Origin of the sequence: Mesorhizobium sp. B2-4-17 (assembly GCF_006441275.1) — a bacterium.
Lineage (GTDB): Bacteria > Pseudomonadota > Alphaproteobacteria > Rhizobiales > Rhizobiaceae > Mesorhizobium.
Window position 1 is genome coordinate 1 of sequence record NZ_VFUX01000005.1, and the last position, 57,671, is coordinate 57,671.

General features: G+C 62.6%; 42 protein-coding genes, 2 tRNA genes and 1 pseudogene (1 of these 45 running past the window's edge). 28 read left to right on the forward strand and 17 right to left on the reverse strand.

What is annotated here, in order from left to right:
• Positions 1-111 precede the first annotated feature (111 nt).
• On the reverse strand, positions 112-555 hold the full coding sequence (locus FJ548_RS05575) for a MarR family transcriptional regulator (RefSeq protein WP_140777246.1): 444 nt from the start codon (positions 553-555) through the stop codon (positions 112-114).
• Between the two features lie 90 nt (positions 556-645).
• Here FJ548_RS05575 and hmgA point away from each other — a divergent pair, with 90 nt between their 5' ends.
• The 4 genes from hmgA (at position 646) to FJ548_RS05595 (ending at position 4,494) form a co-directional block, all read left to right on the forward strand.
• Positions 646-1,959 (forward strand): homogentisate 1,2-dioxygenase, encoded by a 1,314-nt coding sequence (gene hmgA / locus FJ548_RS05580; protein WP_140609922.1) that lies wholly within the window; start codon positions 646-648, stop codon positions 1,957-1,959.
• Positions 1,960-1,969: 10 nt separating this feature from the next.
• A complete protein-coding gene (locus FJ548_RS05585) occupies positions 1,970-2,824 on the forward strand; it encodes an MBL fold metallo-hydrolase (RefSeq protein ID WP_140609923.1) in 855 nt (284 codons plus the stop codon).
• Between the two features lie 91 nt (positions 2,825-2,915).
• On the forward strand, positions 2,916-3,947 hold the full coding sequence (locus FJ548_RS05590) for a fumarylacetoacetate hydrolase family protein (RefSeq protein ID WP_140609924.1): 1,032 nt from the start codon (positions 2,916-2,918) through the stop codon (positions 3,945-3,947).
• Positions 3,948-3,957: 10 nt separating this feature from the next.
• Positions 3,958-4,494 carry a DinB family protein gene (locus tag FJ548_RS05595; RefSeq protein WP_140609925.1) on the forward strand — a complete coding sequence of 179 codons (537 nt, stop codon included), beginning with the start codon at positions 3,958-3,960 and terminating at the stop codon, positions 4,492-4,494.
• Between the two features lie 18 nt (positions 4,495-4,512).
• Here FJ548_RS05595 and FJ548_RS05600 read toward each other — a convergent pair whose 3' ends face one another.
• The 3 genes from FJ548_RS05600 to hppD form a co-directional block, all read right to left on the reverse strand.
• Entirely contained in the window at positions 4,513-4,890 is a 378-nt protein-coding gene (locus FJ548_RS05600) for a type II toxin-antitoxin system VapC family toxin (protein WP_140609926.1), read from the reverse strand.
• Entirely contained in the window at positions 4,887-5,111 is a 225-nt protein-coding gene (locus FJ548_RS05605) for a type II toxin-antitoxin system prevent-host-death family antitoxin (RefSeq protein ID WP_023813589.1), read from the reverse strand. The genes FJ548_RS05600 and FJ548_RS05605 overlap by 4 nt, the downstream gene beginning before the upstream one ends.
• 61 nt (positions 5,112-5,172) lie before the next feature.
• Complete coding sequence (hppD, locus tag FJ548_RS05610) at positions 5,173-6,285, reverse strand: 4-hydroxyphenylpyruvate dioxygenase (protein WP_140762947.1); 1,113 nt, start codon at positions 6,283-6,285, stop codon at positions 5,173-5,175.
• Positions 6,286-6,426: 141 nt separating this feature from the next.
• On the opposite strand from hppD, the gene FJ548_RS05615 reads away from it, so the two are divergent.
• The gene (locus tag FJ548_RS05615) at positions 6,427-6,894 is read left to right on the forward strand and encodes an Lrp/AsnC family transcriptional regulator (RefSeq protein WP_140609928.1); all 468 of its coding nucleotides are present in this window, start codon (positions 6,427-6,429) and stop codon (positions 6,892-6,894) included.
• Here FJ548_RS05615 and FJ548_RS05620 read toward each other — a convergent pair.
• Positions 6,891-7,229: a TIGR01244 family sulfur transferase gene (locus tag FJ548_RS05620; RefSeq protein WP_140609929.1), complete on the reverse strand. Its 339-nt coding sequence runs from the start codon at positions 7,227-7,229 to the stop codon at positions 6,891-6,893. The two genes, FJ548_RS05615 and FJ548_RS05620, sit on opposite strands and share 4 nt — an antisense overlap.
• 318 nt (positions 7,230-7,547) lie before the next feature.
• Between FJ548_RS05620 and FJ548_RS05625 the strand changes: the two genes are divergently transcribed.
• Positions 7,548-7,892: a RidA family protein gene (locus FJ548_RS05625; RefSeq protein ID WP_056562755.1), complete on the forward strand. Its 345-nt coding sequence runs from the start codon at positions 7,548-7,550 to the stop codon at positions 7,890-7,892.
• A gap of 176 nt (positions 7,893-8,068) precedes the next feature.
• Here FJ548_RS05625 and hutC read toward each other — a convergent pair whose 3' ends face one another.
• Complete coding sequence (gene hutC / locus FJ548_RS05630; RefSeq protein ID WP_181168724.1) at positions 8,069-8,809, reverse strand: histidine utilization repressor; 741 nt, start codon at positions 8,807-8,809, stop codon at positions 8,069-8,071.
• Between the two features lie 12 nt (positions 8,810-8,821).
• Positions 8,822-10,177: a formimidoylglutamate deiminase gene (locus FJ548_RS05635; RefSeq protein WP_140777248.1), complete on the reverse strand. Its 1,356-nt coding sequence runs from the start codon at positions 10,175-10,177 to the stop codon at positions 8,822-8,824.
• A gap of 96 nt (positions 10,178-10,273) precedes the next feature.
• Here FJ548_RS05635 and hutI point away from each other — a divergent pair, with 96 nt between their 5' ends.
• The 8 genes from hutI to FJ548_RS05675 all read left to right on the forward strand — a co-directional run bounded on the left by hutI (position 10,274) and on the right by FJ548_RS05675 (position 28,164).
• A complete protein-coding gene (gene hutI, locus FJ548_RS05640; RefSeq protein WP_140609932.1) occupies positions 10,274-11,500 on the forward strand; it encodes an imidazolonepropionase in 1,227 nt (408 codons plus the stop codon).
• Positions 11,497-13,038, forward strand: coding sequence for a histidine ammonia-lyase (gene hutH, locus FJ548_RS05645; RefSeq protein WP_140777250.1), 1,542 nt, complete (start codon positions 11,497-11,499; stop codon positions 13,036-13,038). The genes hutI and hutH overlap by 4 nt, the downstream gene beginning before the upstream one ends.
• A complete protein-coding gene (gene hutG / locus FJ548_RS05650) occupies positions 13,038-13,856 on the forward strand; it encodes an N-formylglutamate deformylase (protein WP_140609934.1) in 819 nt (272 codons plus the stop codon). The genes hutH and hutG overlap by 1 nt, the downstream gene beginning before the upstream one ends.
• A 23-nt stretch (positions 13,857-13,879) precedes the next feature.
• Positions 13,880-15,553, forward strand: a complete 1,674-nt coding sequence (gene hutU / locus FJ548_RS05655) for a urocanate hydratase (protein ID WP_181168720.1) — start codon at positions 13,880-13,882, stop codon at positions 15,551-15,553.
• A 12-nt stretch (positions 15,554-15,565) separates the two neighbouring features.
• Positions 15,566-16,144: a HutD family protein gene (locus FJ548_RS05660; protein WP_140777252.1), complete on the forward strand. Its 579-nt coding sequence runs from the start codon at positions 15,566-15,568 to the stop codon at positions 16,142-16,144.
• A 289-nt stretch (positions 16,145-16,433) separates the two neighbouring features.
• Complete coding sequence (locus FJ548_RS05665; protein ID WP_140777254.1) at positions 16,434-25,037, forward strand: glucoamylase family protein; 8,604 nt, start codon at positions 16,434-16,436, stop codon at positions 25,035-25,037.
• 371 nt (positions 25,038-25,408) lie between these two features.
• Positions 25,409-27,181, forward strand: coding sequence for a glucan ABC transporter ATP-binding protein/ permease (locus tag FJ548_RS05670; RefSeq protein WP_140777256.1), 1,773 nt, complete (start codon positions 25,409-25,411; stop codon positions 27,179-27,181).
• A gap of 230 nt (positions 27,182-27,411) precedes the next feature.
• Positions 27,412-28,164, forward strand: a complete 753-nt coding sequence (locus tag FJ548_RS05675; protein WP_140777258.1) for a heme ABC transporter permease — start codon at positions 27,412-27,414, stop codon at positions 28,162-28,164.
• A gap of 69 nt (positions 28,165-28,233) precedes the next feature.
• On the opposite strand, the gene FJ548_RS05680 is transcribed toward FJ548_RS05675, so the two are convergent.
• The gene (locus FJ548_RS05680; RefSeq protein ID WP_140777260.1) at positions 28,234-29,292 is read right to left on the reverse strand and encodes a D-TA family PLP-dependent enzyme; all 1,059 of its coding nucleotides are present in this window, start codon (positions 29,290-29,292) and stop codon (positions 28,234-28,236) included.
• A gap of 187 nt (positions 29,293-29,479) precedes the next feature.
• Here FJ548_RS05680 and FJ548_RS05685 point away from each other — a divergent pair, with 187 nt between their 5' ends.
• A complete protein-coding gene (locus FJ548_RS05685; protein ID WP_140609940.1) occupies positions 29,480-30,166 on the forward strand; it encodes a D-lyxose/D-mannose family sugar isomerase in 687 nt (228 codons plus the stop codon).
• Positions 30,167-30,634: 468 nt separating this feature from the next.
• Here FJ548_RS05685 and FJ548_RS05695 read toward each other — a convergent pair.
• Positions 30,635-32,321 (reverse strand): annotated as a pseudogene (locus FJ548_RS05695) (hypothetical protein).
• A gap of 155 nt (positions 32,322-32,476) precedes the next feature.
• Positions 32,477-32,550: transfer RNA gene (locus FJ548_RS05700), tRNA-Cys, on the reverse strand.
• A gap of 422 nt (positions 32,551-32,972) precedes the next feature.
• Here FJ548_RS05700 and FJ548_RS05705 point away from each other — a divergent pair.
• From FJ548_RS05705 to FJ548_RS05715, 3 genes are all read left to right on the forward strand, one after another.
• Entirely contained in the window at positions 32,973-33,671 is a 699-nt protein-coding gene (locus FJ548_RS05705) for a DUF1326 domain-containing protein (RefSeq protein ID WP_181168721.1), read from the forward strand.
• Between the two features lie 32 nt (positions 33,672-33,703).
• Positions 33,704-34,504, forward strand: coding sequence for a DUF2182 domain-containing protein (locus tag FJ548_RS05710; protein WP_140692757.1), 801 nt, complete (start codon positions 33,704-33,706; stop codon positions 34,502-34,504).
• A gap of 149 nt (positions 34,505-34,653) precedes the next feature.
• Complete coding sequence (locus FJ548_RS05715) at positions 34,654-35,556, forward strand: FecR domain-containing protein (RefSeq protein ID WP_140777262.1); 903 nt, start codon at positions 34,654-34,656, stop codon at positions 35,554-35,556.
• A gap of 83 nt (positions 35,557-35,639) precedes the next feature.
• On the opposite strand, the gene FJ548_RS05720 is transcribed toward FJ548_RS05715, so the two are convergent.
• The 4 genes from FJ548_RS05720 to FJ548_RS05735 form a co-directional block, all read right to left on the reverse strand.
• Complete coding sequence (locus tag FJ548_RS05720; protein WP_140777264.1) at positions 35,640-37,838, reverse strand: adenylate/guanylate cyclase domain-containing protein; 2,199 nt, start codon at positions 37,836-37,838, stop codon at positions 35,640-35,642.
• Between the two features lie 1,936 nt (positions 37,839-39,774).
• Positions 39,775-40,338, reverse strand: a complete 564-nt coding sequence (locus FJ548_RS05725; protein ID WP_140692751.1) for an EF-hand domain-containing protein — start codon at positions 40,336-40,338, stop codon at positions 39,775-39,777.
• 362 nt (positions 40,339-40,700) lie between these two features.
• A tRNA-Gln gene (locus FJ548_RS05730) sits at positions 40,701-40,774 on the reverse strand.
• A 186-nt stretch (positions 40,775-40,960) separates the two neighbouring features.
• Positions 40,961-41,893, reverse strand: coding sequence for a lysylphosphatidylglycerol synthase domain-containing protein (locus FJ548_RS05735; RefSeq protein WP_140609951.1), 933 nt, complete (start codon positions 41,891-41,893; stop codon positions 40,961-40,963).
• Positions 41,894-42,306: 413 nt separating this feature from the next.
• Between FJ548_RS05735 and FJ548_RS05740 the strand changes: the two genes are divergently transcribed.
• Positions 42,307-43,668 carry a Ppx/GppA phosphatase family protein gene (locus FJ548_RS05740; protein ID WP_140610005.1) on the forward strand — a complete coding sequence of 454 codons (1,362 nt, stop codon included), beginning with the start codon at positions 42,307-42,309 and terminating at the stop codon, positions 43,666-43,668.
• A gap of 25 nt (positions 43,669-43,693) precedes the next feature.
• Positions 43,694-44,440, forward strand: coding sequence for an RlmE family RNA methyltransferase (locus FJ548_RS05745; protein WP_140609952.1), 747 nt, complete (start codon positions 43,694-43,696; stop codon positions 44,438-44,440).
• 111 nt (positions 44,441-44,551) lie between these two features.
• On the opposite strand, the gene FJ548_RS05750 is transcribed toward FJ548_RS05745, so the two are convergent.
• Positions 44,552-45,973: an MFS transporter gene (locus tag FJ548_RS05750; protein ID WP_140777266.1), complete on the reverse strand. Its 1,422-nt coding sequence runs from the start codon at positions 45,971-45,973 to the stop codon at positions 44,552-44,554.
• 241 nt (positions 45,974-46,214) lie between these two features.
• Between FJ548_RS05750 and FJ548_RS05755 the strand changes: the two genes are divergently transcribed.
• The 5 genes from FJ548_RS05755 (at position 46,215) to FJ548_RS05775 (ending at position 49,580) form a co-directional block, all read left to right on the forward strand.
• On the forward strand, positions 46,215-46,460 hold the full coding sequence (locus tag FJ548_RS05755) for a type II toxin-antitoxin system prevent-host-death family antitoxin (RefSeq protein ID WP_140609954.1): 246 nt from the start codon (positions 46,215-46,217) through the stop codon (positions 46,458-46,460).
• A complete protein-coding gene (locus tag FJ548_RS05760) occupies positions 46,457-46,912 on the forward strand; it encodes a PIN domain-containing protein (protein WP_140609955.1) in 456 nt (151 codons plus the stop codon). Before FJ548_RS05755 ends, FJ548_RS05760 begins: the two co-directional genes overlap by 4 nt.
• Positions 46,913-47,049: 137 nt before the next feature.
• Positions 47,050-48,552, forward strand: a complete 1,503-nt coding sequence (gene guaB / locus FJ548_RS05765) for an IMP dehydrogenase (protein WP_140609956.1) — start codon at positions 47,050-47,052, stop codon at positions 48,550-48,552.
• Positions 48,503-49,126, forward strand: coding sequence for a hypothetical protein (locus FJ548_RS05770; protein ID WP_140609957.1), 624 nt, complete (start codon positions 48,503-48,505; stop codon positions 49,124-49,126). Before guaB ends, FJ548_RS05770 begins: the two co-directional genes overlap by 50 nt.
• Before the next feature lie 40 nt (positions 49,127-49,166).
• Complete coding sequence (locus FJ548_RS05775) at positions 49,167-49,580, forward strand: MAPEG family protein (RefSeq protein WP_140609958.1); 414 nt, start codon at positions 49,167-49,169, stop codon at positions 49,578-49,580.
• A 17-nt stretch (positions 49,581-49,597) separates the two neighbouring features.
• On the opposite strand, the gene rnd is transcribed toward FJ548_RS05775, so the two are convergent.
• The gene (rnd, locus tag FJ548_RS05780) at positions 49,598-50,749 is read right to left on the reverse strand and encodes a ribonuclease D (RefSeq protein WP_140609959.1); all 1,152 of its coding nucleotides are present in this window, start codon (positions 50,747-50,749) and stop codon (positions 49,598-49,600) included.
• A gap of 424 nt (positions 50,750-51,173) precedes the next feature.
• Here rnd and aspS point away from each other — a divergent pair, with 424 nt between their 5' ends.
• Positions 51,174-52,961: an aspartate--tRNA ligase gene (gene aspS, locus FJ548_RS05785; protein WP_181165596.1), complete on the forward strand. Its 1,788-nt coding sequence runs from the start codon at positions 51,174-51,176 to the stop codon at positions 52,959-52,961.
• A 237-nt stretch (positions 52,962-53,198) separates the two neighbouring features.
• Here the strand turns inward: aspS and FJ548_RS05790 are convergent, their stop codons facing one another.
• Positions 53,199-54,389: a hypothetical protein gene (locus tag FJ548_RS05790; RefSeq protein WP_140692737.1), complete on the reverse strand. Its 1,191-nt coding sequence runs from the start codon at positions 54,387-54,389 to the stop codon at positions 53,199-53,201.
• Positions 54,390-54,724: 335 nt separating this feature from the next.
• Here FJ548_RS05790 and parC point away from each other — a divergent pair, with 335 nt between their 5' ends.
• On the forward strand, positions 54,725-56,977 hold the full coding sequence (gene parC / locus FJ548_RS05795) for a DNA topoisomerase IV subunit A (RefSeq protein ID WP_140777268.1): 2,253 nt from the start codon (positions 54,725-54,727) through the stop codon (positions 56,975-56,977).
• Positions 56,978-57,213: 236 nt separating this feature from the next.
• On the forward strand, positions 57,214-57,671 hold the 5' portion of the coding sequence (locus FJ548_RS05800) for an AI-2E family transporter (protein ID WP_140777270.1). The gene runs 757 nt beyond the window's last position; 458 of the gene's 1,215 nt are visible here — the first part of the coding sequence; its start codon is at positions 57,214-57,216; the stop codon falls past the right edge of the window.

The following is a 57,671-nucleotide window of genomic DNA, read 5'->3' on the forward strand; positions in this document are numbered from 1 at the left end:
TGCCTGCCAGCCATGAATCAAACTCCTGCTCTTGTGACAGAAGCCAAACAAAATGAAGCTTACTTTTGTTCCAGGGGGCTAGAATGACGAAGGATAGGGCGGCGTTCTTCGCTACGCTGCAGATAACGCCACCTCCAGCGCCGCCACGCCTCTCACGATCGCCGCCCGTTCCTCCGCACTCAGCCTCGCCAGCAACTCCCTTTCAAACGCCTTTGCCAGCGGCACCATCTCCCGATAGGCCGCGAGACCCGCTTTGGTCAGCGCCAGATGCTCGACACGGCGATCATTCTCGTCCGGCACACGCGTCAACCACCGCCGCCGCTCGAGCTCGGCGACCGCGCGCGACACCTTGGTCTTGTGCATGGCCGACTGCTCGCCGAGCTCCGTGGCCGTCATCGTGCCGCGCTGGCCGATCCCGGAAAGGGTACGCCATTCCGGCCGGGTCAGGCCGTGGCGCTCCTTGTAGATGCGCGAGAATTCGCGGCTGACTGCGTCGGCAAGCCTGTAGAGCCGATAGGGCAGGAAGCTTTCAAGTTTTAGGATTTCGGGTTCCATGATACGCACCGAGGATGCAGCGTTCGCCGTTGATAGTTACATTTTCAATGGTTACAAATGAAACCAATTTGGTCAATCGGGGAGGAAGCGATGGCCTTTTCCTATATGCCGGGTTTCGGCAACGACTTCGAAACCGAGGCGCTGCCCGGCGCGCTGCCGCAGGGGCGGAATTCGCCGCAGCGGCCAGCCTACGGGCTCTATGCCGAGCAACTCTCGGGCTCACCCTTCACCGCGCCGCGCGGCACCAATGAGCGCTCCTGGCTTTATCGCATCAGGCCAAGCGTAAAACACACTGGCCGATTCAAGCCGGCTAACTATCCCTTATGGAAGACAGCCCCCAATGTCGGCGATCATGAACTGGCGCTCGGCCAGTATCGCTGGAACCCGGTGCCGATGCCGAAGGAGCAGACCGATTTCATCCAGGGCATGCGCACCATCACCACGGCCGGCGACGTGCTCGGCCAGACCGGCATGGCAGCCCATGTCTATGTCGCCAACACATCGATGATCGATGATCATTTCTTCAACGCCGACGGTGAGTTGCTGATCGTGCCGCAGGTCGGCGCCTTGCGCCTTGTCACCGAGATGGGCGTCATCGAACTGCGGCCAGGCGAGATCGCCGTATTGCCGCGCGGCCTCGTGTTCAAGGTCGAATTGGTCGACAAGGAAGTACGCGGCTATGTCTGCGAGAACTACGGCGCCAAGCTGACCTTGCCCGACCGTGGCCCGATCGGCGCCAATTGCCTTGCCAATCCGCGCGACTTCAAGACGCCTTGCGCCTGGTTCGAGGAGAAGGAGACACCGTGCCGGCTGACCGTGAAATGGTGCGGCAATTTCCACGTCACCGACCTTGGTCATTCACCGCTCGACGTTGTCGCCTGGCACGGCAACTACGCACCCTACAAATATGATCTGGCGACGTTTTCGCCCGTCGGTGCGATCCTGTTCGACCACCCCGATCCGTCGATCTTCACCGTCCTGACGGCGCCGAGCGGCGAGGAGGGCACCGCCAATATCGACTTCGTCATTTTCCCGCCGCGCTGGCTGGTGGCGGAAGATACGTTCCGGCCGCCCTGGTACCACCGCAACATCATGAGCGAGTTCATGGGCCTGATCCACGGCCAGTATGATGCCAAGGAAGAAGGGTTTGTGCCCGGCGGCATCAGCCTGCACAATCTGATGCTGGCCCATGGCCCGGATGCGCCTGGCTTCGAAAAGGCCTCGCGCGCGGACCTGAAACCGGTCAAGCTCGACAACACCATGGCCTTCATGTTCGAGACGCGTTTTCCGCAGATGCTGACCCGCTACGGCGCCGAACTGGAAACCCGGCAGGACAATTACATCGACTGTTGGGCGGATCTGAAGAAGCGGTTCAATGGCACGCCGGAGGGCGATTGGTCTTGAGGTTCGTCCGATGAGCGACCGGCTGGTGCTGCTGGGCTCCAAGGGCGGTCCGGCGCTGAGGCCTGGCGGACCGTGGCCGAGTTCATCTCTGCTTGAGATCGGCGGGCGAGCTATCGTCGTCGATTGCGGGCTTGGCGTGACGCGCGGTCTGGTCGATGCCGGCATCGGCCTGAAGGCGCTCGACCTGATCTTCATCACCCATCTGCATTCCGACCATGTGCTGGAACTCGGGCCGCTGATCCATACCGCCTGGACGGCCGGACTGGCGACGCTGGTCACCGTGTTCGGTCCGCCCGGCACCGGCCACTACTGGCAGCGCTTCTGCCAGGCGATGGAATTCGACATCGAGATCCGAATTGCCGATGAGGGTCGGCCGGACATCCGCGAACTGGTTTCGATTGAGGAATTCGGCGAAGGCCAGGTGGTCGAGCAGAATGGCCTGAAGGTGACCGCGCTTCGCGTCGATCATCCGCCGGTGACGGACTGCTTTGCCCTGCGCTTCGAGCACGCCCCCAAATGCGTGGTGTTCTCCGCCGACACGGCCTTCTTTCCGCCGCTCGTCGATTTTGCCACAGGTGCCGACATCCTCGTCCATGAAGCCATGCTGGAGCAAGGCATCGAGCGTGTGGTTGCCAGAACCGGCAATGGCGCGCGGTTGAAAGAGCATCTGCTCGCCAGCCACAGTTTTGCCGGGGACGCCGGGCGCATCGCCAGCGATGCCGGTGTGAAGAGGCTGGTGCTCAATCATCTCATTCCCGCCGACGATCCCGGGATCAACGAGGCCGATTGGATCGCCGCTGTCAGGAAAACATGGGCCGGCGACTTGACGATCGCACGCGACGGCCTTGTTGTGGAACTCGCATGATCCCGAAAAGTGGGAACCGGTTTTCGGAAAGGATCATGCGTAAAGCAAAAGACCAAAGCAGCAGCAAAGCTGCACAAGGAGGGGAAATCGCATGAAGCTTGCCACATTGAAGGACGGGACGCGCGACGGAAAACTCGTTGTCGTCTCGCGCGACCTGACGCGCTTCACCGATGCCTCGTTCCTGGCGCGCACGCTGCAGGCCGCCCTCGACGACTGGCGCAGGATTTCCCCGCATCTGGCGACCATCGCGGAATCGCTGGAGAACAATGCGATGCCGTCTGCCCGCTTTCACGAGCACGACGCGCATTCGCCGCTGCCACGCGCCTATCAATGGGCTGATGGATCGGCCTATGTGAACCACGTCGAATTGGTGCGCAAAGCGCGCGGCGTTGAGATGCCGGCGAGCTTCTGGACCGACCCGCTGATCTACCAGGGCGGGTCCGATTCCTTCATTCCACCCCGCGATCCGATCCGCATGGCCGACGAAGCCTTCGGCATCGACATGGAGGCGGAAGTGGCCGTCGTCGTCGACGATGTGCCGATGAGCGCCAGCCTCGATGAGGCGCGCGCCGCCATCCGGTTGGTCATGCTTGTCAATGATGTCACGCTGCGCGCGCTCACCGGGCCGGAGCTGGCCAAGGGCTTCGGCTTCTTCCAGTCGAAACCATCCTCGGCCTTTTCGCCGGTCGCGGTGACGCCGGATGAGCTGGGCGACGCCTGGGACGGCGGCAAGGTCAGCCTGCCGCTGCTTGCCGATCTCAACGGCAAGCCATTCGGCCGCGCCAATGCCGGCGTTGACATGACCTTCGATTTCCCGGCGCTGATCGTGCATGCCGCCAGGACAAGGCCGCTGGTGGCCGGCACCATCATCGGCTCGGGCACGGTCTCCAACAAGCTCGACGGCGGCCCCGGCAAGCCCATCTCGGCTGGTGGCGCCGGCTATTCCTGCATTGCCGAACTGCGCATGATCGAGACAATCGAGACCGGTGAGCCGAAAACGTCATTCCTGCGCTTTGGCGACACGGTGCGCATCGAGATGAAGGACAAGGCCGGGCATTCGATCTTCGGCGCGATCGAGCAGAAGGTCGAGAAGTACGAGGGGGTAGGGGCTACGAGAGGTTGAGGTTTCATTGATGAACCTTCTGAATCACATGCGCCGCATGGCCGGCAACAATCTCTGGTCGAACGACCGGCTCTATCGTGCCGTACTGTCGCTCCAGCCGGGTGAATTCGAGGCCAAGCGCACCAGCTTCTTTCCGTCGATCAAGGAGACGCTCAACCACATACTGGCGGTGGACCGTCTCTATCTCGATTTTCTGGAAGAGGGCGGCGTCGGGGCAGCAGTCTATGACGATTTCGTGCCGTTCGACGACCCCGTGGACCTAGCGGCGGCGCAGGCCGATTTCGATCGCAGGCTCGTTGCTTTCTGTGATGGGTTGTCGGAGCTCGACCTCGACCGCCGCGTCAACACCGACCGGCGCGAGGATGGCATGATTCCGGAAAAGATTGGGGACATCCTCGCCCATGTCCTCCTGCACGACATCCATCATCGCGGTCAGGTCCATGCGATGCTGTCCGGCACCTCGGTCGCACCGCCGCAGTTGGACGAGTTCCTGCTCGATTATGACGTCAAGGTTAGGCAGGAGGAGGTTGAGAGGCTTCGGCTCTGATACCAACCGCCTGGCTAATCACGCTACAGCGACATCGTAACGGGCCAGATGCGGGTCGGAAGTAAGGATGGTCAAGTTTTCCACTTGCGCCTGCGCGATCAGCAATCTGTCGAACGGATCGCCATGGTGGTGGGGTAGGCCGCTGATGGCATTCGCATGCTGTAACGTCACAACGAGCGGCTGAAATCGCATCTTTGGAAGCAACGTCGGCAGATCATCCGGCGCATTGAGTTTTCCGATCGATCGTTTGATGGCAATTTCCCAGATGCTTGCCGCGCTCGCAAACACCACCGCTTCCGAAGCCAAGATGGCGCGGTGATGCTCGCTGAGACGTCGATCGTCCGAAATCGACCAGAGGATGATATGTGTGTCGGCGAGAAAGGGGCCGACCGTCATTTTACGTACTCGTCCCATTCGGGACCGAGTTCGTCAAAATCGTCCGCAATCCAGATTTTGCCCTTCAATGCGCCGATACGGGGCAGAGGTTCGGCCGCTGCCGGAGGTACAATGCGCGCTGCGACCTTGCCGTGCCGAGTGAGTACGATCTCCTCACCTGCTTCCGCGCGGCTGACGAGTTCGGACAATTTGGCCTTGGCTTCGGCGATAGAAACATTCATGTGCTCGACCCTTCATGACTAGAATTTAGGTCATAATCGGTCGAGCCGCAAGAACTCCCATCTATTCCGCGGCCTGCACTTTGATCACGCCGCGTTTGATCTGGTCCTGCTCGATTGACTCGAACAGGGCGCGGAAATTGCCTTCGCCAAAGCCCTCGTCACCCTTGCGCTGGATGAACTCGAAGAAAATCGGCCCGATCACGGTTTTGGAAAAGATCTGCAGCAGGATCTTGGTCATGCCGCCATCGACCACGCCCTCGCCGTCGATCAGGATGCCGTGCTTCTTCATGCGCTCGATCGGCTCGTCATGGCCGTTAACGCGTTCATGCGACATCTCGTAATAGGTGTCGGGCGGACCTGGCATGAATTTCAGGCCGTTGGCGGCGAGCTTGTCGGTGGCCTCGTAGATTTCGTCGGTGCCGACGGCGATGTGCTGGATGCCTTCGCCATTGTACTTCTTCAGATACTCGGCGATCTGGCTGGTCTCGTCCTTGGATTCGTTGAGGGGAATGCGGATCTTGCCACAGGGCGAGGTAATGGCGCGGCTGACAAGGCCGGTGATCCTGCCGTCGATGTCGAAGAAATGGATCTGCTTGAAGCCGAACAGATTGCGGTAGAAATCCCACCATTTGTCCATCTGGCCGCGATAGACATTGTGGGTGAGGTGGTCGAGGAAATAGAAGCCGACCCCTTGCGGCCGCGGGTCGCGCGCACCGAGCCATTCGAATTCGGCATCATAAGCCGAGCCCTTCTTGCCATAGGCATCGATGAAATAGAGCAGCGAGCCGCCGATGCCGACGATGGCGGGCACGTCGAGCGCCTTGTCGTCGCCTTCGTAGGGCGTCGCACCCTTCGAGACGGCATGCTCGAAAGCATGCCCGGCATCGACCACGCGCCAAGCCATCGAGGCGGCGCAGGGGCCATGCTTGTCGACGAACCTCATCGCATGCGAGCCTGGTTCGGCATTGACGACATAGTTGATGTCGCCCTGGCGCCAGACGGTAATGTCTTTGGTGCGGTGCTTGGCCACCGCCATATAACCCATCCGGGTGAACAGTTCGGCCAGCTTCTGCGGTTCTGGATGCGCGAACTCGACGAACTCGAAACCGTCGGTGCCTGCGGGGTTGTCTTTACTGATTTTTGCGGGCGGGGCGTCGTGCGGGAAGGGACCCATGGCTATCCTCCAAAAATGTGAGGTGGCCGCGTTGGACCACACATAGCGTGAGGATAATGCAAATAGGCTGCACGGTGCTTGCATTCAAACGCTTGAAATGGTCATGTCGTGCGTGAAATATGCACGATAGGAGAAAAAATCGTGGATGAGGCGCGCATCGATCAGTTTGACCGCAAGATAATGGCGCTCTTGCAGGGCGATGCGCGGCTGACCAACAATGATCTATCGGAGCGGGTAAACCTGTCGGCATCGCAATGCTCGCGCCGCCGCCAGCGCCTCGAGGAAGACGGCTATATCAAGGGCTATCGGGCGGTGCTCGACCGCGACAGGCTAGGCTTCTCGCTGGTCAACGTCATTTCGGTGACCTTAGCCACCCACAACCGCGACAATGCCCGGCGCTTCGGCGAATTGGTGGCGCGGTTGCCGGAAGTGCAGGAGGCGCACGCGCTGACCGGCGAGATGGATTACATCTTGAAAGTGGTGACGCCCGACCTGAAGTCGCTGTCGGAATTCGTCAACGGCGTGCTCCTGCCGCACGAATCCGTGCAGCACGTGAAGACGGCGATCGTGCTGGAGACGCTTAAAGAAACCGGCGCGCTGCCGATCTAACCTTTCGATTGCTGGATCAGCCCGTAAAGATTGGTGCAGCGGGCGCCGGAGCGGCAATAGGCGAACACCGGGCCTTCCAACTCGTCCAGCGCTTCAGCCTGATCCTCAACATTCTCGGCGGTGATCTGGCCGCTGATCACAGGGATGTAGCGGAAGGCGAGCCCGGCGCCTTCGACCGCCGCCCTGAGCGTGTCCGCCGAAGGCTGGCCCGGCTGCTCATCGTCAGGCCGGTTGCAGATGACGCTTCTAAAGCCGGCGGCCTTGATGGCTGCGACGTCTTCGGGCTGGATCTGGCCAGAGACCGAATAATCCTCGCTGATTTCGCGGTATTCCATGGCAGCATCCTCGCAATCTGGTTTGTCGGGGAGTCTTGCCACTCCCCGACGTGGCCGGCAATCCGCGCCGACAGAAATCGTTCAGCGCAGATAGATGTTTCCAGCGAGGAATCCAACTCAAGCCGATCCGGACGGAACGAATCTGTTCGGCATGAGTGGCTGATGAGGATGTTGTTACATCAGTCGACAAGCCACTCGGGTGGAATTGCGGCCTCGAACAGCTTCCTTTCTGGTCCAAGGGGATTTGGCGCCGGCGGCCTTGCCCGAAGCCCATGGCGACTCTAAACAGGCGCGACCCTCAAAACGAAGGAACTTCCCATGAGCATTCGTCGCATCGATGTTGGCCCGCGCATGAGCCAGATCGTCATCCACGGCAACACCGTCTATCTGGCCGGCCAGGTCGGCGAGCCCGGCGGCAACGTCGCCTCGCAGACCCGCGACATCCTGGCAACCATCGACGAATTGCTGGCCAAGGCCGGCACAGACAAGACCAAGATCGTCCAGGCAATCATCTGGCTGGCCGACATGGGCACCTTCGCCGAGATGAATTCGGAATGGGACAAGTGGGTGCCGCAGGGCCACACGCCCGCCCGCGCTACTGGGGAAGCCAAGCTCGCCGGCCCGGAATATCTGGTCGAGATTATTATCACGGCGGCGATTTAAGCCGACGATGAAGCCGCCAATCTCCCCCTTGTGGGGAGATGCCTGGCAAGGCAGAGGGGCGCGCTGTCCCGCCAGCCGTCCCGTCTTCTACATAAGTTCCCGGCAGGCACATTCGAAGTTCGCGCTCTACGGCGTCCTGGCCTGCCGGCCATCTCCCCCCACCAGGGGCAGATCACTCATCCCTGCGAAGGCGTGAACCTTGCCACCAGCGTGTGGCTTTCCGCCGGATAGACGAAGCGTACATGGGTGACCGGGTGCTCCGCGCTCCAGGTGCGGCGCTCGACCACAAGGCAAGGCGCGCCGGGATCGATGTCGAGCGCATCGGCGATAAGCTCATCCGCCGCCATGGCGCGTATCCGATGCTCCGCCTCGCTCCATGGTACACGGCCGATCAGCCAAGGTCCGGCGGCAATTTCCAGAAACTCTTCGTCCCCGGCTTCCGAAACCGCCGAAAGGTTGATCAGGCGCTGCTCGAGCGCGAACGGCCGCTCGCCCGCGAAATGCAGGCCTTCAAGCCATAGCACCGACCCTGCGGCGGACGGTCCGAGCAGCGCCCTGTCTTCAGCGTTGCTGCGCCGCTTCAGGCGCTCCAGCCGCTCGTATCGGTAGGGCAGGCCGAGCGCTTCGACTTCGATCCTGATGTCGTGAAGTTCCAGTACGGCCGCCTGCGACTGCGGCCGGCGGACAAAACTGCCCGAGCGGCGGCGGCGTTCGATCAAACCGGCTTTGGCGAGTTGCGACAGCGCCTTGTTCACCGTCATGCGCGAGCATTTATATTCGGCGGTCAGCTCATGTTCAAACGGGATACGGTGGCCGGGCGCCCAGGTTCCGGACAGGATCTTTTCGCGGATATCGGAAAGAATGCGCTGATGCAGCGAGACTGTCTCGCTGTCCTCCATCTCCGTCGTTTCGGCCATGTTCATCTGGAATCAGCCCTCGGAAAGTGCCGTCATCGCCTCGCGGAACCGCTCGCCAACCGCTTCACGGTTCAGATGCTTGCCGCCGCTCACCTGTTTCTGCCCATGCACCCAGACGCAGTCGACCTTGCTGCCATTGGCGAAGATCCAGGCGTCGAGGATCGCGTCACCGGTCTTACCGGCCAGCGAGGGGTTGGCGGCGTCGAGCGAGACGAGATCGGCGGTTGCGCCGACGGCGATCTGCGAGGCGCCGGCACCGAGCGCGGTGCTGCCGCCGTCAAGCGCGGCGTCGAACAAGGCACGCCCGGTCGAGCCGCCGGCCACGGCAAGCACATTGCGGGCGCGATGGGCGAGGCGCTGCGAATATTCGAGCTGGCGCAATTCGTCGGGCAGGCCGATCAGTACGTTGGAATCGGAGCCGATGCCGAAGCGGCCGCCATGCTCCCTGAACAGCGGTGCGGCAAAAGTGCCGTCGCCAAGATTGGCCTCGGTGATCGGGCAGAGGCCGGCGATGGCGCCGCTTTTGGCCATGCCGATGGTTTCTGCGCCGGTCATGTGGGTGGCGTGGATCAGGCACCAGCGCCGGTCGACATCGGCAGCCCCAAGCAGAAATTCGACCGGGCGCGCACCGGCCCAGGCAAGGCAGTCCTCGACTTCCTTCACCTGTTCGGCGACGTGGATGTGGATCGGCCCGTTCGGCGCCAGAGCGGCGACCTCTGTCAGTTCCTCCGGCGTCGCGGCGCGCAGACTGTGCGGGGCGACGCCGACGACAGCGTGATTCAACACGCGAACCGATTCGCGGCTTTTCTCAACAAGCCGCGAGAACCGATTCACATCATTTATGAATCGCCTTTGGCCTTCATTCGGCGCGGCACCGCCGAAGGAGGAATGCGCATAAAACACCGGCAGCAGCGTCAGGCCGATGCCGGTTTCGCTGGCCGCGGCAGCAATCCGTTCCGCCATCTCGGCAAGGTTGGCATAGGGTTGTCCATCGCGGTCGTGATGCAGATAGTGAAATTCGCCGACGCGGCAAAAACCGGCCTCCAGCATCTCGACATAGAGCTGCGCGGCAACCGCCTCGACCTGATCCGGTGTCATCGACAGCGCGAAACGGTACATCACCTCGCGCCAGCTCCAGAAACTGTCGGCGGAGGGGCCGCGAAGTTCGGCGAGCCCGGCCATGCCGCGCTGGAAGGCGTGGCTGTGCAGATTGGGCATGCCGGGCAGCACAATGGCATGACGCTCGTCGTCGGCATGCGCGGCCACGCCGGCATCGATCGCGGAAATCAGCCCTCCGCTCATGGCGATCCGAACATTATTCTGCCAGCCTCCCGGCAGGAGTGCCTGTTCCGCGAAGATTGTCGTCACGCTCGTCTCCGAATCCGGTTCGCCGATAACAATAGCACTTGCAGTGCAAGTTAATATGTATATACATAATCGCCATCCTTTCAAATGGAAAAGATAATGGCTGGAGAGAGCAGGGCAGGAGGACTTCGTCTTTGGCGCAATGCGCGCCTGGCGACCATGGCCGAGAGTGCGGCCGGACTCGGCATCGTCGAGAAGGGCGCGGTCGCGGCGCGAGATGGGCTGATCGTCTATGCGGGCGCCGAGGCCGAAATGCCGATGGCGTTCGCGGGAGGGGAAACCGTCGACTGCGAGGGCCGCTGGATCACGCCCGGCCTGATCGACTGCCACACCCATCTGGTCCATGCCGGCAACCGCGCCAACGAGTTCGAGATGCGGCTGGCCGGCGCCACCTATGAAGAGGTCGCCAGGGCCGGCGGTGGCATCGTGTCATCGGTCAAATCCTTGCGGGCCGCCAGCGAGAACGAACTGGTCGCCCAGTCCCTGCCCCGCCTCGACGCGCTGATCGCCGAGGGCGTAACCACCGTGGAAGTGAAATCGGGCTACGGACTCGACCTCGAAAACGAGCAGAAATCGCTGCGCGCGGCCCGCCAACTTGGCGATCGGCGGCCGGTGACGATCCGCACGACCTTCCTCGGCGCCCATGCGCTGCCGCCGGAAGCCAAGGGCGACAAGGACGCCTTTATCGATCTGGTCGCCAGGCAGATTCTCCCTGCCGTTGCCGCCGAAGGACTGGCCGATGCGGTCGACGGTTTTTGCGAGGGCATAGCGTTTTCGCCGGAACAGATGGCGCGCGTCTTCGACGCCGCCAAGGCCGCGGGCCTGCCGGTCAAGCTCCACGCCGACCAGCTGTCCAACCTGCACGGCGCCGAACTCGCCGCCCGCTATGGCGCGCTGTCGGCGGATCATCTCGAATACACCGATGAAGCAGGCGCCGTGGCCATGGCCAAGGCGGGAACCGTGGCGACGATCCTGCCCGGTGCCTACTACTTCATTCGCGAGACGAAGAAGCCGCCGATCGACCTGTTCCGCCGGCATGGAGTCAAGATGGCGGTCGCCACCGACAACAATCCCGGCACTTCGCCACTGACCTCGCTGCTGCTGACCATGAACATGGCGGCGACATTGTTCGGCATGACGGTCGATGAATGTCTTGCCGGCGTTACCCGCGAGGCCGCCCGCGCGCTGGGACTGTTGAAGCAGACCGGCACGCTGGGAGCGGGAAAATCCGCCGACCTGGCGATCTGGGACATCGAGCGTCCCGCCGAACTCGTTTATCGCATGGGCTTCAATCCGCTGCATGCCCGTATCTGGAGAGGACAATGAACGAACTGACCTTGAAGCCCGGCAATGCGACGCTGGCCGACTGGCGCGCCATTTACCGTGGTGCCGTGCCGAGACTTGACGATGCTTGCCGTCCAAAGATCAAGGCGAGCGCCGAAGCGGTCGCCAGGATCGTTGCCAAGGGTGAGCCTGTGTATGGCATCAACACCGGCTTCGGCAAATTGGCCAGTGTGCGCATCCCGGCTGGCGATCTCGAAACCTTGCAGCGCAACATCGTGCTGTCGCATGCCGCTGGCGTCGGCGAGCCGATGCCGGTGGCCGTTGCCCGCCTGATGATGGCGCTGAAGCTTGCCAGCCTGGCGCAGGGTGCATCCGGCGTGCGACCCGAGACCATTCAGCTGCTCGAAGCGATGCTCGCCAACGACGTCATCCCGGTGGTGCCGGCGCAAGGCTCGGTCGGCGCGTCGGGCGATCTGGCGCCGTTGTCGCACATGACGGCGGTGATGATTGGTGTCGGCGAATGCTTTACCCCGCATGGCCGTTTCCCGGCCAAGGTTGCCTTCGTCTCGCATGGGCTGGAGCCGGTCACATTGGGCGCAAAGGAGGGTCTGGCGCTGCTCAACGGCACGCAGTTTTCGACGGCCTATGCGCTGGCCGGCCTGTTCGAGGCCGAAGTGCTCTACCAGTCGGCGCTGGTCGCGGGGGCGCTGTCGACCGACGCGGCCAAGGGTTCCGACGCGCCTTTCGATCCGCGCATTCATCTGTTGAGAAAGCACCATGGCCAGATCGAGACGGCGGAGGCGCTGCGCAATCTGATGGCCGGCAGCGCCATCCGTGAATCGCACCGCGTCGGCGACGAGCGCGTGCAGGACCCGTACTGCCTGCGCTGCCAACCGCAGGTGATGGGCGCCGCGCTCGATGTGCTGCGCAAAGCCGCCGATACGTTGGAAACCGAGGCCAATGGCGTCACCGACAATCCGCTGATCTTCGCCGAGGACGACACCGCGCTTTCCGGCGGCAATTTCCACGCCGAGCCGGTCGCTTTTGCCGCCGACATGATCGCGCTGGCCGTCTGCGAGATCGGCTCGCTTTCGGAACGCCGGATCGCCATGCTGGTCGACCCGGCGCTGTCGGGCATGCCGGCCTTCCTGACGCCGAAGCCCGGCCTGAATTCCGGTTTCATGATCCCGCAGGTGACGGCGGCTGCTCTCGTTTCGGAAAACAAGCAGAAAGCCTATCCGGCCAGCGTCGATTCGATCCCGACCTCGGCCAATCAGGAGGACCACGTTTCGATGGCCGCGCACGGCGCGCGCCGGCTGATCGGCATGGTCGAGAACGCCACGGCGGTGATCGGCATCGAACTGCTGGCTGCCGCACAAGGCTGCGATTTCCACCAGCCATTGGCGTCGAGCGATCCGTTGGAGGCCGTGCGCAAGCTGGTCCGGGCCGAAGTTCCCCATCTCGACAGCGACCGGCATTTCCATCCCGATATGGAAAAAGCCATCGCCATGGTGCGCAGCGGCGCAGCCGCCAAGGCCGCTGGCGCGGTGGCGCTGCCGTCGATCGCGGGAGCAGCGTGATGGCTGCCGCTCCCTGGCTCACCGTCAGGCAAGGCACGGCGCCGCTGCTGGTGTCGATCCCGCACACCGGTATCGACCTTGCCGACATCGAGAGCCGGCTTGTCTCGACTTGGCTAGGTCGGCGCGACTGCGACTGGTGGATCGACAAGCTCTATGATTTCGCCACCGACCTTGGCGCCACCGTCGTGCACACCGCCATCTCGCGCACCGTCATCGACGTCAACCGCGACCCTTCCGGCGTCTCGCTTTATCCCGGACAGGCGACAACCACGCTTTGCCCGACCGACACGTTCGACGGCGATCCCCTTTATCGCATGGGCGAGGAGCCGACCCCGTCCGAGATCGACCAGCGCCGCGAGACCTATTTCAAGCCCTACCACGCCGCCCTTAAGGCCGAGATCGACCGGCTGCGCGGCATGCATGAAAAGATCGTGCTCTACGATTGCCATTCGATCCGCTCGGTGCTGCCGCGCCTGTTCGAAGGCACGCTGCCGGTATTCAATCTTGGCACCAATGACGGCAAGAGCACGGATCCGGTGTTGCAGGAAAAGGTAGCCGCCATCCTCGCGACGACTGGCGAGACCTGGGTGGTCAATGGCCGCTTCAAGGGCGGCTCGATCACGCGCACCTTTGGCCAGCCGCAAAACGGCGTTCACGCGCTGCAGATGGAGCTTTCCAACCGTGGCTACATGCGCGAGCCGGCGGAGAAGGGTTCTCCGGAGAATTGGCCGGTTCCCTACGATCCGACTTATGCCGCGCCGATCCGCGCCACGCTGAAGCAGATTCTCGAAACCGCCATTGACTGGGCCGGTCGCTGACGCGCCGCCATCCGAAAGGGACAATGATGACCAATCCTCGCCACAACATTCGCGAAGTCCGCGCGCCACGCGGTGACAAGCTCAATGCCCGGTATTGGACGACCGAGGCGCCGCTTCGCATGCTGATGAACAACCTCGATCCCGACGTTGCCGAAAACCCCAACGAACTGGTCGTCTATGGCGGCATCGGGCGGGCGGCGCGCACCTGGAACGATTTCGACCGCATCGTCTCTTCGCTGAAGACGCTCGGCGAGGACGAGACGCTGCTGGTGCAGTCGGGCAAGCCGGTCGGTGTGTTCCGCACCCATCCGGATGCGCCGCGTGTGCTGATCGCCAACTCCAACCTGGTGCCGCACTGGGCGACCTGGGAAAAATTCAACGAGCTCGATAAGAAGGGCCTGATGATGTACGGCCAGATGACGGCCGGCTCCTGGATCTACATCGGCACGCAGGGCATCGTGCAGGGCACCTACGAGACCTTCGTCGAGGCCGGCCGCCAGCATTATGGCGGCAACCTGAAGGGCAAATGGATCCTGACCGGCGGTCTTGGCGGCATGGGCGGCGCCCAGCCTCTCGCTGCCGTCATGGCCGGCGCCTGCTGCCTGGCGATCGAATGCAACCCGGATTCGATCGATTTCCGCCTGCGCACCCGTTATGTCGACGAGAAAGCCGAGACGCTCGACGAGGCGATGGAAATGATCGAGCGCTGGACCAAGGCCGGCGAGGCGAAGTCGGTAGGCCTGCTCGGCAATGCCGCCGAAATCGTGCCCGAGATGTTCAGGCGCGGCATCCGCCCCGATATCGTCACCGACCAGACTTCGGCTCACGACCCCATCAATGGCTATCTGCCGAAGGGCTGGACCATGGCCGGGTGGCGCGAGAAGCGTGTCAGCGATCCGAAGACGGTCGAGAAGGCGGCGCGCGCTTCGATGCGCGAACATGTCGAGGCGATGGTGGCGTTCTGGAATGCCGGCGTGCCGACGCTCGACTACGGCAACAACATCCGCCAGGTGGCCCTGGAAGAAGGTTTTGAGAACGCCTTCGCCTTTCCGGGTTTTGTGCCGGCCTATATCCGCCCGCTGTTCTGCCGCGGCATTGGCCCGTTTCGCTGGGCAGCCCTTTCCGGCGATCCGGAGGACATCTACAAGACTGACGCCAAGGTGCGCGAGCTGACCCCTGGCAATACCCACCTGCACAATTGGCTGGACATGGCGCGCGAGCGCATCTCCTTCCAGGGCCTGCCGGCGCGTATCTGCTGGGTTGGCCTCGGCGATCGCCACCGGCTCGGTTTGGCCTTCAACGAGATGGTGGCCAGGGGCGAGCTCAAGGCCCCGGTCGTCATCGGCCGCGACCACCTCGATTCCGGCTCCGTCGCCTCGCCGAACCGTGAGACCGAGGCGATGAAAGACGGTTCCGACGCCATCTCCGACTGGCCGCTGCTTAATGCGCTTCTCAACACGGCGTCCGGCGCCACCTGGGTGTCGCTGCACCACGGCGGCGGCGTCGGCATGGGCTTCTCGCAGCATGCCGGCATGGTCATCGTCGCCGATGGCACGCCCGAGGCGGCAAAGCGGCTGGAGCGGGTGCTGTGGAACGACCCGGCAACCGGTGTCATGCGCCATGCCGATGCCGGGTACGAGATCGCCATCGAATGCGCCAAGGAGCACCAGCTCGACCTGCCCGGCATTCTCGGATAACGGGCTGACGTCATGCGCGTCCTGCGGGCAGCCGAATATAAGTCGATGCCATGGAAGAACGGCGGCGGGGTGACGACGGAAATCGCCGTCTCGCCCGCTGGCGCCGGGCTCGACGATTTCGACTGGCGCGTGTCGATGGCTCGCGTCGAAAGCAGCGGGCCATTCTCCAGTTTTGCCGGCGTCGACCGCACGCTGTCGGTGTTGGAAGGCGAGGGGATCGTACTTGATATCACCGGTCAGCCGGCGACACGGCTGGCGCCGGCTTCCGCGCCTTTTTCCTTCCCAGCCGACCTGCCCACGCGTGCCACCTTGATCGCCGGCCCGATCACAGACCTCAACGTCATGACTCGCCGCGGCCGCGTGCTGCATTCGGTCGAACGCCTGGCGATTTCGCGGCCTGTGGAAATCGTGAACCGGGCCGGTTCGACCCTCGTCCTTTGTCACGATGGCGAAGCCGTTTTCCCCGACGCCAGGCCAATTCGCCTCGGGCCTCTCGACACGCTGCTACTCGGGCCGGATGCTTCGGTCCTGCGGGCTGAGCCCGCCCGGAATGCGACGCTGTTCGTGGTCCGGATAGCCGCTGCAGGCTGATGCCTTCGCGCTAACGGTTACCGCCTGTTTCCAAACATGATCGCGATGCCGGCGAAATATAGCGTAAGCTGTCGGCGGCACCACGAAAAAGCCTGAATCCTCGCCGCCGATCAGTGCCGACGGGAGCGAGGGGCGCTCGTCTTAGAATCTTGTCGAGAGATGACGCCCTGTCGTGGTGCGGAAACAAACTTTCGGCAAGTGGGATTATGCAACCAATTGCATTTGAATCGGTTTTAGGGCCATTGCCGTGGCGGTGACGCCGCTGAGTGCTCCGCTTACGGAATTTTCAATGAATATTCAGACGAACCCAGCCCAGATCGAGAAGACAAGCGCGAGCTTCCCGGTCATCACGGAAGAGCCGATAAGATCGACATTCCTGCCGGAGGAACGCCTCCGGCTGCTTGGCGAAAGTCTGGCAAAGGGGGACCTCACCGATCTGTTCGGCCTCATCCCATTCGATTTCCAGGCCCGCATCCGCGACAGCGCCAAGAAGATCCTCGAAGTCTATCGCTCGACCAATGGGGCGCAGGCCAAGGGTGAGACGATCACTCCGGCCGCCCAATGGCTGCTCGACAACAACTATCTGGTCGAGGAGACCATTTTCCAGGTCAAGCGCGACCTGCCGCGCCGCTTCTATCGTCAACTGCCGACGCTGAAGCTGCCCGATGGCGGCACCGTGCCGCGCGCGCTGGCGCTGGCCTGGACCTATGTGGCGCATTCGGACAGTTCCGTCTCGGCGACGATGTTCAAGGCGATCGTCCAGGGTTTTCAGTCGGTCGAGCCGCTGAAGATCGGTGAACTCTGGGCGCTGCCGTCGCTCCTGCGCTTCGTCCTGATCGAAAATCTCCGCCGGCTGGCCGTCAGGGTCAATCGCACCCGCCAGATGCGCCAGATCGCCAATGATGTGGCCGACAAGGTGCTGGCGACCGACGACAGCGCCGACCGGCAGGCGATCCTGGCCAATTTCAGCATGCACGCGCAGGACACCACCTTTGCCACCCAGCTTCTCTATCGCTTGCGCGATGGATCGCAGAACGCCGGCAAGGCGCTGGAATGGCTGGAAGGCGAGCTTGAGAAGACCGGCTCCGATGCCGAGGAGATCATCATCTCCGAGCATCACACGCTGTCCAGCGGCAATGTGACGACCGGCAACATCATCCGCGGCCTGCGCCTCATCAACGACGTCGACTGGACGGTGTGGTTCGAAGGCGTCAGCCGCATCGATACCGTGCTGCGCGAGCGCACCGATTTCGCCGCGCTCGACTTCTTCTCGCGCGACCAATACCGGACCGCGATTGAGGAATTGGCGCGCCGCTCGAGCCTGTCGGAATACCGCGTCGCCGAAAAGGCGATAGAATTGGCCGGTCATGCCGTCGGTGAGACCACGTCAGTCGGTAGCGAAGGCAGTGATGCCCCTGTCGCATCCGCCCATACCGATGTCGGATTTTATCTCGTTGGCCCGCGCCGGCTGGAGCTGGAAAGGGCGATCGGCTATCGGCCGACTGTCAGCCAGACGGTCAAGCGGACCTTCGCCAAGACCGGATGGCTTGGCATCGTCCTGCCGGTCTTCGCGCTGACCGTGCTGCTGCTCGTGCTTTCGGGCAATGCGCTGGCCAATCTCGGCCTGTCGGTGCCGTCGATCGTGCTGATGCTGGCGCTGTTCGCCGTGCCGGCCAGCGAGGGCGCACTCGCTTTCTTCAACACCGTGGTCTCGTTGTTCCTCAAGCCGACACGGCTGATTGGCTATGATTACAGGCACGGCGTGCCGCCAGAAGCGCGCACGTTGGTGGTGGTGCCGTCGCTGATCGGCTCGCGCGACGATGTCGAGGAAAACATCCGCAACATCGAAGTGCACTACCTTGCCAATCTGGCGGACGAGATCCATTTCGCGCTGCTGTCGGACTGGCCCGACAGCAAGATCGAGATCGATGCGGCGGACACCGAAATCCTCGAATATGCCCGCGCCGAGATCGCCCGTCTCAACGCCCGCTATCCCTCGGAAGGGGCGCCGCGCTTCTACATCCTGCATCGCCGCCGGCTCTTCAATGCGGCTCAAGGATCCTGGATGGGCTGGGAGCGCAAGCGTGGCAAGCTGCACGAGCTCGACCTGCTGCTGCGCGGCGACAGTGACACCACATTCCTGCCGCTCGATGTGCCGCTGCCGGAAAAAGTCGTCCACGTGATGACGCTGGATGCCGATACGCGCACCACCCGTGATGCCGTATCGAGCCTTGTCGGCAAGCTCTGCCATCCGCTCAACCGCCCGCATTTCGACGCGACCAAGCGCGTCGTCACCGCTGGCTATACGATCCTGCAGCCACGCATCACCGCCTCGCTTACCAGTGGAGACGAGGCTTCGTTCTTCCAGCGCGTCTTCTCGGCCAATCGCGGCCTCGACCCGTATGTCTTCGCCGTCTCGGATCTCTATCAGGATGTGTTCGGCGACGGATCCTTCACCGGCAAGGGCCTCTATCATGTCGACGCCTTCGAGGCGGCCCTGCAGGGCCGCATCGAGGAAAACACCATCCTCAGCCATGACCTGCTCGAAGGCGCGCTGGCGCGCGCCGCGCTGGTCACCGACGTCGAACTGGTCGAGGACTACCCGACCCGCTACTCGGTCGACGCCTCTCGCCACCATCGGTGGGCACGCGGCGACTGGCAGCTGCTGGGCTTCATCCTCGATCCGCGTTCGGGCGTTCCGGCCCTGTCGCGCTGGAAGATGGTCGACAATCTGCGCCGTTCGCTGACACCGATCTTCTGGGTGATGGCGGCGATCGCCGGCTGGACGCTGCTGCCTTTCACACAGGCCGCGCAATGGCAGGCTTTGCTGATCCTCAGCCTGTTCATGGCGCCGACCTTCGACGTGGTCAACGCCATCCTGCCCAAGAGCGGCGACCAGACGCCGCGCGGCCATTTCTCCGCGCTCGCGCGCGACGTCGCCTTCGGCACCGCCATGGTGGCGTTGAAAATCGTGCTGATGGCGCACAATGCCTGGATGATGGGCGACGCCATCGTGCGCACGCTTTACCGGCTGTTCGTCAGCCGCCAGAACCTCCTGGAATGGCGCACCGCCTCGCAGGCGCACAAGGCCGGCGACAACGACGTCGGCTCTTACTATGGCATGATGTACGGCGCCGTGATCATCGGCTTCGTCGGCCTCGCCATTCCGGTACTGGCCGATTCCACCGGTGCCTTCGTCGCCTTCTTCTTCGCCCTGTTCTGGATCGGCTCGCCGGCGATCGCCAGTTGGATCAGCCGCTCGGCCGAAACCGAGGATCGCCTGCGCATATCGCAGGCCGATATCCATGCGCTACGCACGGTGGCGCGGCGCACCTGGCACTATTTCGAGACCTTCGTCACGGCAGAGCATCACAATCTGCCGCCGGACAATTTCCAGGAAAGCCCGGCACCGGTCGTGGCGCCGCGCACCTCACCGACCAATATCGGCGTCTATCTTCTGTCGATCGTCTCGGCGCGCGATTTCGGCTGGATCAGCCTGTCCGATGCCATCACCCGCATCGATGCGACGATGACGACCATAGAGAGCATGCCGCGCAACCGCGGCCATCTCTTCAACTGGTACGACACCACGACGCTGAAGCCGCTCTACCCGCTCTATATTTCGGCCGTCGACAGCGGCAATCTCGCCGGCCATCTCGTGGCGGTGGCGGCTGCCTGTGCCGAGTGGGCGGAAGCGCCTTCCGTCCATCTCCAGGGCGATTTCGAAGGCATTCTCGACACGGTGACCATTCTTAGCGAAAGCCTGGACGAGTTGCCCGACGATCGCCGCCAGCTGCGACCTCTGCGCCAGCGTCTTGTTGACCGCCTGGATGGCATGCGGCGCGCCGTCGACACGATCAAGGCGCAACCGGAAATGGCCTCGATCCGCACCATCAATCTTGCCGTCTTGGCGGGTGAGATCCGCAAGCTGGCCACCGCCATCCACACCGAGGCGGCATCGGCCCAGAGCGACGTCATCGTCGACTGGGCGGCGAGGCTGGAAGCCACGTGCGAGGCGCATGTCCACGACGCCCACAGCGACGACAACGCCGTCGAGGCGCTGCGCGCCAAGCTCTTGACCCTGCGCGAGCGCACGCGCCGCTTCGCCTTCGAGATGGAGTTCGCCTTCCTGATGCGGCCGGAGCGCAAGCTGCTGTCGATCGGCTACCGGGTCGAGGAACACCAGCTCGACGAAAGCTGCTACGACCTTCTTGCCTCCGAGGCGCGGCTGACCAGCCTGTTCGCCATCGCCAAGGGCGACCTGCCGACCGAGCACTGGTTCCGGCTCGGCCGCCCGATCGTCGAGATCGGCTTCCAGGGCGCTTTGATGTCCTGGTCAGGCTCGATGTTCGAGTATCTGATGCCGCCGCTGGTGATGAAGGAGCCGCAAGGCAGTATCCTGAACCAGACCAGCAAGCTGATCATCAAGCGTCAGATCCAGTATGGCCGTCAGAAGAACGTGCCGTGGGGCATTTCGGAGGCGGCTTACAACGCCCGCGACCGGGAACTGACCTACCAGTACACCAATTTCGGCGTGCCCGGCCTCGGCCTGAAGCGCGGCCTTGGCCAGAACACGGTGATCGCGCCTTATGCCACCATCCTGGCGGCGCAGTTCAATCCGCGTGAAGCCGTGCAGAATCTTGCGCGTCTGCGCGAGATTGGGGCGCTTGGTCGCCATGGCTACTATGATGCCGTCGACTTCACGCCGCAGCGCGTGCCGGAAGGCACCAACCATGCCGTGGTGCAGAATTACATGGCCCACCATTCGGGCATGTCGATCGCCGCCGTCGCCGACGCCATCTTCGAAGGCCGCCTGCGCGATCGCTTCCACAGCGATCCGGTGATTGAATCGGCTGAACTGCTGCTGCAGGAGAGGGCGCCGCGCGATATCCCGACGGCGACCGTGCGCACCGAGGCGGACGAGCGCGCCAAGGACGAGACCGAAACCGAGAGCCCCGACACCCGCATCGTGCTCGATCCCTTGCGGGCATTGCGTTCCACCAATGTGATGTCGAACGGCCGCTATTCGGTAATGGTCACCGCGACCGGCTCCGGCTACAGCCATTGGGGCGATCTTTCCGTCACCCGATGGCAACCCGACCCGGTCGAGGATCGGCTTGGCTCCTATATCTTCTTGCGTGATGCAGCCACAGGCGATTGGTGGTCGGCGACGTCAGAGCCCAAGCGTGCGACCGAGGAAAGAACGCAGACCCTGTTTTCCGACGACAAGGCGAGCTTCGTCAAAACGGTCGGCACGCTGCGCTCCGAGGTTGAATGCATCGTCATCTCCGAAGGCAATGGCGAAGGCCGGCGCGTCACAATTTTCAACGAGGGCCCCGCTGACCGTCATATCGAGGTGACCTCCTTTGCCGAGCTGGTGCTGGGTTCGGAGGCCTCCGACAACGCGCATCCGGCCTTCTCGAAGATGTTCGTGGAGACGGAAATCGCCGCCAACAATGGCGCGATCTTCGCCACGCGCCGCAAGCGTGAAACCAGTGAGCCCGATGTCACCCTGGTGCATTTCGTCACCGATCCGTCGGGGCCAGCGCGCGATGCCGAGACCGAGACCGACAGGCGCGCCTTCATTGGCCGAGGCCGCACCATCGTCGACGCAGCCGCCTTCGATCCAGGCGCCAGGCTCGGCGGCCATTCCGGTTTCACGCTCGATCCCATCGCTTCGCTGCGCCGCCAGGTGCGCGTGCCCGCCAACAAGAAGATCTCGCTGACCTTCTGGACCGTGGTCGGTGCCAACCGCGCCGAACTGGTGGAAGCCATCAACCGGCTCGACCATCAGGAGAGCTTTGCCCGCCAGGCCATGCTCGCCTGGACGCGCAGCCAGGTACAGACCCGCCATATGGGCCTCAGCCTGACCGATGCCGCCAACGTGCAGAAACTGGCGCGTTATCTGATCTATCCGGATTCATTCCTGCGCCTGCCGGCCGAATCCATCGCCTCCGGCCTCGGCAAGCAGTCAAGCCTGTGGCCGACCAGTATTTCGGGCGATTTCCCGATCTTCCTGGTCAGGATCGGCGATGTGGCCGACCTGGAGATCGTTGCCCAGGCGCTGCGCTTCCAGGAATATATGCGCACCCGTGGCATGATGATCGACTTCGTCGTCGTCAACGAGCAGGCCTCGTCTTACGTCCAGGATCTGCAGCGTGCGGTCGAGACGCTGTGCGAAAACAGCCGTTTGCGCGGCAAGGAGCTTGGGCCGAGACAGCACATTTTCGCGGTGCGTCGCGATCTGATGGAAGAAACCACCTACAAGACGCTGCTCGCCGTTGCCCGGGTGGTGCTGCATACGCGCAACGGCACCATCTTCGATCAGATCGAGCGGGCCGAGGCGGCTGCCCTGCAGGCGCGCGACGGACTGGTGCCGGCCGGATTGCTGGCTCCGCGCGAAATTCAAGCGACGGCTCCGATCGCGCATGCACATGCCTCGCAGGCCGTGACGGTTGCCAGCGCCGATGGCTCCGGCCTCAGCCAGTGGAATGGTTTCGGCGGTTTCGACGGCGACGGGCGGCACTATGTGGTGCGGCTGGCTGGCCGGCGCACCACACCGCAGCCCTGGATCAATGTCGTCTCCAACGCTTCTTTCGGCTTCCACACTTCGGCCGAGGGGGCTGCCTTCACCTGGAGCCGCAACAGCCGCGACTACCAGTTGACGCCGTGGTCCAATGATCCGGTTTCCAACCGGCCGGGCGAGGGCATCTACATCTATGATCAGGCAAGCGGCCGGGCGTTCTCGCCGCTAGCCGCGGTGGTGCGCGATCCCTCGGTGACCTACGAAGCCTGGCACGGCCAGGGTTTCTCGACCTTCCGCGCCAAGCGTGGGGCCTTGTCGATGGACCTGACCCATGTCGTCGATCCGGTCGATCCGGTGAAGATCACACGGCTGCGCATCCAGAATTCTGGCTCGGTACCGGCGCGGCTGCGCGTCTATGCCTATGCCGAATGGGTACTTGGCGGGCATCGGTCCCGCACCGCGGCAACCATCGTCCCGTCCCGCGACGGGGCGACCGGCGCGTTGCTGGCGCAAAACCCCTACGGGCTCGATTTCAGCGAGCGGGTGGCTTTCCTTGCCGCCGATGCCGGCGTCCACTCGGTGACGGCCGACCGCTCGGAGTTCCTCGGCCGGCATGGTTCCAGCGAACTGCCGCAGGCGGTGCTGAGTGGTGCGGCGCTGTCGGGCCGCGTCGAGGCCGGAGACGATCCTTGCGCGGCGATTGCCCGCGACATCGAAATCCCCGCCGGCGGCGACGTCACGCTGCTCTGGCTGCTCGGCGATGCCGAGTCCTCGGCTCATGCGAGTGCTCTGGTGCAGAAGCATCGGGGCAAGGATTTCGATCAGCGCCTGGCCGACAATGAGCGCGAGTGGCGCGGCTTCCTCGACACCATCCAGGTCGAGACGCCGGATAAGGCGCTCGATGCCATGGTCAATCACTGGCTGCCCTATCAAAGCCTTGCCTGCCGCATCCGGGCCCGCTCGGCCTTTTACCAGGCAAGCGGCGCCTTTGGCTTCCGCGACCAGTTGCAGGACACGCTGGCACTGCTGGCGCATGATCCGACGCTGGCACGCGACCAGATCCTCAACGCCGCACGGCGGCAATTCCCGGAAGGCGACGTGCAGCATTGGTGGCTGCCGCGCACCGGAGCCGGCGTGCGCACCATGATCTCCGACGACGTGGTCTGGCTGGCCCACGCCACGGCGCGCTACCTCTCGGTGACCGGCGACGCCGGCATCCTGAAGGAGCAATTGCCTTTCATCGATGGGCAGGCGCTGGGCGAGGGCGAGCACGACGCGTTCTTCACCCCGGAAATATCGAAAAAGACGGTGTCGCTTTACGACCATTGCGCGCGTGCGCTCGACCTGGCCATCAAGCGCAGCAGTCCCGCCGGTCTGCCGCTGATCCTTGGCGGCGACTGGAACGACGGCATGAACCGTGTCGGCGAGCACGGCAAGGGCGAGAGCGTGTGGCTGGGCTGGTTCCTGCTGAAGACGCTGGGCGACTTCGCCGCCGTCGCCAAGAGCGAAGGCGACAGCAAGCGCGCCCAGGCCTGGGCCAAGCATGCCGAGGTCCTGAAGCGGGCTCTTGAAAGCACCGCATGGGACGGCGAATGGTACCGGCGCGGCAGTTTCGATGACGGCACGCCGCTGGGTTCCCGCACGTCGCAGGAGTGCAAGATCGACTCCATCGCCCAGTCCTGGAGCGTGCTTTCGGGCGAGGGCGACCCGGCGCGATCGACAACGGCGATGCAGCAGGCGACGAACTTGCTCGTCGACGACCAGCTCAAGATCGTCAAACTGTTCACGCCGCCTTTTTCGAAGACGGACAAGGACCCCGGCTACATCAAGAGCTATCCGCCCGGCGTGCGCGAGAATGGCGGCCAGTACACCCACGCCGCCACATGGTTCGTCATCGCCCTCGCGGAGATGGGGCTGACCGACGAAGCCTATCGCTGCTTCTCGATGCTGAACCCGGTCAACCATGCATTCGACGAGGTTTCGGCCGAGCACTACCGCGTCGAGCCCTATGTGGTCGCCGCCGATATCTATGCCGGAGATGGCAGTGCGGTCGGTAACAAGGGCGGGCGTGGTGGCTGGACCTGGTACACAGGCTCGGCGGGCTGGCTATACCGCGCTGCGGTCGAAGGCATCCTCGGTATCGAACGGCGCGGGAAGCAGATCACGTTCCGGCCCAAACTGCCCAGGCATTGGGATGGCTATGAAGCCTCGCTCAAGATGCTGGGCGCCGAGATCAAGGTTCATGTCGTTCGCGACAAAAAGACCAAGACGATCTCGCTTGAAGTCGATGGTTCGAAAACAAAGTCGGCGTCTTTCGAACCCAAAGCCGGTGGTAAAATCGACGTCATCGTCAAGATACCGGCATAAAATCAACCGTTTGGATCAAAAGATCGCGTGTCCTCCTGGGCGCGCGAAATCGCGTCCTGTTTACTTGCGCCCGATCTCTGACGGGTCCGTTAAACAGCCCGGATCCGACTGCGTAGGCCTGTGGTGCTTAAAAATGTGGCAGTGCTCGGATACTGCCATGATTTTGCCGCAAGGCTGACATTTCACCTTTTATCTCAAACTGTTAGGTGATCACGTCAGATTTCGTATCGTCGTCATCTTTTGTTCGCTATATGGGAACGGAAGCGATAGACGAGCATTGTTTTGCGACGCATCAACCGTTACGTGTCAGGGAATGGTGCAGTGCACAATATTGGTATTGGGCACAATAGAGAGTTGGCGGAGTAGCTGAAGTGTCACTTCTGCAGATCTATTGGAGAGCGCTGGGGTATCTGGCCGCCGACAAGAAGCGCGTCGCGCTGATTTGTTCGGCCAACGTGGCCCTTGCCGCCGTCGCCATCCTTGAGCCGATCCTGTTTGGCCGGGTGATTGACGCAATCTCCGCGCATGGCTCGGTATTCTCCACGCTTGCCCTGTGGGCCGCTTTGGGCGCCTTCAACGTGGTCGCCTTCGTTCTAGTGGCACGCGGCGCGGACCGCTTTGCCCACGCCAGACGCAGCCAGGTTCTGTGCGAGTCGTTCGAGCGTGTCATCACCATGCCGCTCGCCTGGCATCACCAGCGCGGCACTTCGAACGCCCTGCACACGCTGCTGCGTGCCGTCGAGACGCTGTTCAGCCTTTGGCTCGAATTCATGCGCCAGCATTTGTCCACGGCTGTTGCCCTCGTTCTGCTGGTTCCGACCGCCATCAGCATGGATGTGCGCATGTCGGGGGTGCTGCTTGCGCTCGGTGTGCTCTATGTCGGCATAGGCCGCCTGGTCATGAAACGCACCAAGGAGGGCCAGGCCGCTGTCGAGCGCCACTACCACAAGGTGTTCGCTCACGTGACGGACTCCGTGAGCAACGTCGCCGTTCTCCAGAGCTACAACCGTCTTGGCCATGAGGCCGAGACGCTGCGCCGCTACGTCAAGAACCTGCTCGATGCGCAGAACCCTGTGCTCGACTGGTGGGCCATTGCGAACGCGCTCAATCGCCTGTCATCGACAATATCGATGATGGTGGTGCTCCTGATCGGCGCCTATCTGGTCACCCATGGCCAGCTGCGCGTCGGCGATGTCATCGCCTTTACCGGTTTCGCCACGTTGCTGATCTCGCGGCTCGACCAGATGTCGGCTTTCGCCAACCAGATCTCGGAGGCTCGCGCCAAGCTCGAGGACTTCTACAAGCTCGAGGACTCGGCAGCCGATGCCGCCGAGCCGGATGGCCTGCGCGACCTCACCAACGTCACCGGCCATGTCCGCTTCGAGGATGTGAGCTTCGAATTCGCCAATTCGGGGCAGGGCGTCAGTGATGTGTCCTTCGAGGTTCAGGCTGGCCAGACGGTTGCCATCGTCGGACCGACGGGTGCGGGCAAGACCACGCTCATCAACCTGCTGCAGCGCGTCTTCTCGCCGTCCGGTGGCCGTATCCTGATAGACGGCATCGATACCCGCACGGTGACCCGCAAGTCGCTGCGCCATTCGATCGCCACCGTGTTCCAGGATGCCGGGCTTCTCAACCGCTCGATCGAGGACAATATCCGCGTCGGCCGTGCCGACGCCACCAATGACGAGATCCATGCGGCCGCCGACGCGGCCGCGGCCCAGGACTTCATCCTGGCCAAGAGCAATGGCTATGACACGGTGGTCGGCGAGCGCGGCGGCCAGCTCTCGGGTGGCGAGCGCCAGCGCATCGCCATTGCCCGTGCCGTGCTGAAGGATGCCCCGATCCTGGTGCTCGACGAGGCAACCAGCGCGCTCGATGTCGAGACCGAGGACCGCGTCAAGGAAGCGATCGACGAGCTGCGGCGAGACCGCACCACCTTCATCATCGCCCATCGCCTGACCACCGTTCGCGACGCCGATCTGGTCGTGTTCATGGACAAGGGCAGGGTGGTCGAAATGGGCGGCTTTGCCGAACTGTCGCTGCGCAACGGCCGCTTCGCCAGCCTGCTGCGTGCCGGCGGCCTGCTCAACGACGAGGAAGTCCGCCGCCTCAGCCGCTCCGTGCAGGGCGAGGCCGCCTGAGCAGATGATGGTTCTTCCTTCTCCCCTTGTTGGGGAGAAGGCGTTGCCGAAGGCGACGGCTGAGGGGGCTCCAGCTGGCGGAACCCAAGTCCGCATAGAATTTTCCATCGCCTTATTCCTTCCAGCACCCTCATCCATCTCGGCGCTGCGCGCCGATCCCGGGAAAAGGCAAGGCCTGCGACACCGCCGCTCGATTGCCCCAAACGCGACGGCGGTCTATGTAAGGCGGCATGAGTGACACCACTTCACGCCTGAGCGGCTGGACCGATCTTGCCAATCCGACGCGGTTCGTCGCGTTGGTAGACAGGCTTGTGCCATGGCTGGCGGCGATCGCCGCAGTTATCTTGGCCGTCGGGCTCTATATGAGCTTCACGGCGCCGGAAGACTTCCAGCAAGGCATCACAGTGCGCATCATGTACATCCATGTGCCTTTCGCCTGGCTCGCCATGATGTGCTACACGCTGATGGCGGTCTCGGCGCTGGGCACACTGGTCTGGCGCCATCCGCTGGCCGATGTCGCGCTGAAATCGGCCGCACCCATCGGCGCCGTCTTCACCGCGCTGGCGCTGATCACCGGCTCGATCTGGGGCAAGCCGATGTGGGGCACCTGGTGGGTGTGGGACGCCCGCCTGACGTCGGTCTTCGTGCTGTTTTTGATGTATCTCGGCATTATCGCGCTGACCCGCGCGCTCGACGATGCCGGACGCGCCGCCTGGGCCGCCGCCATTATCACGCTGGTTGGTTTCATCAACATCCCGATCATCAAATTCTCGGTCGACTGGTGGAACACGCTGCATCAGCCAGCCTCGGTGTTCCGCATGGGTGGCTCTACCATCGATCCCTCTATGCTGTGGCCGCTGCTGGCGATGGCACTCGGCTTCACCGTGCTGTTCTTCGCGCTGCACCTGATGGCGATGCGCACCGAAATCCGCCGCCGTCGGATCATCGCCATGCGGCGGGTGGCGGCGCGGCAGGTCAACTGACGCACGCCGAGTCTCTTCCCGGCGCCAGCGTTGTGATGAATTCCGCGACCCGCCAAGTCGCTCTGCATCTCACCCCATCAGCCCGCGCGCTGCCACCGGCAGCGTTTCCAGCACCTTCTCGCCGTCGATCAGATTGACCTCGTTGAAGAGGTTGGTGACGACGCAGCAATGATCGGGCACGACACGCACGCGCTCGCCGATGCGCAGCTTGGCCTCGCTCGACAGGGTGACCGCGCCATGCTCCTCGCTGAGGCCCGTCACCCGCGCCCCCGGGACGCCCATCAACTCGCCGAAATCGGGCAGCCCCAGCGTGTCGCTGGACAGCGCCTTGCTGCCGGCATCCAGAATGGCGCGGCTCGGCGTCGGATGGCTGACCACGGTCGACAGCACCGTGAGCGCGCAATCGTCCAAGGTGCCGACGCCTTTGGCGACCTGATAGCGGTCGAGATAGATGTAGGTGCCGGGCCGGTATTCGGTGACGACGGATGCGGCAGCGGAGCGCCACATATCCGGCGTGCCACCGCTCGAAACGCGCTCGCAGGCGAGACCCGAAGCGGCCAGCGCCCGCTTGGCGTCGGCAAGCCAGGCTTCGGCTTCCGCTGCCCGGCCGGCGGCCGGATAGGTCATCAGCCCGCCGAAGGCGAGGCCGCCGGCCTTGTCGATCAGCCTCGCCAGCGCAACCGCTTCATCGGCCGTCTGCACGCCGCAGCGGCCCATGCCGGTATCGCATTCGACCAGCACCGGCAGCGGGTGGCCGGCATCGGTGAAAGTCGCCGCGAGTCCCTCCAGCGTATCCATGCTGTCCGCCGTCACCGACAGCGTTACGCGACCGTGCAGCGCCTTCAGCCGCTCCAGCTTGGCGCGGCCGAGAATGTTGTAGGGGAGAAAAATGTCGGTGAGACCGGCATCGGCCATCACCTCGGCCTCGCCGATCTTCTGGCAGGTGATGCCGACGGCCCCCGCCGCCACCTGTTTCTTCGCCCAATAGGGCAGCTTGTGGGTCTTGATGTGCGGCCTGAGCTTCAACCCGTTCTTCTCGGCATGGGCTTGCGCGCGGGCAATGTTGGCTTCGGCGCGTGCGGCGTCGATCAGGATCGACGGCGTATCGAGGTCGTGGATCGTCGGCATCGGCTATCCCTGTGAAAATTCACAGGGGTTATGAGCCTGAAAGCACGCTGTGTCACGCGGCCAGCCGACCGGATCGGTAGGCCATCCGTTCACGGTGCAAGGCAGGGCAGGCGGCTGGGTGGATCGACACCGAACCCGCGTTCGGCTATGCGGTTTGCCAGACAGTCGACGCCAAGGGGTCACGATCATGAAACGCTCCGCCATCAACGAAATCATCCGCGAAGCCGACGCTTTCATACGCTCGTTCGGCTACATCATGCCGCCCTTCGCCTACTGGTCGCCGGAGGAAATGAAGGCGCGCCAAGTTGACTCCTCCGCCATCCACACCTCGCGGCTGGGCTGGGACATCACCGACTATGGCCAGGAGAAATTCAAGGAACTCGGCCTGTTCCTGTTCACCGTCCGCAACGGCCGTTACGAGGATATGAAGAAGGGCATGGGTATGCTTTATGCCGAGAAGATCATGATCTCGCGCAAGGACCAGCTGTCGCCCATGCACCGCCACAACATCAAGGCCGAGGACATCATCAATCGTGGCGGCGGCAAGCTGGTGCTGGAACTGTTCATGCACGATCGTGACGGTGGCATCGACCCCAAGGCCGAAGTATCGGTACCCGTCGACGGAACCATCCACCGGCTTCCGGCGGGCGGACTGTTGAAACTCGACCCGGGCCAGAGCGTCACGCTGCTGCCGGGCGTCTGGCACGCCTTCTGGGCCGAAGGCAAGGACGTGCTGATCGGCGAGGTCTCCACCGTCAACGACGATCTCACCGACAATGTCTTCCGCGAGCCGATCGGCCGCTTCTCCAATATCGAAGAGGACGTCGCTCCCCTGCATCTGCTGGTGGCCGACTATGAGAAGTGGCTGAGATAAGGCAGGGCCGGCAGCGGCCGCCTCCCGGCAGCTTTAATGGCAGCAACCTGCGGCAGCCTCATCAAAATGGATGGCGACTCTCGTCCGCGTCTGTGGTGGTATCCGGCCCAGGTGGGGAGCGGGGACCCGGAGCAAAAAGGTGGTCCCATCCCCGTAAGTGGGCCAACACCCTCATTGATCTGGCCTCTCTATGGGCTCTGACCGAGGAGAGTCGAGAATGCTGTATCCTGCCGAGAGGAACAAAAAGCCGCCTTGTAGCCAACCAGCCGACGATGAGCGCCAGGCGCGGCTCGAGAAAACAGCCAGGCTCAAGCGGCTTCGGTCGTACGCTTCCTGGCTCACGCCTGACCCACACGCCCCACTTCATGATGAGATAGACTGCTCTGCGGTAATTGAGGAAAGCAGGTCAGTGAGCCTGGCCTGATCGGCAGAGTGAAGCAACTGGCCGGCGAGGCGCCTACGGTAGACTCAAAGACAGCAGCTTGCCGCCGATTGCACGCTTGTCCGGCATAGGCATGACGAACTGATCGGCACGTCGGTCATGGCCATCGCCGTGGCGAGCTTTGCCTGCAGTGCCGGCAGCTCGTCGCTCTCGCCGCGCCGTTTCAGGCACTCCACCAGACCGTGCAGCGCCCAGACATTGTTCGGGTGCTGCGCGCAGCGCTGCACCTTGTCGCTCAAGCCCAGATCGTCGCGATAGATCTGTTCGGCCTCCTGCGCGTAGCCCTGGTCGAGAAGCAGCGCCGCCAGCGCATGGCGCGGCGGGTGCATCCACGCCCACGGCTCGGTGTAGGACAGATTGTCGTCGAGCTCGACCGCTTGCCGCAGATGCCTATAGGCCTCCTCATGCCGGCCCTGATGATAGGCAAGCTCGCCATCAAGCAACGCAGCGCCCACGGCGAGCGAGGCGCGGGTCGGGTTGCTGAGGAAACGCCGCTCGACTGGAATGCGCGCCATATGCTGGTGGAATCGGTCGCGCTCACGCTCGGCCTCAGCGAAGTTTTTTCAACGTCGCATGCGCGACGCCCTTGGCATAATGCTGCATGGCGGCCGTGAGCACGTGGAGGCCGGGCTCCGCGGTGATCGGCTCGTCCACGATCTCCCGCCAGCGGCCGAAGCGCACCTGCACATGCGATTTCATCGCATGATAGCCTTCCACCGTCTGGGTGAGCTTTGGCCGATCGGGCAGGCTGACCACATCGCGCGTCACCAGGCTGCGCACCTTGTCGGCGGCCCACAGCGCCGGCCGGTACTGGCCGAGGAACATGCAGGTGAACATCATCAGATGCAGATCGTGGCAGCAGCCGAGCAGGTAGTAGGTCGGCTCATCCGCATAGGCGAGATAGAGGTCGTTGGCGCGGACAGCCTTTTCGCTGGCCAACTTCGCCTTTTCGTATTCTCCGCACAGCACATAGATATGCCCCGGCATGTGGTTCATGTGCCCCGCATCGGGGCAAATTTCGCCCAGCAGATCGGCCGAGCGCATGCCGCGTTCCGGCATGGTGGACATTTCCAGGAGATGGATGTGCAGATGCAGGATCGCCGGATGCTGGGTCGTCCGGCCTTCGTCGGCGAGCCGGATTGACCGCTCGCAGACCTCCAGCGCCTCGACGACATCGGAATTCGGCGCCGGCGCGCCGGTCTTGAGGTTCCATAGGCGCCGGACGGTGCGCATCATCAGCGCCTCGACCAGCAGCGCCATCACATCATGGTCGTCGGGAAAATCCTGGTAGACCCGCCGCATCGCGGCGGCATAGGCATCATCCCACTGTTCGAATTCCTGCGGGCTCACCCGCTGCGGCTTCTGGAAGCGACAGGCCAGCGCTTCGATCAACCGCTTTTCGATGTCGCTGGCGCCAGCCGCGTTGGCGCGCGCCAACTGGACATGCTCGAAGCAACGCTTCGTCGCATTGTTCGCCTCGGCCTCGCCATGCTCCTTCCAGGCCAGATTGTAGAAGGGCCCGGCGGCATAGGCGATGCCCCAATGAACAAAAGCGCAGTCCGGATCCGTCTCCAGCCCCTTCTCGAAACACTTGATGCCTTCCTCATGGTTGAAACCGTAGCACCAGTTCAGCCCGATATCGAACCAGCGCTGGGTTTCGGCGGAGCGGGTGGAGATGGGGCGGCGGTAGGTGCCGAGGTCGAAGCGGTCCATGGGGTCTCGTTAGTTCTTGTTGGCAGGCAGCCAAGTTCCGGACAGATTTCGTCACCAACAATGTGTGCCGAAATCTCCAGGCATGGCAAACGCTCAGAGTACAATCGCCACTGTTTGAGAGGTACGGCTGTAGGCGCGGGCGGCTTTTTTAAAAATGGAGGTCTGAGTGGGAATTGAACCCACTACGTCGGTTTTGCAGACCGATGCGTCACCGTCCCGCCCTCAGACCATGTTGCTCTTATGACCACCCCATAAACACTCGTCAACTTTGCTGAAGGGCGCAACAGGCATTTGGCCCAGAATGTCCGCCTTCGTCGGACCTGTCGCTCATCTTGTGCAAGGCGTCCTGCTGCTTGTCCACGGCCATTCTGTGTAGAGGGTGCGGGCCGCGATAGTGAGGCAGAATGAAGATTGAGCCACCCTTTGGAAACAGCCTCAGTATCTAGCTTCCTAGAAGCTTTTCGAACTTTCCTTCTGGCACCTCCAACCGAATTGCGCGGGTATCAGGACATGCGACGGGACAAACTTGATCAAGCACGCGCCGGGGTCTGGTGGCGGTTGCAGCTTGACACTTCCGGGCAACGATGTAGCCTGAATTGACTGGTCTAGCGCGCCGATCGTTCGCTGTGTTGGCCTGTTAGCCGCTCGCCGATGGAGGTGAAGCGGCGCCACCTGCCAAGAAAGCGGCGATACGCCGACGCGCCTCACGATGGGGAGGAGCCAATTGCAACCGGTTGGCAATTGTCTGGAAACTATTTCGAGAATTGTAGCTGCGACGTCGTATGTCCCTGCCTGATGTCGCCCAACGCGCAGCTGACATCAAGGCCGACGCGAGGCGTTTGCGATGTCGCCATGGCCTTCCATATCGATACGGGCAACTACGGTGACGCTCGATTGGATGGCCTCAACGTTGCGATGATTGCCCACACTCCGGGTCCGATGGCGGACGGCAATTGGACGGCTGCCGCCTATATCGACGAACGGGCCGATGAAGGGCAGATGGAGGCGCTGGGCGCGATCTTCACCGGCGCCGCCGGCGGTCCGTTGGCTATGCTCGCGCCTCTGATCGGCACGAACCTGGGAGTCAGGAAGGTGCCGATCAAGTACCAGATCGACGGCAAGAAGCGGTCGGTGGAAATCCCGGGTGTCATGCAGATGGCGGTCGAACCACTGCCGACAATGCGCGAGGACGGCGAGATGTGGGCCGCGACCGGCCATCCCGTCAATCCCGACTGGCTTGGTATGGCGATGGGCGTGCCGGGCAGCACGTTCGGCGACCACGGCATGCGCTGGGACAATTCCCGCCGAAACGGGCATTACGCGCCGATCAACTGGTCCGGCCAGCAATAGGCCGCGCTCCCATATCGGAACGGGGCTCGCCCATGGCCAATGCGGGAACTCCATCGCTGACGCTGCAGCGAAACATCATTGTCGCGCTGTTGATCGCTATCGCGGCGGCAGCTTGGGCCATGCTCGTCTGGCAGCAGACTGGCATAGACATGCCAATGGAAATGAAAACGCCCACCATGGGCATGAATGCGCCGTTGTTCCTTGCAGTCTGGATCATTATGATGACCGCCATGATGTTTCCGACAGCCGCCCCCATGATCCTGACGTTTCACCAGGTCCAGGCCGGTCGGCAGGGGCGCGGTGAGACCTTCGTCTCAACCTGGGTATTCATGGGGGGCTACATGCTGGTCTGGGGCGCGGCGGGCGTGCTTGTCTTTGCTGGCGCGGCTGGCGCGGAGAAGATTGCAACGCATACAGGAATGTCCGCGGCGACCGCCTCCCGCATCGGCGGCGTGCTGCTGATCATTGCCGGCGCCTATCAACTTTCGCCGCTCAAGGATCTCTGCCTGGCCAAATGCCGTACTCCGATGAGTTTCATCCTCACCTCATGGCGCGATGGACATTGGGGCGCGGTGCGCATGGGATGGGAGCATGGGCTCTTTTGTCTGGGCTGCTGCTGGCTCTTGTTTCTTGCCCTTTTTCCTCTCGGGATCATGAACATTGCTGCGATGGCTATGCTCACCTTGCTGATCTTTGCGGAAAAGACCTTCCCGGCAGGAGAGAGGATAGCAAAGCTATCGGGCACCGCTTTGCTGCTTTACGGCGCGGCGGTGTTGGTCTTTCCACAACTGTTGCCGACGTTTCCGGCAGTGCACGCCATGTCAATGAATTGACGAACGGCTTGATGCGCCAACCGCGCCGCTTGGCTCGAGCATTCCTAAGCGGAAGAGGCATGTTCTACTTAAATTTTAAATTGATCTATGCCCTGCTGTAGAGACAGCTTTTCAAGCATGTGCTAACAAAGGCATTGCAGGGGGATGCCATGCCGTCCTTGAGGTGGGCTGCTATTGCCGCGCTGGCCGCGATGTTCAGCAATGCGACGCCGACCATGGCCGCCGAAGCAGTGGGCCAAGCGGTCGTGATCAAGACTGCCGTTACCGGCGCAACCGGACCGTTGGTGGTCAGTGCACCCGTTTATCGGGACGAACGTATCAGCACATCCAATACCGGGCTTGGCCAATTCGTGTTCCTGGATGGCACCAAGCTGGCGGTAGGGTGGGGTTCTTCCGTTGTCATCGACAAGTACGTCTTCAACAATGACAATTCGGTCAAGAACCTGACCATCCGCGCTGCCAAGGGAACGTTTCGCTGGATAAGCGGAAGCTCGCCTTCGTCAGCTTACCAGATCGTGACGCCTGCAGGCACGATAGGCGTGCGGGGAACAGCATTCGATGTCCACATCGCGCCCAACGGCAAAACCGCCGTCGTGCTTCTGAAGGGGGCGGCCAGATTCTGCAGCGGCGGCAGATGCAGGGAACTGAAGCGGCGTTGCGATTGTGTGGTTGCGACGCCATCAGGCGCAATGACCGATGTTACCAAGGTCAATCGGTCTGTGCTCAGCACACTCGGCACCTCGCGGGCATTGCCGTTTCTGACAGGCAATCAGCAGCTTTCAGGAGGCTTTGCCGCACTCGGAAATTGCGGGCTTATGGCGGCCAGTCAGCAAGAGGATAGGGCGCGGCCGCAGCAGCGCAACTCACCGGCGCCCAGTCCACCCAGTCCACCCGGTCCACCCAGTCCACCCGGTCCGCCGGACCCACCGCACGGCGACACGGATGACGGCAACAACGGCCATGGAAATGATCCAGGCAAGCATGATGGCAGCAATCCCGGAAAATCCAACGGCCACGGCAAGGGCAATGGGAACGGCACTGGCGACGGATAGCCGCTCTTTTTCTTGGCGCGCGTCTGGTGTTCGACTTCGCTGGCCAGCGAGTCCTGCGGTCAACGGCCCTGTTTGAATGCAGGTCAGGAACCGAATTGTTGCTCCGCATAGCCGGCATTCGCCTCCACCGCTGCTCCCGCCCGTTTGGCAAGAAAATCATCCGGTCTGCGCGATATCCGGACATAGAAGTCCTGCAAGTCTGCCGGCAGTCCCGCAGCCTTGGCTTTGGCCGCCGCTATGATCTTTCGGCTGCCTGGCGAGCGCGAATGCAACGCCTCGATGAGTTTGCCGTGGAGAAGGCGCAATTCCGCGAAATCCGGCGACGACGCAACATTTTCATCGCCGACAACGGCATTGATTCTCGTCCTAGCGCTCTTTCCCTTGAGCTCCAGCGATCCCGCTTCGAGCAACGCCCAGCCGGGCAGCGATCTTGCTGTGTCGTAGGACGCGAGGATGTCGAAACTCACCGTCTTGCACGCTGTCTCGATACGCGCTGCGATGTTCACCGCGTCGCCAACGGCCGAATAGTTGAATCGCGACTCCGCCCCCATGTTTCCGACGCAGGCGATGCCGGTATGGATTCCGATACCGATGCGAACCGTCTGCCCGGCCCCGAATCCGAATGCATCGCTTTCGTTGAGGCGGGCCATCGTCTCGCGCATGGCCAATGCCGCGCGAACGGCCTTGGCAGGATGATCGGCGACGTCGACCGGGGCATTCCAGAAGGCCATGATCGAGTCGCCGATGAACTTGTCGAGTGTGCCTTCATTGGCGGTGACATGACGGCTGAGCGCGTCGAGAAGCGTGTTCAGAAACCGCACGAGGGCGGTGGGCGGCAGTCTTTCGCTGATCTCGGTGAAGTTTCGCACATCGACGAACATCACGGTCAGCTCGCGGTCGTCTCCGCCAAGACGAAGTGCGTTGCGCGTGTGCTCGATGCGGTAGAGAAGCGATGGCGATAGATATTGGCCGAAGGCCCGCCGGATCGCGCGCCGCTCCCGGTCGGTCACCAGGAAGCGGAAAGAGGTTGTCGCGAAATGCGTGATCGTGCCCATGACGATCGGCGCAAATGGATCGAACAGCAGTCCGGCCAGCGAAAAGGCAAGCCACGATGCGACGAGCGCAAGGCCCGTGATCGCCAGGCCGCAGGCGAGCGCAATCGCCGGGCTCACGAAAATTGTGAGAAACACCAGAAGGGTGCCCAGGATCGCGATGGACGCGATTTCCAGCCCGTTTGCCCAGTCGGGCCGCGACAGATAATGCCCGGACAGGATCTGTTCAACCATCTGCGCGTGGAGCGATACACCGGGCACGTTCTCACCGAGTGCCGTGACACGAATATCCTGCAAGCCGGCGGCGGAAGTGCCGACAAACACGATGTTGCCCTCGATGGCGGCCCTTGTTTTGGGTGAGACGCCGGCGAGTGCGAGCAGGTCCTTCGCAGAAACATATCGTTCCGGCCTGTCGGGACTGACATAGAGCCAGAGTTCGCCGGCCGAGGTCACCGGGATAACGAAGTCGCCGATCTTGACGGATGTCATTATGCCCTGCCGATCCGGCACGCCGGCAATCAGATAGGTGGATGCGCCCTGCGCTACCCTCATGGCTTCGAGGGCAAGATTCGGATAAAGCTGCTCGCCGTCGGTCAGAAAGAGTGGAGCTGCCCTGACCACCGCGGTCGATCTGCCCGGATTGAGGCTGATATGTCCGAGACCGGCGGCGTTGGCCTCGAGCTGCGGCCGCAGCGGTGTGGCTGCCCTGATATGAGGGGGAGCCTCCATCGGGCTCTCGCCCGTAAAGGCGATGCCAGCCCTCATGTGCGGCCGATAGGTCCCTTCGTTGGAGATGCCGTAACCCAGGATAACCGGCTTGCCGGCGATCGATCGGGCGAAGATTTCATCATTATCGGGCAGGCGATCGAGCAGGGCAGGATCGATGCCCGGCACCTCGCGGACAACACTGCGAGGCGACAAACGATCGGGTTCGGCGAAAAGGATGTCGAACGCGATGGCTGCCGCACCAAGCTCCGTCAGTTTCTCGACCAGAGCAGCCATGCGATTCCTGGGCCACGGCCACTGCCCGAACTGCTGCAATGAGGCCTCGTCGATGTCGACCACGCGGACAGGCATCGGTTCGAAGCTGCGAGGTGCCAACCTCTGATATTGGTCGAATGTGGCTTCGCGGGCGAGTCTCAACGGCTGCGGATCGATCGCCCGGACAACGGTAAGTGCTGCCACCAGGGACAAGCCCAGGATGACGCCGGCCAACTGGGAGCGGGTCATGACTGCTGCATCAATTGTTGTGCCGCGTATCCTTGCTGCATGGTCCCGCTCCGGGAATAGCTTTTCGAGCCTTGAGGCTAGGCTGCATTGTTCCCGGCGAATGCGCAATCGCCAACCTTACCGCCCAGCGGAGTAGCGCAGTTCTTCAGCCTGGCGCATCCGTCGTCGGTCTGGCACGCATGGCTGACCATGGAGGGCGCCGCCCCGATCAAACGTGGCCGGAACCCGTGTCGATGGAGTCACTCTACTTGGGGTTGAATTCTCTGCGGCCACGCTCGCGGACACCTCGTCAAGCATCAAGGGGAGGGCGTTTTCAGCAACCAAATGCCCTGTGGAACATCCATTTAGCTGTACACTTAGCATTTGCTAATGTTCACTAAATTGAAAGGCAACGATAAAAGACGTGTGGCTGGGGAACCTGGATTCAGTCACTGGGATCAAATAAGCTTAGCTATGTCAATTGCTTAGCCGAATTCGCGCGAGTAACGTGGGCCCCATGTGGGGCTGTCAACCGCCGACAGCGGGTCAGTTTGAAATTGCTCATGTCGAGGCCTTCCAGCACCCATAATCCCATTATGGATAGATTGTCCTTAAATGTTTATTAGAGTATGCTAAAATTAGGCACAGAAGGCCCTGCCTCCAAAGATGCGGCGCACAAAGCGTCTTAGGGAGGAACCATGAGAACGCTTCTTATCGTCACGACGGCACTTGCATTCGCAGCCTCCGCTCCCGCGCTTGCGGACCCTAAAGGCAGCACTACGACAACTACCTCTGAACAGGGACATAGCGGAAATCCGCCAAACAATGACAACGGGACGACCACGACCACCACAACGACCGGACCAAGCGGTCAGGTGAATAATGGCAAGCTCGACTGTAACAATTGCGATACGACCACCACGACGACTGGGCCGGGCAACAGCAACAAATAAGACCGCGGAACTCCGCTTATTGGGGCGCATTCGGGAACGCGCCCCGCTTTTTTGCCCCATCCCGAGCGCCCCAGGGCTTACAAAGCGGCTTCCTTTTTATAAGGGCCGCGCAGCATAGATTTCTCGGCTTCGGTCTTCGGATCCCATCCGTCCTGATGCTTCTGGATCACGAAGCAGGCGCTACCGTTTATGACTTGGATGTCGTCTACCGGGTGTAGTCCACATATTTCCTCCAATCGCATTCCGCTATGGAGCGGGATCAACGGCAACAACGGCCGGTCGTATCGGGTGGATTGCTCAGGTAATCGGTCGATCGGAAGATGTGCTCAAGCTGCTCAGCTGTCCGTGTTTCTCGGTCTTTGCTGCTGGACCGCCCGCCGGGAAACTTGTGATTCGAGAGGGGCTAGGTGAACGCGGGATAAGCTACTTGAAGGTCAGCCATTCCCAATGTCGGTTTATGGCGCTTCGAAATCGACTCAGGTAGGTGGCTCACCGCCTGAGCTATCGCGCGGATGCTTTTGCGCGAATAAATGGTAAAGTTGCCCGGCGAGGCTGAACCGCCCGTCACCACGGCGGGCTTTTGTATGTGGGTATGAGGGTAACGGTGTAGTGGCCTTCCTCCAGCGGGAAATCGTTCCCGTACTCCCGGCAGAGCTCTTTGGTGATGACGCGGCGCTTTGAGTTGCGCCGTGTCACCTCATACTCCGTCTCACACCGCATGCACTTGATTATTTCTGGCATGGCCCGGGCCCCGCCCCATCAGGCTGCTTTACGGATGACCGCCTTGAACGGATGATCCATCGAAGGCATCTGGCCGGACGCCCCGCTCGACTTGACCCCAGGTCACTGGATCGGCGATTGGAAACCGGCACCGGGGGAGAGAACGCGCCCACGCCCGTGTTGCCTCTCCCCAAAGCCGCCCCTGGTGCCTGTGGCGTTCGCTAAACTCCGAGCCATTCGGAGCCGCTTTTGACCAGCCGGATTCAAGCTAAGACACCAGCCAATTACGGCATTTCTTCCCGGCCCCCAGAGCCATGCGAGAAGGACTGGATTTCATCCATGTCGATCTTCCCGTCACCGTTCTGGTCGATTGCAGAGAAGATTCGGCCGACAGCCTCCTGGACCTCGTTCTCGGACAGCGATCCGTCACCATCCGTGTCCAGAAGCGCGAGTACAAGTCGCATCCCGGTGCCGCGCATCATGCGAGGACCATGATTTCCGACCATTCCATGCTCACCGGCTGGGCCGCCATTGCGGTGCCACCGCCATCCGTCTCCATGACGGGAAGCTTCCTGTTGACGATTGTCACCCTCCTCTTGCCGATTGTTACCTTCGTTGGAGCTCCGATCCTGTTGCATTCTCTCCTGGACGGCTTGCTCAATCATCTGGCGAATCATTTCATGCGTCGGCCCACCCGCCTGTCCGTTCACATCCGGCAGTTGCCCGGCACCGGGCTGTTGGGTGGTCGCCGGGGTTGGTGCAGGTGTTCCGTTCGTCTGGGCGAGCGCAGGGAAGGTCGCGAACATAAAAGCGGCGGCCGCAGTGGTCGTGCAGCGTGGAAATCTCATGACATGCTCCATTGGTTGGTCGTGGTCTGCCTCAAGCTGATTGGCTGGCCCCCAACTTGGAGTTCATTCCGATTGTTCCTCCCTGGAGATCGGGTCACGATGAAGTTACACGAACCATGGGGGGATAGGCTTCAACATACTGTGCCGACAGCAGCCGCACGTCACGGCCACGTGCAGTCAATTCTCTCGCCCAACAAAGCAACGTGGCAAGCTCTCGAAGAATGGCAGCACGCGCCCACGCGTCAGCTTCCTGCGAACGACAACCTCACTCGCCGCGTCCACCTCGTGGACTTGCAGAATCGGCAGCTGCGGCGGCCTCATGCGAGCCGGACGGGGCGAAATCATTCGTGGGACATCCAGTTTGGCTGGGGAACCTGGATTCGAACCAGGACTAACGGAGTCAGAGTCCGTGGGTCTACCGTTAACCTATTCCCCAGCAGGTGCGGTCATGAACCGCGCGGCCGAGCGGCTGAGCCGCTTGAGCGCTGCCTTGTAGCCGCCAGCGGAAAATAGTCAAGCCTGCTCTGCGGTACAAATCGGGCAATCGCACAAGTTTGCGCTGCCCTTCATCAGCCTGCCGGCAGCTTCTGCCCGTGAACAGGAGAAGCCCGCTGGCCGCGCCTCAGCTCTCTGTCCGGCTGAATTGCGAGCGTTCGAAGAACAGCACGATGCCCAGCCCGAGAATCAGCGGGATGATGAGATAAAGCAGCCGGAACACCAGCAGTGCGGCCAGCACGCCCACCGGGTCCATGTCGGAAAGCCCGGCGAGAAATACCACTTCGAACACGCCGAGCCCGCCCGGCGCGTGCGAGAGCTGGGCGACCGAAAAGGAGACGAGGAAGACGCCGAGCACGACGAAATAGCCGGGATTCTGGGCTTCGGGCAGGGCAAAGAAGATGATCGCGGCGGCGGCGAGCAATTCGATCGGGCCGATAAGCAACTGCCTGGCGACGATCGGCAGCGCCGGATAGTGCAGTTGGAAGCTGGCGATCTTCAGCGGGCGCAGATGCAGCCAGCTGCCGAATATATAGGCGGCGACGATCAGCAGCATCGCAATGCCGGCCGCTTCCGACAGGCCATGATGGGCAATGCCGGAAAACCGGTCGAGGATCTCGGGCTCGAACACCAGCACCAGGCCGGCCATCAGGATGGTCGACAGCACGAAGGTGATCCAGCAGATTGCCACAAGCACGCCGACATCCTGTCCGGTCAGCCCTCTGGTGCCATAGGCGCGGTAGCGGATGACGGCGCCGGAGAACACCGAACCGCCGATATTGTGCGAAAGTGCGTAGGTGGTGAAGGAGCAGAGCGTCACGAACAGCCACGACACCTTCTTGCCGATATGCAGGAGCGCGATGTGGTCGTAGCCGGCGAGCGCGGCATAGGCGATGACGGAACTGAGCGCCGCCAGCACCCAGCCACGGGTTGGAATGGCGGCAAGCCCGTCCCAGACATCGTCGATCGAGATGCCGCGCAGCTCGTGCCAGAGCAACAGCAGCGAGAAGATCACCGCGGCACCGCCGACGACCGGCCAGAAATAGCGTCTCCAGTTCATTGCCTGACTGCCATGCGTTGCGTGTCCGCTTCCTTTTCTCTTGAAGATGGGAGGCCGGTTGCCCGGCTTCTTCCGTTCATTTCAGAAATGCCTCATTGAAGCCGGCTATTCAACCGCGAACGCTTACCGGTGCTACCCACCTGCAAGATCCACCTGCACCGAAGGCGGTGCAAAGGCGCCAGCAAGCGGTGAGGCGTCGGCTCTTCCGGGAGATCGTCTCCGACAGTCTCACACTATCAATCCAGCCTTGCGGCTAGATTACGCACGAAGGCGGCTTGGGAGCCCAGCCGGCAAAATTCGGCGCATGGCTCTTGGTGATCGGGCGCACCGCTGTTAGTCTGGCGGCAACTTGAAACATGCCAAAGCGCCTGCAGCGTCCGTCATCGGTTCGCGCGGCGCCGGAAGGAACGACAGTGGAAGACCGCGACACCGGCGCAGGCGCGCCGGAGGTGGGCGCGTCCAGCGCTTCCCCAGGGCCATCTGGCTCGGGGACAGCCGGTTGGCAGCAACGCCGCCCGACGGAGCTTGGCTCCGCCGACGGGCCGGCGGGCGACGCGACCCGCAACCAGAAGGGCAAGCCCAAGAAGCGGCGCAAGCGAAGGCGAGGGCGCAAGGTTTTTGCGCGCGACGAAGCGCGCCCCCAAGACAATCGATCGCCGATGCCAGGCAAAGCCGCTGTCTCGGCCATGGAACCGAAGCAGGCGGCTCCGGTGATCTCGCCCGTCGCTTCAACGCCGCGCCCGGAGCAGGGCGTCCGCCGCCCGCCGGTGCACGAGCTTCCCGTCTTCGCGGCCCTCGACCTCGGCACCAACAATTGCCGGCTGCTGGTCGCCGTTCCCTCACGGCATGGCCAGTTTCGCGTCATCGATGCCTTCTCGCGCATCGTCAGGCTGGGCGAAGGGCTCACTGCCAATGGCCGGCTCAGCCAGCCGGCGATGGACCGCGCCGTCGAGGCGCTGAAGATCTGCGGCGACAAATTGCGCAGCCGCAAGATCAGGAAGGCAAGGCTGATCGCCACGGAAGCCTGCCGCTCGGCGGCAAACGGCGTCGAGTTCCTGGAACGCGTCGAGCGCGAGGCCGGCGTGAAGCTCGAGATCATCGACCGCCAGACCGAGGCGCGGCTGGCGGTGTCCGGCTGCGGCTCGCTGGTCGAGCGCGACACGCAGGGCGTCGTCCTGTTCGATATTGGCGGCGGCTCTTCCGAAATCGCACTGATCGATCTCACCGGTCGCCGGTCGCCGCGCCTCGCCAACCATATCGTCTCCTGGACGTCGCTGCCGGTCGGCGTCGTCTCGCTGGCCGAACGTTTCGGTGGCCGCACGGTGACACGCGAGATTTTCACGGCCATGGTCGATGACGTTGCCGGCCGGTTGGCCGCCTTCGATGGCCGCGACCGGCTAAGCCACCTCAAGGCCAACCCGAACTTCCATCTGCTGGGCACCTCCGGCACGGTAACGACGCTCGCCGGCGTCCACCTCGATCTCGAACGCTATGATCGCCGCCGGGTCGACGGGCTGTGGATGGACCGCGACAGCGTCGACCGCATGGTGGAGAGACTGGTCGGCTGGGATTTCCAGCAGCGTGTGGCCAATCCCTGCATTGGCGCCGATCGCGCCGATCTGGTGCTGGCCGGCTGCGCCATACTGGAGGCGATCCGCGCGGTTTGGCCGTCGGAGCGGCTGCGTGTCGCCGACCGTGGCCTGCGCGAGGGCATACTGAGCGAACTGATGGCCGATGACGGCGTCTGGCGCAATGATGGGCGTGGCAGAGCATGATCATGCTCGGACAAGAAATCAAGCGATGACCAAGAAACCGGAAAAGCCAGGAACGGCCGGCATTCGCGTGCTGAAGACGCGTATCAAGAAGAAGAGCGGCCTGAAGGAGTCCTCGCGCCGCTGGCTGCAGCGCCACATCAACGATCCCTATGTGCAGAGGTCGAAGGCTGATGGCTATCGCTCGCGCGCGGCCTACAAGCTGATCGAGATCGACGACAAGCATCATCTTCTAAAGCCCGGCATGAAGGTGATCGATCTTGGCGCTGCGCCCGGCGGCTGGTGCCAGGTGGCAGCCGCGCGCACGAAATCGACGGCGGAAAACCCGCATGTCGTCGGCATCGATTATCTGGAAATGGATGCCGTGCCTGGAGCGCCGGTGCTTTTGATGGATTTCCTGGACGTGGATGCGCCGCGCAAACTGTCCGAGGCGCTGGGTGGCGATCCCGATGTCGTGCTGTCCGACATGGCGGCACCGACCACTGGCCATAAGCGGACCGACCACATCCGCACCATGCATCTGTGCGAGGTGGCGGCCGATTTCGCGCTGTCCGTGCTGAAGCCGGGCGGACATTTCCTCGCCAAGACTTTTCAGGGCGGCGCGGAAAACGAGCTGCTGTCGATGCTCAAGAAGAATTTCCGCTCCGTCCACCACGTCAAACCGCCGGCTTCGCGCGATGAGTCGGTCGAACTCTATTTGCTGGCGAAGGATTTTAAGGGGCGCTCCCTTCCTTCTCCCCTTGTGGGAGAAAGTGGCGCCGAAGGCGACGGATGAGGGGTGTTCCAAGGAGCACCAATGTCTCACTCCGTCCAACACCCCTCAACCGTCTCGGCGCTCCGCGCCCGATCCGCCTTCTCTCGCGAGGGGAGAACGAAACGGCCGGACTCACTCCCCCGGCGATCTCGCCGGCTGCAGGTCCTTCGGTGTCGTCAGCCGGCCATGGCCCGACACGGCGTTGCCGGCATCCGGCGCCAGCCGCATGAAAGAGAGCGCCGCGGCGGCTGAGATCGCGGCGACGATGAAGAAGGCGGTGTGGAAATCCGTCAGCGTCAGCGGTCCGCCATGGACGCTCGTCGACACTTCCAATATGCCGCCGGCCACCGCCACGCCAAGCGCGATCGACAATTGCTGGAACACGGCGGTGATCGGCGTTGCCTTGCTGGTGTCCTCGGCCGAAACCTCGGCATAGGACAGCGCATTGACGCCGGTGAAGAACATCGAGCGGATGAAGCCGCCGACCAGAAGCACGGACAGCATCAGCAGGTAGGGCGTGTCGGGCGTGAACAGGCCGTTGATGGCGATCGATCCGGCGGCGACCAGCGAGTCCACGATCAAAACGCGGCGGAAGCCGACGACGCGGAAAATCAGCGCGGTGACGAATTTCATGCCGATGGCGCCGATTGCCGAGACGAAAGTGATCATGCCGGACTGGAACGGCGTCAGCCCGAAGCCGATCTGGAACATCAGCGGCAAAAGAAACGGCACCGCGCCGATGCCGATGCGGAACAGCGAGCCGCCGAGCACGGAGGATCGGAACACCTGGTTGCGGAACAGTTCGAGCGCCAGCAGCGGGTTTTTGGCGCGGCGCGCATGCATCAGGTAGAGCGCGCCCGACACCAGCCCGACGGCCACGGTGATGAAGCCGGTCGCCGGCGGCAAATAGGGCAGGCTGACCACCGACAGGCCGAACACGATCCCGGATGCCGCCAACCCGCTGAGCACGAAGCCGATGAAATCGAGCGGCGGCGTCTCCATGGATTCGGTCTGGGGCAGGAAGCGGGTGGCCAGCCAGATGCCGATCAGGCCGATCGGCACGTTGATCAGGAAGATCCAGTGCCAGGTGAAGTAGGTGGTGATGAAGCCGCCGATCGGCGGGCCCACCAGCGGGCCGACCAGCGCGGGAATGGTCAGCCACGACATGGCCGCGACCAGTTCGCTCTTGGGCGTCGCACGCACCAGAACCAGGCGCCCGACCGGCGTCATCATGGCGCCGCCGATGCCTTGCAGGAAGCGTGACACAACGAAGGCCGGCAGCGAACCTGAGAAGGCGCAGGCGACCGAACCGGCGATGAAGACCGCGATCGCGGCGCGGAAGATATTCTTGGCGCCGAAGCGGTCGGCCATCCAGCCGCTGATCGGAATGAAGATCGCCAGCGACACCAGATAGGCGGTCAGCGCCAGCTTGAGCGCGATAGGGCTGGTATGGATGTCGATGGCGATCGCCGGCAGCGACGTCGCGATCACGGTCGAATCCATGTTTTCCATGAAAAGTGCGACCGCCAGGATGAGCGGAATGGTGCGGTTCACGAGCGTGCCTGTTTCAGATTCTCTTTCCGGCCGGGGGCGAGCCGATACGAGGGGCGGGTATCACGGCCGGGCACCGATGTCGTGTTAATTTGCTGTCACTTTTGTGCGACCGCAAGGATGCCGACTTTCGCTTTGACATGCCCATGCCGGCAGAGATCATATCCGTTCCAGGCAAGGGACACCTTGCAGGGAGCGGTACACATCATTATTGTAGTGAATATAACTACTATGGGACATTATCATGGACAAAGCTGTTTCGGCAGCCGATGCCAATCGCAGGTTTTCTCTCCTGCTGCGCGGCGTTCGCGAAGGACAAAGCTACGTGGTGACCAGTCACGGGCGTCCGGTCGCTCGGATCGTGCCCGCGGATCATCAGGAGGGTGTGGCTGCCCGATCGCGCGCGGCGTTGTTGTCGCGCCTTGAGCGCCAGCCTGTCATGGATGCCGGGCGTTGGACGCGTGATGAACTCTACGAGGACGAGCATTGAAGATCGCGCTCGATACCAATGTCCTTGCTTACGCGGAAGGGGTGAACGGTGCGGAGAAGCGCGACGTCGTTCTCGAATTGCTGCGCAATGTCCAGCAAGATGACGCCGTTATTCCTGTTCAGGTTCTTGGTGAACTGTTCAACGTTTTGGTCCGCAAGGCAGGAAGACCGCCCGCGGAGGCACGGGATGCCCTTCTGAGCTGGAGCGACGCATTCTCCGTTGCCGCGACGACGCAAGATGTGATGATGATGGCCGCTGATCTGGCTGCCGATCACCGATTCAGCATTTGGGACTCGGTCATTCTCTCCACGGCCTCGCAAGCTGGTTGTCGGCTGCTGGTCTCGGAAGATCTGCAAGACGGCTTCACATGGGGCGGGGTCACTGTCGTCAGTCCTTTTGCAGCGCCACGTCATGCATTGCTTGATGCTCTGGCGGGGAAGTCTGGCGACTAGAACGCGGAACGCCGCAACGATCGGCTTTTCATCGGCGCCGCGACGTGTTACCAGCCAGCGCCAATCCTGAAAGGGAAGATGAGAGTCGGCGCTGCCCATTCTGGTCCAGCGCTTTTTCCGCATTCAAAGGGCTGGCCATGGCAAAGATCATCGAAACGTCCACCGGCGCGCTGGCGCTGACCTTTGACGACGTGCTGTTGCAGCCCGGCCATTCCGAGGTCATGCCCGGCCAGACCGACATCCGCACCCGCATCGCCGGCGACATCGACCTCAACGTGCCGATCCTGTCGGCGGCGATGGACACCGTCACCGAAGCGCGTCTCGCCATCGCCATGGCCCAGGCCGGCGGCATCGGCGTCATCCACCGCAATTTTTCGCCGGCCGAACAGGCCGAGCAGGTGCGTCAGGTCAAGAAATTCGAATCCGGCATGGTGGTCAACCCGGTCACCATCGGCCCCGACGCCACGCTTGCCGATGCGCTGTCCCTGATGCGCACCTACTCGATCTCCGGCATACCGGTGGTCGAGAATGGCGGCACTGGCGGCCACAAGACCGGCCGATTGGTCGGCATCCTGACCAATCGCGACGTGCGCTTTGCCTCCGATCCGGGGCAGAAGGTCTACGAACTGATGACCCGTGAGAACCTGATCACGGTCAAGGAGAATGTCGACCAGGACGAAGCCAAGCGGCTCCTCCACCAGCACCGGATCGAAAAGCTCGTCGTGGTCGACAAGTCAGGAAATTGCGTCGGCCTGATCACCGTCAAGGACATCGAGAAGTCGCAGCTGAACCCCCACGCCACCAAGGACGCGCAGGGTCGCCTGCGCGCGGCGGCCGCCACCAGCGTCGGCGACGACGGCTTCGAGCGCGCCGAACGCCTCATCGAGGCCGGCGTCGACCTTCTGGTGATCGATACCGCGCATGGCCACTCGCAGCGCGTGCTGGATGCGGTCGCGCGCGCCAAGAAACTCTCCAACTCGGTTCGCATCCTGGCCGGCAATGTCGCCACCGCCGAAGGCACGCAGGCCCTGATCGATGCTGGCGCCGACGCCGTCAAGGTCGGCATCGGCCCGGGCTCGATCTGCACCACCCGCATCGTTGCCGGTGTCGGCGTGCCGCAGCTTTCGGCCATCATGTCGGCGGTCGAGACGGCGCACAAATCGGGTGCCTCGGTCATTGCCGACGGCGGCATCAAATATTCCGGTGATCTCGCGAAGGCGCTCGCGGCCGGCGCCAGCGCCGCCATGATAGGCTCGCTGCTGGCCGGAACCGACGAAAGCCCAGGCGAGGTCTATCTGCACCAGGGCCGCTCCTTCAAGGCCTATCGCGGCATGGGTTCTGTCGGCGCAATGGCGCGCGGCTCCGCCGACCGCTACTTCCAGGCCGAGGTGCGCGATACGCTGAAACTGGTGCCGGAAGGCATTGAAGGGCAGGTTCCCTACAAAGGACCTGTGTCTGGCGTGCTGCACCAGCTTGCAGGCGGCCTGAAAGCCGCTATGGGTTATGTTGGCGGTCGCGATCTTGCCGATTTCCGCGAACGCGCCACCTTTGTGCGCATATCCAACGCCGGACTTCGTGAAAGCCACGCCCATGACGTCACGATTACCCGCGAAAGCCCGAACTATCCCGGCGGAGCCTGATTCCGACGGAATCGGGCGAAGCCTGACGGCGGCGGTCCTGCGGCTGTCACGTCACGCTGCCGCCCTCTGTTTCCTGTCGGCGGCGGTTTTCATTCTCATGACGGTGCTGGAGTTCTTCTATTTCCGCCAGTTGAGCGGCGGCCTGCCGTCGCTCGACATGCGCTATTTCGGTTTTACGCCCGATGAAGGCATGGCCTGGCTGACGGCGCTCGGCCGGCGCGGCGGCGAGATCATTCTGGTCTGGCACTATCTGACCTTCGACCTCTTGTTCCCGGCATTGCTGTCGCTGACGCTGGTCAGCCTGATCCTGGCGACCGGTCGTCGCCTGAAGAATTTCCGCGTACTGTCGGGGCAGGTGCAGTCGATCTTCGCGCTGGTCCTTGTGCTGCCCTACACGATCGCCGACTATGCCCAGAACGTCGCCGTGGCGCGGCTTTTGTCTGATTTCCTGTACGCCAACCCGGATTCGCTGGCTTTCGCGTCGGCGCTGATCGTCACCAAATTCGCGCTTCTCGCCGTCCCGGTTACCATAATTGCCGTTTTTTGGGTGGCGGGCCTGAGACGCCAGGATTGATGACGCCAGAATTGATGCCGAACAGGGCAGGGACCACTTCATGAACCAGACGGCGATCTTCTGGCCGATGCTTGCGCACGTGCTGCTGATCTATATCGTTTACGCGGTCCTCGGCCGCCGCAGATTTTTTGCCGTCAACTCGGGTGAAGCCAAGGCCGGCCAATACAAGGTGCGCTCGACCGAACCAGCCTCCAGCGTTGCCAGCAATCTCATCAGCCAATTCGAATTGCCGGTGCTGTTCTATGTGCTGTGCCTGGCGTTGCACCTGACCAATGGCGTCAACTATCTTACGCTGGCGCTGATGTGGATTTTCGTCCTGACGCGCTATGTCCACGCCGGGATCCACCTGACGGGCAACAACCTGCTGCTGCGCAACCGTTCTTTCGTCCTCGGGGCGGTGGTTCTTTTGCTGGGGTGGATCTGGTTCGCCCTGCACCTGCTGCAAGTGGTTTGAGCCGCGCCGGCCGGCGCCTACAGATCGAACACCGCGATCTTGCGCTTGTCGAACTTGATGCCGATTTCGCCGCGCACCAGTTTCAGCGCCGCTTCGCCGAACACGGCGCGGCGCCATCCCTGCAGGGCCGGCACATCGGCATCTTCCCCTTCGGCCGCGATGCGGTCGATATCGTCGCTGGAGGCCAGCACTTTCGAGGCCACGCCCTGCTTTTCGGCAACGATCCTGAGCAGCACTTTCAACAGTTCCGCCGCGGCGCTTGAGCCTTCGGGGGGCTGAAAATTCTTCGGCAGTTTCGGCATCTGCTCCTTGGGCAAGGCCAGTGCCATATTGACCGCGCCAAGCAGGGCTGTCGCCGTCGAGGAGCGTTCCCAGCCCTTGGGCGTGGTGCGCAGCTTGGCAAGGGCCGCCGCATCGCGCGGCGCCTGCTGTGCCACTTCGTAGATCGCATCGTCCTTGAGCACGCGGCCACGCGGCACGTCGCGTTCCCTGGCCTCGCGTTCGCGCCATGCCGCCACAGCCTGCACGATCGCCAGCTCCTGCGGCTTGCGCAGCCGCATCTTCAGCCGCTTCCAGGAGTCTTCGGGATGCGGATCATAGGTCTCGCGCGAGGTCAGGATGTCCATTTCCTCATTCAGCCAGTGGGCGCGGTTTTCCCGCGCCAGCTCGGCGCTGAGGTGCTGATAGACCTCGATCAAATGGGTGACGTCGGCCAGCGCATAGTCGAGCTGCTTGTCGGAAAGCGGCCGGTGGCGCCAGTCGGTGAAACGTGACGATTTGTCGAGCCGCGCGCCGGTGATGCGCTGCACGAGCTGGTCGTAGGAAACACTGTCGCCGAAGCCGCAGACCATCGCCGCGACCTGTGTGTCAAATACCGGATGTGGGACGAGGCCGCCGAGATGGACGATGATTTCGATGTCCTGTCGGGCGGCATGGAAGACTTTGACCACTGCCTCGTTGGCCATCAGCCTGAAGAACGGGGTGAGGTTTATGTCGGGCGAAAGCGGATCGATCAGCGCCGTCACGCCGGGGGCCGCCATCTGGATGAGGCACAGGATTGGCCAGAAGGTCGTTTCGCGGATGAATTCGGTGTCGACGGTGACAAAATCCGACTTTTCGAAAGCGGCGAGAACGGTCTCGAGTTCTTTCTGGGTGGTGATGACGTGCATCAAATCGCTTTTGGCAGGAGTAGGGTCTTCCTAGATTTCAGCCGGGAAGGCTTTCGTCAAGCGTCGGCATTGGCGTCGTGAAGCGGCTGGGGCGCCGGAATCGCCGTTTTTCCCAGTCGGCCGAGCGAAAACTGGCCGAGATGCACAACAGAGCGGCGAAGCGAAAGACTTGGCCGCAGGAACATCCCCCGCCAAATTGATTTTCTGCCGGGAGGCGGTCACTCAATCTGTGTCGACATTCAGCGTCTTCACCGATGCCGCATACGCGACGAACGCTTCGATATTTCAGGCAATGCCGCTCAAGGTCCGGCAATGGCCCAAAGCCATCCGCTTGCCTTGACAAAGCCGGCCTCTCATGCGCTTTTCGCGCCAATTTCGAGCCGGGCCTCGGCCCGCACCCAGCATCCGGACTTTACCAATGACCATGCACCGCTACCGCAGCCATACCTGTGCCCAGTTGAGAAAGAGCGATGTGGGCAATTCCGTACGCCTGTCGGGCTGGGTGCATCGCGTGCGCGACCATGGCGGCCTGCTCTTCATCGACTTGCGCGACCACTATGGTTTGACCCAGATCGTCGCCGATCCCGATTCGCCAGCCTTCAAGGTCGCCGAGACCTTGCGTGGCGAGTGGGTCATCCGCGTCGATGGCGAGGTCAAGGCACGCTTGCCCGAGACCGTCAACGCCAACCTGCCGACGGGAGAGATCGAGATTTTCGCCCGCGAGATCGAGGTGCTGTCGGCCGCCAAGGAATTGCCGCTGCCGGTGTTCGGCGAGCCCGACTATCCCGAGGACATCAGGCTTAAATATCGTTTCCTCGACCTGCGCCGCGAGACGCTGCACAGGAACATCGTGGCGCGCACGAAGATCATCGCCGAGATGCGCAAGCGCATGACCGATGTCGGCTTCACCGAGTTCTCGACGCCGATTCTCACCGCCTCCTCGCCGGAAGGCGCGCGTGACTTCCTGGTGCCGTCGCGTATCCATCCCGGCACGTTCTACGCGCTGCCGCAGGCGCCGCAGCAGTACAAGCAGTTGATCATGGTGTCCGGCTTCGACCGCTATTTCCAGATCGCGCCCTGCTTCCGCGACGAGGATCCGCGCGCCGACCGTCTGCCCGGTGAATTCTACCAGCTCGACCTCGAAATGAGCTTCGTCGAGCAGGACGACGTGTTGTCGACCATGGAGCCGGTGATGCGGGGCGTCTTCGAGACCTTCGCCAACGGCAAGCCGGTAACACAGAAATTCCAGCGCATTCCCTATGATGTCGCCATGCGCAAATACGGCTCCGACAAGCCGGACCTGCGCAACCCGATCGAGATGCAGGCCGTCTCGGAGCATTTCCGCGATTCCGGCTTCAAGGTGTTCGCCAACATCCTGGCCAACGACCCGAAGGCCGAGGTCTGGGGCATTCCGGCAAAGACCGGCGGCAGCCGCGCCTTCTGCGACCGCATGAATTCCTGGGCGCAAGGCGAGGGCCAGCCGGGGCTGGGCTACATCTTCTGGCGCAAGGAGGGTGAAAAGCTCGAAGGCGCCGGCCCGCTCGCCAAGAACATCGGCGAGGAGCGCACCGAGGCGATCCGCCAGCAGCTCGGCCTCGCCGATGGCGATGCCGCCTTCTTCGTCGCCGGCGATCCGAAGAAGTTCGTTTCCTTTGCCGGAGCGGCACGCACCCGCGCCGGCGAGGAGTTAAATCTCGTCGACCGCGAGCGCTTCGAACTGTGCTGGATCGTCGATTTCCCGTTTTTCGAATGGAACGAGGACGAGAAGAAGATCGACTTCGCCCACAATCCGTTTTCGATGCCGCAGGGCGGCATCGATGCGCTGAACGGCGAGGATCTGCTCGGCATCAAGGCCTTCCAGTACGACATGGTCTGCAATGGCTTTGAGATCGCCAGCGGTGGCATCCGCAACCATCTGCCTGAAACCATGGTCAAGGCGTTCGAGACCGTCGGGCTGGACCGCGCCACGGTGGAAGAGCGCTTCGGCGGCCTTTACCGCGCCTTCCAGTACGGCGCGCCCCCGCATGGCGGCATGGCCGCCGGTGTCGACCGCGTCGTCATGCTGCTTGTCGGGGCGAAGAACCTGCGCGAGATCACCATGTTCCCGATGAACCAGCAGGCCTATGACCTGTTGATGAACGCGCCCTCGGAAGCCTCGCCGCAGCAGCTTCGCGAACTGGCCCTACGTGTGGCGCCGATCAAGAAGGACTGACGGCAGCGTTGCAACTGCCATTTCTCCCCGTCACTATACGAGGGAAATGTCCGGCAGGACAATGAGGGGCTGCGCGGGTGCTGGCGATTTGCGAGCGGTCGTAGCAGCTGAGGCCTTTTGACAGGCAATCGTTTCATTTCAGAATCGAATTCATATTCGCAAGCGTAGGCGCTGCCCCTCATCCGCCTGCCGGCACCTTCTCCCCGTATAGTGACGGGGAGAAGATAGCTAATTCGATCAGTCCTCGTTGGCCTTGACGGCCACACCGAGCGTCTTCGGCAGGTCGAGGGGGTTGGACATGGCGCCCGCCATGATCAGCGCGAACGGCACCGATGCCGGCGGTTCGGCCGAGATTTCGAGGCTCTTGGGGTCGTCGAGATATTTGCTGACCGCCGCCGTAACCTGCGCCGTCAATTCGGGATTGTTGAGCTGCGCCATCCCGAACGGCACGATCGCCTTGGCCTGGTTGGCGACGTCCTTGGCCGACATGCCTTGCTGCTTGCCGACATAGTCTAGCACCTTGCCGGTCAGCGAATCGTCGTCGAAACGAATCGAGGCGCTGTTGAACGAAAGCTGCTGCAAGAGGCCGAGCATGGCCATGCCTTGCGCGGAATTGTCAGCGCCTTGGGGCTGTGCCGCCATCTTCTTCTGCATCTCCTGCAGTGACTTGATGAAGTCCAGCGTGTAGCCGCCGAGGTTGAAGGTCATGCCGAGCGTGCCGGCATTCTCGACGGAGATGTCGTATTTCGACAGGTCCATCTTGCCGTCGGTTGGCTGCCAGGTGCCAGCCATCTCGAAATTGCCCGAGATGTTCTGGTAGCCAAGCGCATCGATCACCTCTTTCGACTTGGGGTCATCGACCAGCGTCAGATCCGCGTGGAACTTTTCCGTGGTGCCGGTGAATTCCATAGCCTTGCCGTCGGCCGGTGGCGTAATCTCGATGGCGAGCCCGTCCATCGAGAAGGCGGTCTTGTCGGCGACCTTGACCGTCATGTTCGAAAGTTCGGCGGACTTGTACATCATCAGGGAGCCGAGCGGGCCCGTTGCGCCGTCGGCGGGAACCGCCATGTCATGGATGACGAAGGGGCTGAGATCGAGGGTGACGCCGTCCTTGCTGTGTTCGAAGGCCGATGTCGAAACGGTGGCGATGTCAAAGCCACCATTCGCCGCGGTAATGCCTTCGAGTTTGACGTCACCGATGGTGAGGGGCTCCTTTTCGGCCGCTGGCTTTACCGACACGCCCTGCAACACCATGCTGGTGTTGTCGCCGGTCACGCCGGTCCAGGAGACGTCGATGCCCTGCGCGGCCAGCGCCGCCTTCAGCCGATCGGCGACCGCCGTGTCCTGGGCAAGGGCCGCATTCAGCGGCAGTGTGAGCAAGAAGGTCGAAAGAGCGAATTTCCGGAGAGTTGAGCGTCTGATTGTCATCGCGGAGTTCCCTGAGATCCTGAAATTATTTTTCAATTCTTTGCGCCATCACCATTCCGTGACGAACTGGTCCGGAAAAAGGCATCTCCCGCCACAATGGTCAAAAATCACGGCGAAAGGCAAACCTGCCTCCGACGTCATCCGACAAAGCAGTGAATTTGGCATGAAGATCGGGCCACCCGGTATCATCGCGCTTCGCAATAGATGCGGCATGTAACAGATTGATGTTGGTCGGCAAGCCCGCCGTTGCCGTCCCGTGTTGCAGAAAGCGCGCAAGGCGGTCGGCGCGGTTCGCGCCTCTTGCCGCGAATCACCCGCTCGGCTAGTTCCAGCCCATGGGAAAAAGGCTTTTGCCACCTGAAGATGGCGGCGGCGACAACATTGAACCGGTCGATCTGAAGAAGGCGCTGGAAGAGCGCTATCTCGCCTATGCGCTGTCGACCATCATGCATCGGGCGCTGCCCGACGTGCGCGACGGACTGAAGCCGGTCCACCGCCGGATCATGCACGCCATGCGGCTGCTGCGCCTCAATCCCGACCAGGGCTTCGCCAAATGCGCCCGTATCGTCGGCGAGGTGATGGGCAAGTTCCATCCGCATGGCGACCAGTCGATCTATGACGCGCTGGTGCGGCTGGCGCAGGATTTTTCGATGCGCTATCCGCTGGTCGACGGCCAGGGCAATTTCGGCAACATCGACGGCGATAACGCAGCCGCCATGCGCTACACCGAAGCGCGCATGACGGACGTCGCGACCGAACTTCTCGCCGGCATCACCGAGGATGCCGTCGATTATCGGCCGACCTATAATGAGGAAGACGAGGAGCCGGTGGTGCTGCCCGGCGCCTTTCCCAATCTGCTCGCCAACGGCTCGTCCGGCATCGCGGTTGGCATGGCGACATCGATCCCGCCGCACAACGCGGCCGAACTCTGCGACGCCGCACTGCACCTGATCGAGCACCGGGACGCGCCGGTGGCAAAGCTGATGGATTTCGTCCAGGGCCCGGATTTCCCGACCGGCGGCATCATCGTCGACAGCCGCGCCTCGATCCTCGAAGCGTACGAGACAGGCCGCGGCGGCTTCCGTGTGCGGTCGAAGTGGAGCCAGGAGGATCAGGGCAGGGGCACCTGGAGCATCGTCGTCACCGAAATTCCTTATGGCGTGCAAAAGGCCCGGCTGATCGAGAAGATCGCCGAGCTGTTAATGGCCCGCAAACTGCCGCTGCTTGAGGATATCAGGGACGAAAGTGCCGAGGACATCCGCGTCGTGCTGGTACCGAAGAGCCGTTCCGTCGATCCGGGCATCCTGATGGAATCGCTGTTCAAGCTCACCGAGCTCGAAAGCCGGTTCCCCCTCAACATGAACGTGCTGTCGCGCGGCAAGGTGCCCAACGTCCTGTCGCTGAAGGGCGTGCTGCAGGAATGGCTCGACCACCGTCGCGACGTGCTCGTCCGACGCTCGAGGCATCGCCTGGGCGAGATCGAAAGACGGCTGGAGATCCTTGCCGGTTACCTGATCGCCTATCTCAACATCGACGAGGTGATCAAGATCATCCGCGAGGAGGATGAGCCCAAGCAGGTGATGATGGCCCGCTGGTCGCTCACCGACATGCAGGCTGAAGCCATCCTCAACATGCGCCTGCGCGCTTTGCGCAAGCTGGAAGAATTCGAAATCCGCAAGGAATTCGACGGCTTGAGCGCCGAGAAGAAGCAGATCGAGGCGCTGCTGGCGTCCGATGCGAAACAGTGGTCGACGATCAAGTGGGAAGTCGCCAATCTGCGTGAAAAATTCGGCCCGGAGACCGAACTCGGCAAGCGTCGCACCCAGTTCGCCGATGCGCCCGAGCACGACCTGACCGACATCGCGCACGCCATGATCGAGCGCGAACCGGTCACCGTGGTGGTTTCGGAGAAGGGCTGGCTGCGGGCGATGAAAGGCCATCTGGCCGACCTTTCGACGCTGACATTCAAGGAAGGCGACAGCCTCAAGCTCGCCTTCCATGCCCAGACCACCGACAAGGTGCTGGTCTTCACCACCGGCGGCAAGTTCTACACGATCGGTGCCGACCGGCTGCCGGGCGGGCGCGGCCATGGCGAGCCGATCCGCATCATCGTCGACATGGACAATGACCAAGACATCGTCACCGCCTTTGTCCACGATCCGAAGCGCAAGCTGCTGCTGGTCTCGCATGACGCCAACGGCTTCATCGTGCCGGAGGAGGAAGTCGTGGCCAACACCCGCAAGGGCAAGCAAGTGATGAACGTCAAGGCGCCAGACGAGGCCAAGCGCTGCGTGCCGGTCACCGGCGATCACCTGGCTATCGTCGGTGAGAACCGCAAGATGCTGGTGTTCCCGCTCTCCGAGATTCCGGAGATGGGCCGCGGCAAGGGCGTGCGGTTGCAGAAATACAAGGATGGCGGCTTGCTCGACCTCAAGCCGTTCACGCTGGAGACCGGCTTGTCCTGGCAGGATTCGGCTGACCGCACCTTCACCCGTTCGCGCGAGGAACTGGCCGAATGGATCGGCGCCCGTGCGTCGGCCGGGCGCATGGTGCCAAAGGGATTCCCGAGGACGGGCAAGTTCGGATGACGCGCTGATCTCCCCCTCGAGGGGGAGATGTCGCCGAAGGCGACAGAGGGGGTCGGTACGACCTGCCGTGATGCCCTCTTTGTGGTAAAAGAACAGGCCAGCACTTCCGGGTGGCCCGATGGCCTGCCGGCCATCTCCGCCCCGACGGGGCGATTTCCAATCATTTTGGAGTATCGTCACGATTGCTGCACTATATCAGTGCATAACTGACCGGATGGCCGGGGAGAGCAGGGCATTTGAAGGAAGCGAGAATCCAGAAACCGGAACGGCAGCAGCGCCTGTTTGGCCTGTCGACGCCGCTGCGGTCAGCTGTCATTCCGCCGCTGTCGGCGGCACGCTGGCTGCTGGTGCTGATCGTCGCCGCCGGCGTCTATTTCTTCCACGGCTTCCTGTTCCCAGTTCTGGCGGCGCTGGTCATCGCTTTCGCAAGTTGGCCGCTCTACCGACGCCTGCTGGCCGGCGTTGGCGGCAACCGCACCATAGCCGCCACCTTTGCCATCCTGTTCATCCTCGCCTTCCTGGTCATACCGATCGCCCTTGCCGGCACCTATGCCATCAACGAGGTGCGCGAATGGGTCGGCTGGGCCATCGAAACCAACCGCCATGGGGCCGTGACGCCGCACTGGATCGCCACCATGCCTGTCGTGGGCGAATGGCTGAACGAGCAGTGGACCACCAATTTGGGCCATCCCGG

Excerpts from the sequence above, each read along its gene's own strand:
- hutU (WP_181168720.1), top strand. The coding sequence starts at position 13,880 with ATGATGACCAATCCTCGCCACAACATTCGCGAAGTCCGCGCGCCACGC.
- parC (WP_140777268.1), top strand. The coding sequence starts at position 54,725 with ATGGGAAAAAGGCTTTTGCCACCTGAAGATGGCGGCGGCGACAACATT.
- FJ548_RS05725 (WP_140692751.1), bottom strand. The coding sequence starts at position 40,338 with ATGAGATTTCCACGCTGCACGACCACTGCGGCCGCCGCTTTTATGTTC.
- FJ548_RS05595 (WP_140609925.1), top strand. The coding sequence starts at position 3,958 with ATGAACCTTCTGAATCACATGCGCCGCATGGCCGGCAACAATCTCTGG.
- FJ548_RS05575 (WP_140777246.1), bottom strand. The coding sequence starts at position 555 with ATGGAACCCGAAATCCTAAAACTTGAAAGCTTCCTGCCCTATCGGCTC.
- FJ548_RS05790 (WP_140692737.1), bottom strand. The coding sequence starts at position 54,389 with ATGACAATCAGACGCTCAACTCTCCGGAAATTCGCTCTTTCGACCTTC.
- aspS (WP_181165596.1), top strand. The coding sequence starts at position 51,174 with ATGCACCGCTACCGCAGCCATACCTGTGCCCAGTTGAGAAAGAGCGAT.
- FJ548_RS05735 (WP_140609951.1), bottom strand. The coding sequence starts at position 41,893 with ATGAACTGGAGACGCTATTTCTGGCCGGTCGTCGGCGGTGCCGCGGTG.
- hutI (WP_140609932.1), top strand. The coding sequence starts at position 10,274 with ATGGCTGGAGAGAGCAGGGCAGGAGGACTTCGTCTTTGGCGCAATGCG.
- FJ548_RS05590 (WP_140609924.1), top strand. The coding sequence starts at position 2,916 with ATGAAGCTTGCCACATTGAAGGACGGGACGCGCGACGGAAAACTCGTT.
- rnd (WP_140609959.1), bottom strand. The coding sequence starts at position 50,749 with ATGCACGTCATCACCACCCAGAAAGAACTCGAGACCGTTCTCGCCGCT.
- FJ548_RS05770 (WP_140609957.1), top strand. The coding sequence starts at position 48,503 with ATGACGTCACGATTACCCGCGAAAGCCCGAACTATCCCGGCGGAGCCT.
- FJ548_RS05680 (WP_140777260.1), bottom strand. The coding sequence starts at position 29,292 with ATGCCGACGATCCACGACCTCGATACGCCGTCGATCCTGATCGACGCC.
- FJ548_RS05775 (WP_140609958.1), top strand. The coding sequence starts at position 49,167 with ATGAACCAGACGGCGATCTTCTGGCCGATGCTTGCGCACGTGCTGCTG.
- FJ548_RS05605 (WP_023813589.1), bottom strand. The coding sequence starts at position 5,111 with ATGAATGTTTCTATCGCCGAAGCCAAGGCCAAATTGTCCGAACTCGTC.
- FJ548_RS05745 (WP_140609952.1), top strand. The coding sequence starts at position 43,694 with ATGACCAAGAAACCGGAAAAGCCAGGAACGGCCGGCATTCGCGTGCTG.
- FJ548_RS05710 (WP_140692757.1), top strand. The coding sequence starts at position 33,704 with ATGGCCAATGCGGGAACTCCATCGCTGACGCTGCAGCGAAACATCATT.
- FJ548_RS05600 (WP_140609926.1), bottom strand. The coding sequence starts at position 4,890 with ATGACGGTCGGCCCCTTTCTCGCCGACACACATATCATCCTCTGGTCG.
- FJ548_RS05720 (WP_140777264.1), bottom strand. The coding sequence starts at position 37,838 with ATGACCCGCTCCCAGTTGGCCGGCGTCATCCTGGGCTTGTCCCTGGTG.
- FJ548_RS05685 (WP_140609940.1), top strand. The coding sequence starts at position 29,480 with ATGAAACGCTCCGCCATCAACGAAATCATCCGCGAAGCCGACGCTTTC.
- FJ548_RS05755 (WP_140609954.1), top strand. The coding sequence starts at position 46,215 with ATGGACAAAGCTGTTTCGGCAGCCGATGCCAATCGCAGGTTTTCTCTC.
- hmgA (WP_140609922.1), top strand. The coding sequence starts at position 646 with ATGGCCTTTTCCTATATGCCGGGTTTCGGCAACGACTTCGAAACCGAG.
- FJ548_RS05715 (WP_140777262.1), top strand. The coding sequence starts at position 34,654 with ATGCCGTCCTTGAGGTGGGCTGCTATTGCCGCGCTGGCCGCGATGTTC.
- hutH (WP_140777250.1), top strand. The coding sequence starts at position 11,497 with ATGAACGAACTGACCTTGAAGCCCGGCAATGCGACGCTGGCCGACTGG.
- hutC (WP_181168724.1), bottom strand. The coding sequence starts at position 8,809 with ATGGCCGAAACGACGGAGATGGAGGACAGCGAGACAGTCTCGCTGCAT.
- FJ548_RS05665 (WP_140777254.1), top strand. The coding sequence starts at position 16,434 with ATGAATATTCAGACGAACCCAGCCCAGATCGAGAAGACAAGCGCGAGC.
- guaB (WP_140609956.1), top strand. The coding sequence starts at position 47,050 with ATGGCAAAGATCATCGAAACGTCCACCGGCGCGCTGGCGCTGACCTTT.
- hppD (WP_140762947.1), bottom strand. The coding sequence starts at position 6,285 with ATGGGTCCCTTCCCGCACGACGCCCCGCCCGCAAAAATCAGTAAAGAC.
- FJ548_RS05660 (WP_140777252.1), top strand. The coding sequence starts at position 15,566 with ATGCGCGTCCTGCGGGCAGCCGAATATAAGTCGATGCCATGGAAGAAC.
- hutG (WP_140609934.1), top strand. The coding sequence starts at position 13,038 with ATGGCTGCCGCTCCCTGGCTCACCGTCAGGCAAGGCACGGCGCCGCTG.
- FJ548_RS05585 (WP_140609923.1), top strand. The coding sequence starts at position 1,970 with ATGAGCGACCGGCTGGTGCTGCTGGGCTCCAAGGGCGGTCCGGCGCTG.
- FJ548_RS05675 (WP_140777258.1), top strand. The coding sequence starts at position 27,412 with ATGAGTGACACCACTTCACGCCTGAGCGGCTGGACCGATCTTGCCAAT.
- FJ548_RS05625 (WP_056562755.1), top strand. The coding sequence starts at position 7,548 with ATGAGCATTCGTCGCATCGATGTTGGCCCGCGCATGAGCCAGATCGTC.
- FJ548_RS05620 (WP_140609929.1), bottom strand. The coding sequence starts at position 7,229 with ATGGAATACCGCGAAATCAGCGAGGATTATTCGGTCTCTGGCCAGATC.
- FJ548_RS05705 (WP_181168721.1), top strand. The coding sequence starts at position 32,973 with ATGGAGGTGAAGCGGCGCCACCTGCCAAGAAAGCGGCGATACGCCGAC.